The following is a 44,095-nucleotide window of genomic DNA, read 5'->3' on the forward strand; positions in this document are numbered from 1 at the left end:
CGAGAATATCCTTAATCAATTGGTAATGCTGATAGATAGCTTCACCTTTTTCCTGATTTTCTTTAATCTCCTGCTCTAATTTATTTACTTGAGTCTGCTGGCGTTTGATAATAACTTCTGCTTTACTCAAATGCTGTGTTTTCTTTTGCTGCTGGACTTGTTTTTGCGAGATAATAGTTTGTTCAGTTAATTCTTTGTCAAGCGCTTCATTAAAAGAGGCATATTTTTCTGGATCATAAGGTTTATATTCTAGTTTTTGCAAGTGTTGAAGTTCTTTGTATAATCTATTTGCTTCCTTATCATCGAGTGTTGTTTTATTTTTATCGATATTAGCGTTTTTGCAAAGTTCTTCAGCATATACTCCTCCTAAACCAAGATCTAGCGCTAAAGCTTTCACTATTGATTCTTTATCAGTTGCTTTGATTAATTCTTTGAGCTGGTCTTTTGCTAACGTTAAAAAATTGTATTTTAATGAAGGATGCTCATATTTTAAACCGCCACGAATTGTTCGTTCTTTCCAATTTTGATTGGAGAATGGTGAGAGAATTTTGTAATCCTGATCACAAAGAATAATATTTCCTTTGGAAAATAATTCTAACATTAAATGGTATGTTTTTTCTTTAACCTCAAACGTAAAGTCTAAAATACGTTCAAAATCTATCTGTTTAATTGCCCGCAACCGAGTGTTGTTTAAATGACGGCGTAAGAATAAACAAAATCCATGTGGCTTTTCAGGCATTTCCTGCTTTGTTTCAGTAAGATATAAAAAGTCTGGAACAACAACCCGAAGTATTTTCTTACCAGTGTTTGGAAGATGAAACTGTACTAGAAGTTCCTGCTGTTCTGGCAGAAGGTAGATTTTCTCGACTTTTGCATTTATCAAACTAGGTTGTAATTCTTTGATTAAGATTGCTAATTCCAAGGCTGAGAGTGAACGAGGCATTTTAGGATTAAACTAAATATGATTTATAAAGTTTTGTTAGATTTATTTATTTCCCTGACCAATGCACATATTTATTTTCAATCAACAGAAATATCAAATTAATCATATAACCAATTACGCCTGTTAGCAAAATAACTGCATAAACGCCTTTAATATTATAGATATATTGAAAATCAATTATTTTCCTTCCTAAACCAGCATACGTTCCAATAAACATTTCTGTTACAATGATTATGACCAATGATAAACTCAGTGCTGTTCTTAGTCCTACAAATATCTGTGGTAAACTTTCCCAAAAATAGATGTGTTTTAATAATTGTATTTTTGTTGCACCCATAAGTTTAGCAGCCAATGCTCTCGATGGTTTAATGTGCATTACACCGTAGGCTGTGTTAAACACAATAATTAGTAATGATGCAAATGCCGCAACAGCAATTTTAGATTTATCATCAATACCGAAAATTAATAGGAATAAGGGAAACATTGCTGTGGCTGGAATTGATCTAAAAAAATCAATAACGAATTCAAAGTGTTTATAAATTTTCTTCGATGATCCTAATAATATACCTGTAGGAATACCTATTACCATTGCTATTAAAAATGCGAGACAGGTTCTTTTAAGTGTGAGCAGTATGTCAATGATGATGTTTTCTTCAGAGATTAATCTTAATAATTCTTTGAATGTTTCTAATGGTGTTGGAAGAAAAAATTGATTTATTAAGCTAAATACTGATATCATAAACCATACCAACAAAATAATAAGAGGACCAATTAAAAAATTAAATTTAATTTTCATTGTAAAGCCTCTTTGAATAACAATAATACTTTGTCTTTAGTTTGATTATAAATTTCAGAACTTAAAAATGAAATATCACGCGGATATGGCGCTCCATTGTTTATTACACCTATGATTTGTGTAGGATTTTTTGAAAAAACAATGATTTTATTTGCAAGATGCACAGCTTCTTCTATGTTGTGAGTTATAACTAAAATAGTAGGATTATATTTGAGATAATAATCCTGCAGATAAGTCCTTAATAACAAATTGTTTTCATAATCCAATGCTGAAAAGGGTTCATCAATCAATAATAATTTTGGCTTATTGACTAATGCTCTTGCAAAAGCAATTATTTGCTGCTGACCACCGCTCAGTTCATAAGGGTATTTTTCAAAGTTAAATTTAATATCCAACATTTTTCGAAGTTCATCAATTATTTTTACGTTTTCAGCGGTGTTTTGATTCTGATCAGTCTTATCTCCGTTTTGAATCATTAAAGGAAAAAAGAGATTATCGTATATAGTTGACCATGGCAATAGAGAATCCCTATAGTTTTGAAATACATAACTTATTTCCTGCTGTTTGAAATTTAACCTACATTCACCATGGTCTTTTTCAACAAGATTTGCAATAATATTCAGGATTGTTGATTTACCACAGCCATTGGGTCCAAAAAATGCAACTATATCTCCTTGATTAATATCAAAAGAAAGATCTTGAAAAATAAGTTGTTTACCAAACATCTTTTTCAAGTGCGATACTGCTATAGCGGTTTCCATGGACTCCCTTCAACAAGAGTGACTTATTTACAATACAATAAGTCATCTATGTTTATCGTCCCATCAATAACACCATATTTAGTAAATAAAGAATAAAACTTTGTAATTGAGCTTATATCTTTATCATCTAAGTGATTACATAATTTAAAATCGACTAATGGAACGCTCCCTATAAATTCGTCAGGAAGAGAAGTGTATCTTTTGAGATATTTTCTGTACTCATTAGGATTTTGATTTATCTCCTGTATAGTTCTTTCAAAAATTGCAATTACTTTTTTTGCTGTTTCAGGATTTTCTTCAGCAAACTTAGTTGTTACTACGCCTGCACCTGCATAAAACGGATCTGCAATCATTTGCTTAGCTGGAGCTTTTATCCATAATTTAGCTACTCCTTTAGCTACTGCAATTGTTGGCTGTGGTTCAAGCGCAAGAAGAGCATCAACTTGATGAGAAGCTATTGCTTGTACTTGTACACTTGGCGCTAATTCTACTATCGTAACATCCTTATCCATGTCTAATCCATTTTGAGTTAGAATTTCTCTCGTAATAGTTCTCCATTGAATAGTTCCTGCATTAATACCTAAACGTTTGCCTTTAAGCTCCTTAATGGAAGTAGTAGAAGTGATACTGCTATCAATAGGCACAATAAGATTTTCTCCAGCATTATCTCCTGTTTCTCCCGAAACTGCCCATACTAATATTTTATTGGGATTTTTGTAATTTGCAATACCGGTTATTCCTAATGCAGTACTTCCATCGCCAAAATCAATTTGATCTTGCAATAATGCATCAATTATTTGATTCGGAGCTTCAAATTTTACCAACTCGACGTCAAGACCTGCATCTTTAAAATAACCTTTTTCTAGAGCAACATATAAAGGTAAGCCATGGATAATGGGTAAATTTCCAATTCTTACTTTTGCTGTTTCTGTTAGACTATCGATTTTTATTAAAGAATACCATGTTACAGCGATTGCAATAATCAAAACAATAATGCAAGATATTATTATTATTGATTTCTGTTTCATCATTGATAGAATCGAAAACACCCTCTTAAATATTATTACCCCCTACAGTGGTGATAAAAGAAAGATTTATATGTACTTGAGGATATCTTTATTCATTATGGATCAAGAACAATTACTTAGCCAACTAGGATTATCGCAAAATGAAATAAAAGTATATTTTGGATTGTTAACCTTAGGAACAACTACGACAACACCTCTTGTTCGCGCAGTAAAGATTCCTATTTCAAAGATTTATCCTACTCTTGAAAAATTACTTCATAAAGGACTTGTTTCTTATATTATCAAAAATAATGTCAAATATTTTCAAGCGACTGATCCTGAGAAACTACTTGAACTTATTGGAAATAAACAAAAAGATCTTCTTCAACAAAAACAACAATTAGAAAAACTTATTCCACAACTTAAACTTAAGCAGCAAGAAACTCCTGAAAAAGAAGAAGCAACCATTTACGAAGGAATTAAAGGATTGGAGACGGTGTATGATGATTTATTGCGTTCTATGGAGAAAGGGGATGAATATTATGTGATTAATCTGCATCCTCAAGATAATTATCAGAGATACCAACTATTTTATCGTAAATATCATATGAAGCGCGATGCAAAAGGCGTCCATGTTCATATTTTAACCCATACTTCCCAAAAAAAGCTTGCAAAAACTATTTTCAAAGGATTACATCATTGCTCACTACGCTTTACTTCTGAAGCATTACCATCAAGCATGCTGATCTATAAAAATAAAGTTGCTACACTTCTCCTTAGAGAAGATCCTGTTATTATTGTTGTTGAATCTCAACAAAATACTCAACAATACAAGCATTTTTTTCAGACCTTGTGGAAACAGGGGAAGAAATGACATTATTTATAATGAACAAAGAGAACTTCTTGATAACGTTGAATCATACTATTTCTGAAGAGATTTAAAGTACCGTTACACTCTTGGCCAAATTTCTTGGCTTGTCTATTTCTCGTTTAAGAAGTACAGCAATATAATAACTCAATAAATGTCCTATAATGCCTGCGTAAATTGCGAACTCTGCATCACAACATTGTGGAACAACAAATTCTTCAGCAAATTTCGTTGTTGTTTTGTTATTAACAATGGTGATAACCTGCGCTCCTCTTGCTTCAACTTCTTTACACGCTGAAATCATGTCAGGATTATTATTAGGAATTAAACTTATAACAGGCGTTCCTTCCTCTATCAACGCAATTGTGCCATGTTTTAATTCTCCTGCCATCATTCCTTCTGCATGAATATATGGTATTTCTTTTAGTTTTAATGCAATCTCTCGCGCCATCGGATAAGAAATTCCTTTGCCAAGCACAAAAATATCTTTTTTCATATGCAATTGTTTTGCTAATTGTTTTGTTTTATCTTCGTTCATCGTTATTGTTTCCTGAATACGATGAGCTATTTTTGGCAAATGTGTTTCATACCCTAATCTTCGACCAATTTCTAGCATCATAATAACCTGGTTGGTGAAAGCTTTTGTTGAAGCAACACAGATTTCAGGACCTGCAAGGATTTGCAAAGCGACATCACTCATTCTTTGAATCGTTGAAAAAGGTACATTGACCACTGCTATAATTTTTGCTCCTTGGGCTTTTGCATGCTTCAATACTGAAACAACATCCATGGTTTCACCGCTTTGCGATATTGCGATAGCAACAGTATCTGGATCAAAAGCTACAAAATTCTCAAGCTCAGAAGCAATATTTGAACGCGCGTTATACCCCATTTTTGTGAGAAGAATCGCACCTATCAAAGATGCATGATAACTTGTACCGCAAGCAACAAACACTATTTTTTTTGCTTTTTTTATTAGATCAACAACCTTTTTCAAAGGGTGTTGTTGCGTTGTTGTAAAAGAATTTATCAAACGCGCGCTTGTTGCCGGCTGTTCTTTGATTTCTTTAATCATATAATGAGGATATTGTTCTTTAGTTGTTTCTTCTTTCGTCCATTCAAAAATGGTTGGTTGCTTAGATATCGTTTTACCTTCATGGTTATAAAATTGATAGCTGTTTTGGTTGATAATAGCAAATTCATCATCATCAAAGAATACTGCTTTATTTGTTTCATCAGAAAAAGCATAAATGTCAGAACCGATAATGAATTTATCGCTGCAAATACCTAAGGCAAGAGGAGAATCACGCTTTAAGGCAAGTATTTTTGGGGTATTTTTTTGAAGAACAAGAATAGCAAACTGGCCTTTAATTGTTTTGATAAAATCAACACACGCTTCTTTTTCTTTTTTTGTTTTTAATGCTTCTTCGAAAAAATGCGCAATTACCTCTGAATCTGTTTCTGTGGTGAAAACATGACCTTTGTTCTGAAGCTGCAACTTTAATTCTTCAAAATTTTCAATGATACCATTATGAACAATAATAATATTGCCATCACACGACGTATGAGGATGGGCGTTTGTTTGTGTTACACCACCATGCGTTGACCAACGCGTATGCGCTATGCCAATAGTTGCTTTTGCTTGTTCGCTGATTTTTTCGACAAATGGCTGGATATGACCGATATCTTTTTCAATAATTCCTTCTTTTGTTGCAAAACCTACTGAATCATAACCACGATATTCCATCCTTTTCAGCCGCTGGAGGAGTTCGTGCTTTATTGAAAATGGTTTATTTGCAATAATTCCTGTAATACCGCACATTTATGACACCCCCATACTACATTACCCCAAACAAGGTAATAATATTTCCATTAATTTCTGTCAAATTGTTGACGACAAGATCTGCTTCACTCAAGTTGCTTGCAGTGAATGAGTTGGTAACTGCTATGGTGTGCGTGCCAGCAGCTTTTGCGGATGTCAAACCTGCAATAGAATCTTCAATAACAATGCATTCTTCTGGCTGAAGCTGTAATTGCTCAATGGTTTTTTGATAGGGTTCTGGGTGTGGTTTTGGATGCTGAACATCATCGCCGCATACCAAAACAGGGAAATTATGCTTAAGATTAAATTTTTCAAGAACAAATTGTGTATAAAAACGACTTGAAGAGGTGGTTATCGCTAATTTCATATTCTTTCCTTTTACCATAGTTAAAAAAGTTCTAAATCCATGAAATAATTTTAATTTTTCTCTCATAAGCTCGAACAATATATTATCTCTTTGTTTGATAAAGTCTTCAACTGTTGGCTGAAGATTAAAGTCATGTTTTACGTTTTCAAAAAACTGCTTATCATGCACCCCAATAAAACGACTAATATAGCTGTGATCTATGTTCTTGCCATGAAGAGCTACGGTTTTTTGAAGTGCTTTAATATGCAATGGTTCTGAATCAATAATTACTCCATCTAAATCAAAAATAACTGCTTTAATCATGTTTTTTGCCTTTTTTCTTTTTTATCTACAGTAACTACTTCACCAGCTCCTGTTGTAACATTAGGCCAAAGCTTTCTCCCTGGATTAATAGATGTATGTACACCCGTATGAACACCATCACTTACAATAGTGCCTAACTTTCTTTCTCCTGTATCTATTAATTTACCGTTAATCTCACTTTTGATGTTTACGTTGTCGTGTCTTAGGTTGGCAGTAATAGTACCTGCTCCAAAATTAATATTATCACCAAGAACTGAATCACCTACATAACTGAGATGACCTACTACTGCATGATTACCAAGAATTGAAGCTTTAACTTCTACTGCATTGCCTACTTTGCTTTTGTTGCCTATTGATGTTGGACCTCGAATATAGCAGTTTGGACCTATAATGCAGTCTTCACCAATAACTACTTTGCCTTCAATGTAGGTACCTGATTTAAGTATAGAACCTTTACCAACAACAATATTACCTTTAATACTCACATTATCTTCAATAACTGCGTCTTTGCTGATATTATTTTGGTTTATTTGTGATAAAAAGTGAGTATTTGCATCAAGCAATGACCAACTATATGTTATAGGGAGCCAATTCTCAGCTTCTACGGTAAAAATATCTTTTTCTTTTGCCATCATTGATATTAAGTCAACAAAATCATATTCTCCTCGTGATGATTTTTTAAGCTTGTCTTTGTAGTTAAAGATGGTTTTATCCAAATGAAAGACACCAATATTTGCAAGATCGCCTATGACATGAGCTGGCTTTTCTACAATTGATGTTACTTTGTTTCCTTTATTGTTTTTTTCGGTTAAAACAATCCCAAAATGTTCAGGATGAGGAACTTTTTTTACCAGCATGGCATACTGATGCTGTAATAATTGTTCTATATCATTTCTAAAATAAATATCATCACCATACATAAACAAAAATGTATCTTTAATATAAGGTTCAGTGACGAGAAATGCGCTTCCTGTGCCATTGATATTTGGCTGCTCAACATAGGTTATTTTCATCCCTCCATAAGAATCACCAACTGCATCAATGATTTGTTCCTTGAGATAATTAACAACAATAATCACTTCATCAACAAGTCCTTTGAGGTTGTCAAGAAAATAAAAAATAATTGGTTTATTTGCCACGGACAATAATGTTTTTGGCTTTGTCAAGGTAAGAGGATAGGTGCGCGTGCTTTTTCCCGCACAAAGAATAACTGCTTGCATTTTCTTTTCCGTCTTTGCTTCACTTTTCTTCATAGATTAACACCAACTTCTTGTTTTATGAAACCAGCGAGATCTTCAGCGATCATCTTGACCTGATCTTGTTGTTTACCTTCGACCATGATCCTGCAAATCATTTCTGTGCCTGAATATCTTATTAATATCCTTCCTTCTGTTCCGAGCAATTGTTCATACTCCTTAAGTTTAGAAGTAAACTTAGGCAAAGTGCCTAATGGTTTCTTTTCTTGCACTTGAATGTTGATTAATACTTGTGGATATTTTTTGAAGTTATCAACTAATTCTGACATCTTTTTGTTTGTTTTACTAAGAATCTCCACTATTTTTAATGCTGAGACAATACCATCGCCCGTAGTATTATAATCGCCAAAAATAATATGACCTGAAGCCTCACCACCAAAATTATACCCTTTATTTTTCATTACTTCAATAACATATCTGTCACCATTTTGTGTTCTTACCACCTTGCCACCTATTGAAGCAAGGTAATTATCTAATGCAAGATTGCTATATTCAGTGACGACTACTGTTTTGTGTTTTAAAGTGTTTTCAACGAGCATTTGTTGAGCGCAAAGCGCTAGGATGTAATCACCATCTACGACGTTGCTTTTCTGATCAATGACCACAACTCTGTCAGCATCTCCATCAAAAGCAAAGCCAATATCAGCTTTAACTTCCATGACTTTTTTTTGAATTTGCTCGGGATGCATTGCTCCACAATGATCATTAATGTTTAAACCATTTGGTGCATCGTTAATAACGATAACTTCAAATCCTAATTCTTTTAACATCATCGGAGCAACTGAGTAACTTGCACCATTTGCGCAGTCAAGCACAATCTTCAGTTTTCGTTTAGGAAAATCCTTTATTGTGCTTTTAGCAAACTCAATGTATCTGCCCTTTGCATGGTCAATTCTGTAGGCCTTTCCTAAATTTTCAGGCGCAACATGATCTGTTGAAAGATGATTATGTATAACAAGCTGCTCTATTTCTTGCTCTAATGCATCTGAAAGTTTATAGCCATCCGAAGAAAAGAATTTAATACCATTATCTGAAGCTGGATTGTGGGAAGCTGTAATCATAATGCCTGCATCTGCTGCAAAACTTTTCGTTAAATGAGCAATGGCTGGAGTTGGCAAAGGACCGACTAAATACACATCAACACCCATGCTGCAAAAACCTGATGTTAATGCTGTTTCAAAAACATAACCGCTAATCCTCGTATCTTTACCAATAATAACTTTGCATTTTTCACCATCCTTATTTTTTTGCTTAAGCAATACTTTAGCTGCAGCTTGCCCTAGCTTCAAAGCTATTTCAGGAGTCATGGGAAAGCGATTTGCTTTTCCCCTTACGCCATCAGTTCCAAATAGTTGTTTTACCATACAGCAAACTCAGTTTGCTTGTAATTTATAAATACTATTCAAAAAAAATTTATAGTAATATTATAAATTTATTCATAATAATATAAAAATATTTAAATACCATTATATTATTATGAATAAATTTATGGATCAAGAACAATATTTCATGATTAAAAAGGATGGTAAATTACAGTACAGTGATGCCTTATTTCTCGAACATCCAGAGGATATTAAGCTATTAAGCCATGAGGTTAAAATAAATATTTTACAGCTATTGCAGGGAAAACCACTTTATGCTATTGAAATAGCTAAAGAATTAGGTGTGCATGAACAAAACGTGTATTATCACTTAAATCAATTGATCCAAGCAGGTGTTTTACAAGTAGTTGAGAAAAAAGATATCAGAGGAACTACTGCAAAAAGGTATGCACCCAAACATCCTAATATTGGCATTTCTTTAGGCGGAATTTATAAGGATTTAAGCCAGCTTTCTCAAAAGAATACAAATCAGCTATTAACTCACTTTTTTAAAGGTTTTATAGCTGAAAATGAGTTCAAAGGACAGATTATTATAGGGAGCCCTGATCCTCACGGAGAACATAAAGCACGAGCAAGAGATGGACATTACGCTATCGAGATAGGAATGCTGCTTGGGCAGCTTATCTCTGTGCAAAAAGGATTTTCTACAGTATTGGATGTTAATGCTGATTTAAGCAAGATTAAATATGCCCTTGTGATAGGGGGGCCCGTTACTAATTTAATTGCTGCTAAGATAAATTCTTATGCTCCTGCAAAATTCAATAATAAACAACCATGGTGTATTATTACCCAAAAAGAAGATTATACTGAAGAAAGTGTAGGTGTAATCACTAAGTTCAAAAACCCATGGCATGAAGATGGTATGATCATCTCTATTGCTGGCGTAGGAAATTCTGGTACAAGAAGTGCCATTTTAAGCATTATAATGCATTATAATGAGTTATTAAGCCATTATAATGGCAAAGAACCTTGGTTTAAGATTGTCCAAGGATTTGATTTAGATGGCGATGGAAGCATAGATTCTGTGGAAATTTTAGAGTAAATAACTGTTTTTTACTCACTTTTAGATAGAATAATGGAATTTCGCGAGTTTAGAACCTTACTCTTCTCAATAGAATTCATTTTGAATGCATGATCATATTTGAGAGGTTAATAGAATGGTAAAAAGACCAATAAAAGAGCGTTACAATACATTATAATGTGCATTGTAATGCGTTATAATGCATTGCAATGCATTATAATGGCAAATTGAGCTTTTCTTTAAAACAATTTTATGGAAGAGAAAATAAACGAGAAAGTTCAGCAACAAAAACAAGCATTTTTACGCAAAAAATGAAGCGAATGATATTAAAAGTGAGGCATAAATTGAATAAAGTATTAAAAAAGACAGGAGGTTACATGATAAATAATAAAATAACCTAAGAATAGTACAGGATAAGCATTATAATGCATTGCCAATGTTGGCAATGTAATGAAGATAATGTTAATAATGTTGGCAATGCCCATGAGTAAATGCTAGTCCAAGATAGTTATTACGGTGTTTAAACGTGTTATAATGCATTATAATGGCTACTGAAAAAGTGGTGTTGCCAAAAAAAACGAATATTTATATCTGTATCCAAATATCTTTTTCCTAATGAGATTTTCACGCTATGTAACACTATTAGCAGCTATTGCAGGATTTCTCGCTCCAGGAATTATTTCGAAGCAACAAAATATCTCCCTTAACCCTACAATAGGGGCAGCTTTAAGAGGATGCATCCCTACGTCATTGAAAGAGATATATACCCAAATTGCTTTGAAGGGTAATGCAGCTACCTTAGATTCTTTGTTATCTAAATATGATGGATCAGCAAATATTAAGGAAAAAGATTCGATTTTTGAAAAACATATTCCTGATTCTACATCTGAAGATAAAAGGAGAGAACTTCAAGTTTTAACACATATGTTTTGGGTTGAAATAACTGGTGCTGTGCCGTGGTCAGTACATGATTATTCACCTTTAGAAATACAGGCTCTTCATGATTCTGATCCATTAGCGTATAACATTGGCTTTGAAAGGAGTAGGAGTAGTGGTGATTATAACCCTTATCGCGGTTCAAGAATCCTTTCAGAAACATATAAAGTTTATCCGTTGGTGAAGAAAATTATAGGTGATGCACAAAGTCATGAAGAAGCAGCTTGTGCACTGATTACATGGGCACAAAAAAATTTTTTTCATTATGCTGCTGGAACAACTGATAAAAATAATCAAATGTGGCCACAATGTGATGAAATAAAGGTATGGAAAACACCTTATGCTTGTGATAATGCTCTAAAAGATCCCCATGTTTCAATTGAAGATGTTTTTAAAGATAGAGGTATAGGTTGCCATATAGGAACTATGGTTCTTGCAACAATGTTTAGGTCAATAAATATTCCTGCAGACTATGTTCGTGATACATTTGGTCACGCTTCTCTTTATTTACCGACACTTGATAGATTTGTTCACGGAGATATAATTGCATTTGGTGAAGCTATACCCTGTGGTAAGGTAATCATGACTGAAGAAGAATTAGTTAAACAAACACAAGGTGACTATGGTGGTTATAATCTATTTGAGGGTGGAGATATAGTTTTTAATTTGTATTCCATACAATTATTAAGAACGCAAGAAGGATTATATATCAAAGGAAATCTTCCAAAAAAATCAACACCCGCATTAGAATATGTTTTAAGAACGCTTAGTGAATACAAGATTAAGATTGGTGAAACAACTGATCCAAACGAAAATTTTAGCGACTGGGAAGGTTGGGGTGCTGTTACGAGTAAAATTGTTCCAGTTATACCATTAGAGTGAAGTAATATTCGTTATGCTGAGATAAGAAAAAGTAAAATAAAAAAATAACTCTTTGCTCATAACACCTGCAAATTATACACTTTCTTAATCCTTTCTTTATTCGTAATGGTGAATAGCTTTATTCCTGATGGTAACATATGCTCTTCAACTAAATTCTTACGCTTGAGAATGTTCATATTAACACGCACGGTATTAATACTATGGCCGGTTTTCGCTGCAATCTGAGCATAATTCATAGGTTCTGATTGATTAAATAAAAAGCTTAATAATTTCTTTTCAGGAGAGGTTAAATCAGATTGATACCCAGAGACAACTGATGGAATAGGCTGCAATGGTTGAAATATTGGTTGGACGGGTTGCTGTGATCGTTGCATATGTTGTATAGGAACTTCATGACTAAGATGTTCTTCATGACGAACAGCACGCTGTTCAAGCAATTTCTTCTTCTCTTTTGCTTCTCGTATTTTTTCAGCGTCCAATAATAGTTTAACCTCATTCATAAGCTGTTCTCTCAGCTTTTGCTCATCAACTTTAGGATGATTCTTAATCAGCTCATAAATATCTTTAATATTTTTGTTATATAAAAGAAATGCTTTGCTTACATTTTCTTCAAGAGTTTTTATTCTATTTTCAAGGGCTTTGTTATTAGCATGAAGAAAATCGATCCATTTAGACATATGAGCAATATGCGTGTTTGTTTTGCTTTTATTGGCTTCATGGGATATTTTTAAATCAGTATGTGTTTTTGTTATTTCTTTATGCGCTTGAGCTAATGTTTGGTGGGATTGGTGCAAATAAGAAATCCATTTGTTTTGATTTTCAATATCTTTACGTAGATTAGTAAAAGAAGCTGCTATCTGATTACGCATCATAGCTAATTGTGCAAGCTTTTTATCCTCTTTTTCTCCTAATAACCAACCCATGGATATTTTTAGAAGATATGGTTATATAAAGTTTTTGCTGGTTTGGCTCTGGTGAAAATCTCGGCATAGCCTCGGTTTTGGCATCAGTTCGGCTTTTAATGTAATTATGGATTGGATTTTTCTCTCTGGCACTCCGAAAAATCCCCATGAGTAAACTTTAAGAGCCTCACGAAAAGATGCCAAAAACTACATTTTCACCAGAGCTGCTGGTTTTGAGGTATTAATTATCTTAATTTTATGTCCAAGCTCTTGCGCTTCATGATAACAAATGTCGAATATCTCCGCATCAAGATTTTCTCTGATTTTAGCTGCATTATAATGTCTTTTTTTTAATCGTGTTTGCAATTCTTTTAGATTTGTTTTTGTGATAATACAAAGAGTCACATACTTTGGCGGTAGATAATGAGCAAGATGAGAATCAATGATAAGATCTTTCTTTGTTTTATTTGCTGCGGTAATATACTTTATGAGAATTTTATTCAATTTTTTAATATTTATTAGTTTACACTTAGACCTTTTATCATAGCCTTCACTTAACTTATGTTTTGTTATAACATGGGTTACATCAATATACTTTCCTTTGTTTAAGTTAGCTATTTTCTTAGCTATTGTTGTTTTTCCTGTTCCTGGTGTTCCTGAAACAATGATGATAACCATTTTTACCTCATATAACTTATATCGCCTGGCTTGAATATTTTTCTGAAAACATCGATAAAAACTTCTGATTGCACAGGAATACCTGCGCTAATAAATGCTTGCGCTAATTCTTTACCACAAAGCTCTTCATCTGCTTCTGATCTGAAATTAAGAAGGTTTTTCAAGGTATTTTCGCATAAAAAATCATTATTAAGCTGGAGAACGACTTTACTTCCTTGTTTTTGAATTGCACCTGTATTAAAATCCAAAATGATATCTTGGTATTGCCAAAGATTATTATTTTCTTTTACTGGTGAAAATCCATGTTTATAAAGTTCGTACATGATATATTTTTTGACAATATCTTTTGCTCCTGTATTTTCAAGATAAACCTCAAGATCTTGATCTACGAAATCATTAAAGCTCTTCTCTTCTGGAAATTCAGATTTTGACTCTTTTGGTTCAAGGGTTACAACCCTCCCTAAATAACCAACGACTTTTTGACGCGCGCCTTTTTTAGTCCATTGATTAACAACAGCATAAGCATAATAGAATTGTTTGATTTTCTTTATGCGAATAAACATAGAGTTAATTAGGCACTATGATTTATAAGTTTTATTATACTAGTTCGATTATACTATTTAAATACTTCTTCAAAGACTGCATCAATATCCTCTTCGTTGTAGCTCTCGAGCAATTTCTTTTTCAATTCTTTTTTAGAATAATCTTTTTTCTTAACCAATTCAACAATATCAGCTTCTATTTTTAGGCGCTCGACAAGATGGTCTGCTGATGCGTGTTCATGTTTCGATTCGCTTTTTTGATCCTGTTTTTCTTTTTTCTCAGTTTTAGGCTCTTCAAGAAGTTTTTCTACTTTCTTTCCTGCTTTTTTAACTAAGGTTTGTAAATGCTTATATTCCTCTACTGACAGATCACCAGTATCAACATGATCACCACCTTTTACCTCTTTTTCACCAATTTCTTCTAATCTTTGAATAACATCTTCAGCTGAGCCGAGATTTTCTTTATCACTTACGTTAGTATGCTCTTTATCATGATGTTCTTCTTCATATTCTACTTCATTACCATGCTCATCTTTATGCGGCGATGACGAAAACTTGTCTTTGTATTTATGAAGCATTAATAAAAGAATAATAACGCCACCAACTATGAATGCGATTACATAAAATACTTGTTGTTTAATATCAGCCCAAGGACTTCCCAGTAGCATGATATTCATCATAACATTCTGACTTATAACATAAGGATTAAATTCTTTAATCGAAACAATAGTCTCATTTCCATATTTTAAGATGGTATCTGAAAAAAATGCCATGGCGCTAAACACCACTATGTCAGCAAATACACTGGCTTCAAGATCTTTAATCATAATACCGATAATAATACCTATGCTTGAGAATAAAGCTGTAATAAGGAATAAAGGAAGGATACTGAGATGGAAATGCGCAATAAATGCTTTTGTGGCAAAAAGTGAGAATACTACAAAAATAAAGATAGAAACAACGAGATTGAAAACAAACGTTGTTGCAAAAAATTCGACAAGGGTGTCATAAAATAATTGCGGTGATTTGAAAATGTCTACCTCAAACCTTTTTTCATGAATAAGATGCGTAGCAAGGAGCATTGTTACTAAGATTATAAGAAACAAATAAACACCTAACAATGCTGCTGAAGTATCAGTATTTTCAATGCTTTTAAGGGAACTTGGACTCTTTTGAGATAATGAAGTAGTTGGTGTATTTTCTAAGTTGTTTATTACTTCCTGAACAACTGAAAGCGTATTAACCATTGTATCCAAATTATTAGAAATTGCTTTTACTTTTTGGCTTAAACTGATTATCTGAGGCGACGCTGCGGTTCCGCTTGCAGGTTCAATCTTGCCTGAAGCATACGAAAGCGTGCTTTGGGCTTTGTTAATATCTGAGATTATAGTATCTAAACTTGTGTTTACTAACCCTGATTGCGCAGCAAGATCAGTTTTTAGTTCCTTCACTACATCATTTGCATCTTCAAGCAGTTCATTGACATTATCTTTTTGGCTTGATGATAAGTCTGAATCTTTAACTTCATCTTCAATGTCATCTAACTTATTAGTAACTTTCTCCAAACCCTTAAATGTTAGATCATTTAGATCTTCAAGATCTTTAAGAAGTTGGCTTTTAGAGCTTGAAAAATCCATCTGTTCAACAGTCACACTTGATCCAGGAGATCCGCTACCTTGAGAAGAACCACTTGCTCCACTGCTTATTATACCTTTTAATTCTTGTTCTAAAGCTAAAACTCCATTTTTTGTTTCATCAAGCTGCTTTTTCTGCTGATCTAGTCCTGTATTTAATTTACTAATATCATTAAGGAAGTTAAGTTTTACATCGCCAGATGAAAGAGAAGCCCCCTCTGTCGCAACAAACGACTTAAGTAATGAGCTTAAGTAAGGAATATTCTCACTACTCATGTAAATATGCATCGAACTAGTGTTTGACGTATTAGATTGCACTGATGCTAAACATGCATGAACAAGACCATATTTTACACTATAAACACATGCTTCTTCTGAAAGTAATTTTATGGTTAAAAATCCCTGTTGAGCAAAAGCTTGTTCATAAGTTTGAGATACATTGTTTGCATTAGGAAAATAGTAACCTACTTTCATAGTCATAGCTGTTTCTTCATTGAATGCAATTCCTAATAAGAGCACTAAGATTATAGGAATGAAAATAGCTACTAACACCCCAAGACGAGAATTTGAGATATTTTTAAGATTTGTAGTTATCTTTTGAAATAATTCCTGTAACTTCACTGGATCACCAATTTTTGATTTTTTTGGTATTTTAACTATATAAAACTTATTGTTTTTTCGAGTTTGCTGCATAATATTGATTATGCGACAAACTACCCTAAATAACCTAAATCTTCATGGAGCTGTTCTTCTTTTAACCAGCTGTCACGAATTTTTTCAAGAATAATCAGAATTTTTTCCCGAAGCTCTTGCCATTGCAGAGTTATTTTGCTTATAAACAATGCTTGCTCGTTTTTATCATTTTTAAGCAGAATAAATGTTGCGCTTCTCTGGAGATGCATAAGTTGTTTATAAACAATAATAATATCTTTACGTTCTTCTTCTGAAAATACCTTTGCTTCATGAAGGGAAGCTAATGACGCTTCAGGTTCAATAAGATTGTATATTATTTTCTCGTAATATTCAAGGTAATCAACAATATGTTTTAAGAGATCTGATAAAAGTGAGAGTTCTGTTGGTTCCAAACTGCATATATTGAACGAACTATTAAGTTGATCGAAACTTGGAAGCTTGTATTGTTGCTGTGCTTTTTCATAGATTTCTTTAAATTCCATACTTTGGAGGAATATGTAGTTGTATTTAAAGATATACTTATACTATTTTAAGGTATCATTGAAAAGTACGTAATAAGTCTTCTATGGTTTTAGTGCCGGTTCAGCTTTTGAAGTGTAGTTTTGATTGGATTTTTCTCTCTGGCACTCCGAAAAATCCCCAAAGTGAACTTAAGAAGAGCTTCACAATATAGGCACTAAAACCCCAGACTTATTACGTACATTGAAAAGAAAGCCTCCGGCGAGAATTGCACTCGCGACCTGCAGATTACAAGTCTGCCGCAATAGCTACTATGCTACGGAGGCATGGTGGTAAGAACAAACAAATGGTTTATAAATGTTATATTTTTACTGGTGAAAAATATTAAAAATTCTGATCGGGAAATCCAAGAGCAGGAGCAAATGGCTGTATTGGTGTAACAAAGGTATTTAATTCCATTTGACGTTTTACAAACTCTTGCAATTTATAAGCATCTTTTAACATATCTAGTTTGTGCTGTTCGAGCTGTTTTCGATAAAGACGTTTCCAGAATACGCTGAATATTGGGGCTAAAAACGGATTATTTCTAAACCTTTCTTTAACATCAACCTCTAACTTTGCTTTTACGAGAAATTCTACTTTTCCGGTAACTGCTTTAAACTTAAAATTTTGCTTGATCAATTCAACTTCAGTTAACCCTACACCATGAATGTCAAAAACAAATTTTTTTTTCACAAATGAATTTCCTTTAATGTCTTTTTCAGGTCTCCACCACACCCAGATCTCTTTTCCCCCTTTCTGTGTTCTTGTTTCAAACATAAAGGTCTCTGGAAATTCCGCATCACGACCTTTTGAATACTCTTCCCGATAGAAATAATCGTGCAATGCTATGTATACTTTGTTAATAACTATTTTATCAGTAGACTTTATTTCAAACTTTGCAACGAGTATATCAAATGGCTCTCCCATACTGTTTTAACAGTGTATGAATTTTATAAATGTTTTTACTAAATATAGGCTCTGCCCCGAATCTCGGCATAGCCTCGGTTTTGGTGCCGTGATTATCCCACTTGTGTATAAGAAGGAAAAAATTCCCATTGGAATTTCCTTTTTTCCCACGTATTACTTGAAGGATAATCACCAGCATGGCACCAAAAACTTTATTCTGGGCAGAGCCAATGATCAATAAACTATTTAAAACAACACTTTGTTCTTTAGCTTATGTTTATTGGAGTAGTAGGCAAGCCATCAGTGGGGAAAAGCACCTTTTTTAAGGCAGCAACATTAGCAAATGTAGATATTGCACCCTATCCTTTTACTACGATTAAACCTAATCATGCTATTGGTTTTGTCAAAGTTAAAGATGTTGCACTCGAGTTTGGAAAACACTCAAATCCCCGAACAGGATACTGTTTAGGAGATTATCGTTTTGTACCTATTGATCTAATGGATGTTGCTGGATTAGTTCCAGGAGCTCATAAAGGTTTAGGAATGGGAAATCAATTTCTTGATGATTTAAGGCAAGCAGATGTTTTAATTCATGTTATAGATATCTCTGGAAGTGTTGATGAGAAAGGTGAATCTGTTGAACCTGGAAGTTATGATCCTATTAATGATGTCTTGTTTCTTGAAGAAGAGCTTGATTTTTGGTATTTAGGAATTCTCAAAAAAGGATGGGACAAGTTTGCGCGCACGATTATTCAAGAAAAAAAATCTGTTGTTCTAGCTCTTGCTAAACAATTAAGCGGATTAAAAGTTACAGAACAAATGATCGATGCTGGTGTTAAGAAACTTTCATTGGATCCTTTTAAACCTACTTTGTGGCAAGAACAGGACTTGCATAGTTTAGCAAGATTTTTGCGAGAACAAACAAAACCCATGGTCATCGCTGCAAATAAAATTGATGTTCCTTGCGCAAAAGTAAATCTCATTAGAATTAAAGAGAAATTTCCCCAGTATTTGATTATTCCTTGTAGTTCTGAAAGCGAATTAGCACTGCGAGAAGCTTCCCGACATAATCTTATAGAGTATATACCTGGTGAAAAAACATTTACTGTTAAGAATTCTGAGAAATTAAGTGAGCAGCAGAAAAATGCCTTGTCCTTTATTCAACAAAACATTCTGCAAGAATATGGAAGCACGGGGGTACAAGAGGTTCTTAATACAGCTGTGTTTAGACTGTTGAAGTATATTGCTATTTTTCCCGGTGGTGTTAATAAACTCGAAGATAAAGATGGCAATGTATTACCTGATTGTTTTTTGATGCCTGAACAAACTACTGCATTAGATTTTGCTTATAGATTACATACTGATTTTGGGAAGCATTTTATTTGCGCAAAAGACTGTAAAACAAAGATGACTGTTGGGAAAGAACATCGTTTAAAACATTCTGATGTTGTTGAAATTGTAAGTGGGAAATAGAAGAAGGTAAGAGATTGATAGATTATAGGAATATACATAATGGATTATTTTATGTACGTAATAAGTCTTCTATTGTTTTAGTGCCAGTTCAGCTTTTGAAGTCTGCTTGAATTGGATTTTTCTCTCTGGCACTCCGAAAAATCCCCACACCTAAACTTGAAGAGCCTCACGAAATAGGCACTAAAACCCCAGACTTATTACGTACTATTTTATTCTTCTTCATGTTTATGATCTTCAATACCCAAATCATTCAGATCAAGATTTCGCTTAAAACTTTCGGCAATATCGATCACATACTTTCCTTCTTCTAATTTGTAAATCAAAGGATATTTCTTATTGAAAAGCCTTACTAAATCAAGCTCAAATTTTCCTGGTTCAAGAATTCTCACTGATTCAAGGTCGAGAACAACTGGCTGGTCTTCTTCAGTAATTTCATGACCTAACATTTCCGTAACATCTGTTTCAATTTGTTTTTTATCTTCTATGGTCAATTTATTTGTAATCACTTTTGCTTCTTCAAGACGTGCTTTTTTAATGTAGAAAAATAGCTTGCAACCACAGGTGCAACCAGAAAGGATTATACTTGATCCCTCATCGTATAGTATATTGCAACGAACACATTGGTGCGGCATAGTTTTACCTACAGTTTAACCAGACTACTTATTCTTCGTGAGAAGCTCAATCTTGTTAGGATCTTGCTTAATTTCTTTGACAATGCTTGCAGGACCAATAATAGTCAGTCCAATTCGATTCCCTAATAGCGTATTAATCATTTGATACTTTAACTTTCCTAAAAGATTAGCGTCTTTGTAATTTGGATAGACTACTCCTAATTCAATTCCTTTAAAAGTATTAGAAATATCCTGCATTGTTTTTTTGATTAGATCTGCTTCTTCTTCTCGTGTCAATCTTCCTTCTAATAACAGAATCTTATTAAGTTTAACTATATCGAGAAGTTTGCTAACTCTTTTGCTTGAGCTTAAGCTTTCAATTTCATGATATGGCACAAATTGCAATGTTAACATGTTTCAACCCTTTTTCGTAGCTGACCAGTAATTATGTTCCTATAATTCATAGTGTTGATTATTTATAAAGGTACTGGTCATACCTTTATAGTTATTATATTTTACCCTGCAAGCCCGAGCAATGCTTCATAAAATTGCTCCATTCCTTCGCCTTTTTTTGCTGAAATTCCTACAATTTCATATTGAGGAAATGCTGCCTGGATTTTTTTAATATCTGCTTTTTTTAAATCGATCTTGTTAGCGACAATCAACACAGGAATACTTCTTGCTTGAAGATTTCCAATAATAGTTATATTTACTTGAGTATAAGGATCTTTGGTAGCATCTAATATGATAATAACAACATCCATATTGTCTAACCATTTAATAGCATCAATTACACCTTTAGTTGCTTCTTTTGCTCTTGTTTTTGCTTCGGCTTCCTTCATACCAACTTTAATAAAATCTTCATAATCGATCTTAGTTGCAATTCCAGGTGTATCAACTAAATTAAATGAGAGTTCTTTATTTTTTGCTTTAATAGAAATTTGTTCTTTAACTTGAACTTCCCGAGTTTCATGAGCAATTGGGGACGAAGTTCCTAATTCTTCACCTAACCAATCCATACAAATTTTATTAGCTAATGTTGTTTTTCCACTATTCGGCGGACCATATAAACCTAACTTAATTTGCTTTTTCTTTCCAAAAAGATCACGAAACACTTTTCGAATAAATTGTTGTATTAATTTCAGCATGGTAACAAGAGTGCGTACCAGTGTGTACTATTTATAATTTTCTATTCTAAAGATTTATATAGTTCTCATTTCATAAAAATAGGATGGAAGAACAGATACGATGTGACAGCTTACAAGTAATAAAAGATGTTATCAGAAATCTGAAAAATGAAGATTTCACTGCCATAGAAGAAGTAAGTGATCATGTTATTCATTGCGCTTCAGTATACCAAGATTCTTCGGCAATTAGCTTGTCCGTAAGTGTTTTTGCGCTTGCGAAAATGGTTCAAAGAAAGAAAAAAATTTTACCTCATATCTATGAAATCCTCGAAAACGCGAAGAACGCCTTACAAGAAAAAAATGATGCTGCTTATCTCCAAGCTCTTAAAAAACTTATTGCAACTATTTCTCAAGAAGATCACAAAGTACAAAAATATATACGAAGAGTTATGAATGATGCGCAAATTAAAAAAGGTTTTAAACTTTATGAACATGGGATTTCTTTGGGAAAAACTGCTGAACTTCTTGGTATTTCCCACTGGGAACTCATGAAGTATATTGGTAATGTAAATTTGCCTGAGATTGCTGTTGAGAAGATATCCCTGCCTCAAAGAATTAAATATGTACGAACTCTTTTTAATGTGAGATGATGCTGTTATTGTTTTGGTTAGGTTATGTTGAGATAAAACATAAATTAGTTGATGTTGTTTAGGAGGTGATGAACGTTAGAGCACTTGTATTTGATACCGGACCGATTATTAGTTTAACCATTAACAACTTGTTATGGCTCCTCGAACCATTGAAAGAGCGGTTTAGAGGAGCGTTTTATATCACTCCCCATGTATATGAAGAACTTATTGATAGACCTCTTGAAACAAAAAGATATAAATTTGAAGCTCTTCAGGTTTTGCCTATTATCAGTCGAGGAATAATTGACACTATTTCTGAACCTGAGATGAAACAAAAAACAGAGTATCTGCTTAACCTGATGAATACTTGTTTTTATATTGATACCATTGCCCTCACCTTGGTTCATTTTGCTGAGATTGAGACCTTAGCATGCGCTTTAATTACCGGTGCTGAAACGGTTGTTATAGATGAACGAACTGCGCGCAAATTTATTGAAGACCCTTTTTCACTCCAAAAAACACTTGAGAAAAAACTTCAAAAAAAGATTACGATGAATACTCCTTGTTTACAGAAGGTCCAGCAGGAGCTGAAAGGATTGCAGGTCATAAGATCGTTTGACTTAATAATGATAGCCTATGAACTAGGTTTATTAGATAGATATATACTCGATGAAGAAAAAAACGTTATTAAAAATCTCGATAAAGCTGTTTTAGAAGGGGCATTATGGGGTGTTAAATTAAACGGCTGCAGCGCACGGGATGATGAAATTGAGCAAGCTGTTAGGCTTCTTAAAAGAAGATAAGTTACCTTTTCCTTTTCTTTGATTTTTTCTCATTTAAGTTCTTGTAATAATCATTAGAATATTCAAGAATTTTTGTTAATTGCTTGTCTTCAGTCTCAAATTCCTTTTCTTCATCTTCAAGCTCTTGTTCAGTAACAATATGCTTGTGCTCTTCTTGCTTTGCTTTTCGCAAAGCAAACCATATCTTCCATTTTTCTTTTAGTTTTTCAAACATAAAATCTCTTGAAATTTAATTCTTTAAAAAATTTTTGAATTTATCTGATTAATTCAGAGCTTGGTCAATATAATACTTAAAAACTTCATACTTTTGATTACCAACGAGCATATGACCATCAATAATAAAAGTGGGAACTGCTGTAACCCCTAATTGTTTTCCTTCTTCAATGTCAGCTTTGACTTTATCTAGTTTTTTATGACTTTCTAAACAATCATTGAATACTTCACTATTTAGCTCTTGCTCTTGAGCAAACTCTTTTATCAGTTGAGAAGATAACTCTTTTTGAGCGTTAAATAGAAAATTGTGAAATTTTCTGAACTCACCTTGTTCTGCAGCACATTCTAAAGCTTCTGCAGCAAGCACTGAGTCAGGATGTATTTCTTCGAGAGGATAATGCTTTAAGATTATTTTAACTTGATCACTATACTCATCCTTAATTTCACTAAGTGCCTTTTGAACATTTCGGCTGTTTTTAGATTGAAAATCAGTAAATTCATAGATGGTAACAACTTTTAATTGACTATGGGCCTCATAATAACGATAGGTTGTAAACGTAGCAGCTAGAACCAGGAGCAGGACTAAGATATAAACTACTCCATTCCAAAAAGCATCATTATCTTCATTGGGGAATTTTGGAGTTTTTGAGGTAATTTCATTTTTATTTTCTTGTTTTACTGGTCTTGAAGATTTTCCTAAGGAAGATATTTTCTTTGCTGTTCCTTTAATTGATTTCTTTGAATCATGAGTTTTTGAAGTTGCTACAGTCGAGGATAATTTCTCCTTCAAAATTTCATCAACAACACGCTTTGACGCTTCTTCATGACGTAGTTTAATCATTAATTTGTTCAATTTCTTCATAACAGCATTTTTACTTGTTTGGTATTCATTATCTGTTATGATTCCCGTTTTATACGTCTTTTCGAGATGGGAAAGTTCACGCTGTAATTTACTAAGTTCTTCTTTGTGTTCCTTCATAGAAGAACGGCACACCAGAATGTTTATATAATTTTCTATTGGAGAGTAGATACGCTTTTTGAGATTAGGCAATATTTAAATAGCATGCTTTATTCGCTTATAAAGGAGAGAGTATACGATGAGTTATAATATAAAAGGTAAAATCATTAGCGGTGAATTTGGTAAGATTCTTATTCGAGAGAAAGCAGGCACTTCTTTAGAATTAGGCGAACTTCTCATTGCTGATGAATATCCAAAAATCCTTTTACAAGTATATGATCTTGTTTATGGAAGCCAACTTTCCCAGGCTAATTTAGAACTTATTTCAGGGATGACTCTTGAAGAAAATCATGATCTTGGATTTATGGATCCACAATTAAGAAATTATCGCTTAGCATTATTAAAAACACTCGTCACCATTACATCCCACGATGCACAGCTTTGTAAAACACTCCCTTCCTTCTTCTCTTCAGTAAGAGAAATTGTGAAAGAAGACTTTACGTTTCTTAATCACCCTGAGAAATCTCTCTATTTAGGGAATATTAGATCAGGATCCCGTAATTTAGAAATTCCTTTGCTTTTAGATGGAGAAAAAGTATTTACCGAACATCTTTTAATTGCTGCTTCAACAGGGAAAGGAAAAAGCAATCTAATGTCTTGTATGCTCTGGCATTGCCTTGATAAGGATTATTGTGGCATATTAGTGCTCGATCCACATGATGAGTATTATGGAAGGACAAAAAAAGGTCTCAAAGACCATCAACAAAGAGAGCGTGTTATTTACTATACACCTACTACACCACCACCAGGAGCGCGATCGTTAAAAATTAATATTAAGGATATTCAACCACACCATTTTAATGGTGTGGTTGAATTTACTGATGCACAAAAAGATGCTATTCATGCCTATTACAAACAATTTGGTGATGGATGGATTCAAGCTATTATTTCTGATCAACAACTGCTTAACGTGAATTTTTTTGAAGGGACGCTTGCTGTCATAAAAAGAAAGCTTATTCATTTATTAGATGTTGATGTTCATGAGACTAATCTGCGTTTCATGGGTATTTTTGATACCAACGCCGGCGCAACTACCATCCATGATATAGCACAGGCATTAGAAAACCAAGCTACTGTTATTGTTGATACTTCCCATCTTCGAAACGATGTTGAGATTTTAGTAGGATCATTGCTTGCTTCGGAGATTTTTTCAAGGTATAAAAAATATAAGCTTAAAGGGATTACCAATAAACCAGTGATATCAATAGTTATTGAAGAAGCTCCAAGAGTTATTGGAAAAGACATTCTTCAAAAAGGCAATAATATCTTTGCTACTATTGCTCGAGAAGGAAGAAAATTTAAAGTGGGATTAACTGCCATTACTCAATTACCTTCCCTTATTCCAAGAGATATTTTAGCTAACATGAATACTAAGATTATTTTAGGGCTTGAAATGGCTCCTGAAAGAAAAGCAATCATTGAGAGCGCCAGCCAGGATTTAAGCACTGATGACAGAAGTATTGCCAGCTTAGATAAAGGCGAAGCTATAGTAACCAGCACTTTTTCAAAATTTGCCATGCCTATTAAAATACCTGAATTTAAAACCCTACTTCCAGAAAAAGTTCATGAAACTAGTACCTACTCATTTAATGGGGTGGAGACATTATGAATATGAATAAGTCAACCTATAAAAAATTGGGGCTGCTATTTTTGCTTTTGGGATTGCTCTTACCGACTATTACTTTAAGTTTAGGTGAATTATTCACCTTTGATAATGAACATAGAGAAACATCATTTAATACTGTTACTATTACTTTTATTGATGTTTCTGAAGATGACAGGTCATGTGTATTCAAAATCAATGGAAAAATTGTGGTTATAGAACGACATCAGAATTATGATGGTGAAGGATTCAGCATTTGGGTCAGGGATGCTTATCCTGTCAGAGATCAATCAGGAACTAAAGATGTTTGTTTAGCAGTTATTTCAGGCATTGTTACCGGAAAAAAAGAGATTATAGAAGTAAAGCCAAAACTGTTTACTAATAACACCGAAAATAATGATACCACTTCAATCGCTCTGGACAATAAAGGTAGTAATAAAGAGGATAAATTCTCTGATCAATCTCAACCCCTTGCTCCTCAAGAAACCCTGCCTCAGCCTCAACAACAAGGAAAAAATATTTTTTATAGAATTGTAAGATGGATTTTTTCCTTTATCTGGTGAAACTATGAAATTTGCTCATCTCTCTGATATCCATATTGGTTCTTGGAGGGATCCTCAATTACGAGAAGCAAGCACTTCAGCATTCATCAAAGCAATTGATATTTGTATTGAGGAACAGGTTGATTTTATTTTAATCAGTGGAGACTTGTTTAATACTTCATTACCAACTATAGAACGGCTAAAAATTGTTGTTGCTTACTTGCGAGAACTCAAGAAAAGAAATATTCCCGTATATATTATAGCAGGAAGCCATGATTTTTCACCAAGCGGAAAAACTATGCTTGATGTTCTTGAAAAAGCTGAACTTTTTATCAATGTAGTTAAAGGTGATGTTGTTGATGGAACTTTGCAATTACGTTTTACTATTGATCAGAAAACAGGCACAAAAATTACTGGTATGCTTGGCAAAAAGGGACTTCTTGACAAAAAATATTATGAAAGGCTCGAACTTAAAAATCTTGAACAAGAAGAAGGCTTCAAAATTTTCATGTTTCACACTGCGATCACCGAATTTAAACCTTCAGACTTAGAACTCATGGATTCTGTACCGTTAAGTTTATTTCCAAAACATTTCAATTATTACGCAGGCGGCCATGTCCATGCTCCCTTGCAACAGGATATTGAACATTTTGGTTTACTTACTTACCCTGGAGCTCTTTTCCCTAATAATTTTAAAGAACTTGAGAAATTCCATCATGGTGGATTTTATATTTATGATGAAAGCATCGAGAACAACATAAGATATATACCGATAGAACTTTATTCAGTTGTCTCCTTAGTTATAGATTGCAATATGAAAACACCTGAAGAAATCAAAGAACTTCTTCTTATCAAACTTAACCAACAACCAGTTAAAAATAGTCTTGTTACCTTGAGATTAAAAGGCGTATTACGCAGTGGAAAAATACGAGATATCAACTTTAAAGAGATCATTGAGCAGTTTTATGCAGCAGGAGCATATCTTATTATGAAAAATACTGCTCAACTTTCTTCAGAAGAATTCGAAGAGATTAAGATTGATACTAAAGCTACTGAAGAGTTAGAGCAGAATCTTATTAAACAACATCTTGGACAGATTGCTATTGAGGGTGTAACTCACGAAGCAGAATTTGTTATGAGCACTAAATTATTACAACTCCTTGCTACTGAAAAAAAAGAAGGAGAACGTGTTATTGATTATGAAGAACGGTTAAAAAAAGAATTTCTAGAGGGTTTAAATTTGGATTTGTTTTAATAAAAATAGATCAGCTGCTTTATTTAAGAGGGTAACTAATCTTAGCACTTGCTTTTAAACCATCGATATATTTTAGAATATCTTTTTCTGCATTTTGAGCTTCTAATTGCTTCTTTATTTTTTCCTGAAGTTCATCGAAAGAAGTTTTTCTATCAATTAATTTAATAACATGATAACCAAATTGCGTTTTAACTAATCCGGATACTTGATTCTTTGAAAGATTAAAAGCTGTTTCTTCAAATTCTTTCACCATTTGACCTCTTGTGAAATATCCCAAGTCACCGCCTTTTGCAGCAGAATTATCATCTGAGTATTCTTTTGCAAGTTCAGCAAAGTCTTTTCCTTCTTTTGCTTTTTTCAACACTTCCTCTGCTCTTGCCTTCGCATCTGCTTCTGTTCTTTCTGAGGTACAAAACATAGCTCCCTTATAACAAACTAATACATGGCTTGCTTTAACCTGCATAAGCTTATCCTTGTTTTCATCATAATATGTTTTAATTTGTTCATCACTAACTATAGGTTTTTGAATCTCCTGTTTCATTACTTTATTAATTAAGAGCTGATCATGATATGTTTGCCGCACCATAGCTAAGGTGATTCCCTGCTCTTGAAGAACTTTATTAAATTCGTCTTCAGAAATACTCAGCTCTTCTTTAATATTTTTAAGTGCTTCATCAATCTCAGCATCACTAACTTGTAACTTTAGCTCTTTTGCTTTTTCCAATAAGAGTTCTTTAACAATCATCTGTTCTACAATCATTGATTTTAATTGTTCTTTATCCTGTAGAGCAACGACATTCTTTGGTAATTTGGAAAGCTCTGCGTCTATATCTTTAGAAGTTATATCAACACCATTAACAGTAACAACTGAAACTGTTAGTATTGTATCTGAATTATCTGGAGAACTATTATATTTCCAAATAACAAGGACTACTATAAGCAACACTACAAGCGCTCCCCACACCATATAGGTTTTTCTTTTGTTTTTTGCTGCATCTTGAGCATAATCTTCCTTTGGATACACATGGATAATTTTAGGTTTGTGGTCTGGAGATAATTTTTTCTTTCCCATAGAGAATCCCTCTATCGATTTATTATATAAAGTTTTCTGTTAGACTTTGCCTAACAGAAAACAAAATATATAAACATATATGACGTTGAAATACTTATGTATGATGTTATTATTGGAAGAAGTGAAGCTGATAGAAAAGCTTTTGGCAATGCCGGAACTATCTTTCTTGGAAAACAGTATGTAACTATGGGACAAACTACTTCGCTTTCTAATATTATTTACCTTGACGTTGTAAGAAGCCACGTCGTATTTATCGTCGGCAAGAGAGGATCTGGAAAGTCCTACTCAATGGGCGTCATTGTAGAAGGGATTTCTGATCTGCCTGAAGATGTCAGAGAAAACTTGAGTGTTATTTTTCTAGATACTATGGGTGTTTATTGGACTATGAAATATCCTAATAAAAAAGAAGAACTTCTTTTAAAACAATGGGGTTTAGCTTCGAAACCATTGCCCATCAAAATATATACTCCTACAGGATTTCATAAACGTTATTTGCAAGACGGCATTCCGACAGATCACCCTTTTTCCATTAAACCTGCTGAGTTAGATCCTCTCGACTGGATTATGACGTTTGACATTCCTGAAAATGATCCCATGGCAGTACTGATTGAACGAGTCTTGCATATGTTAAAAGAAACTAAGCATGAGTTTAGTATTGATGAAATTGTTACTGAGGTACGAAATGATTCCCGCTCAGAAAAACAAACAAAAGACGCTGTTGAAAATAGATTCCTCAATACCAAAGCATGGGGTATTTTTGATGTCCAAGGAACTACCCTTGCAGAATTGGCTGGACCTGGGGAAGTTACGGTGCTTGATTTAAGCTGCTATGCTACTCAAGAAGATGGTTGGAAAATTAAAAATCTCGTTGTTGGGTTAGTCGCACAAAAATTGTTCATTCAACGAATGATTGCACGAAAAAATGAGGAATACACTGAAGTTCATGGAAGCTTGCATTATTTTACTTCTGAACCAATTACTAAAAAGAAAATGCCGCTTGTTTGGCTAGTACTTGATGAAGCACATGAGTTTTTACCAAATCAAGGCCAGACATTAGCAACACAGCCCTTAGTTACTATCCTTCGTGAAGGACGGCAACCTGGCATTTCTTTAATTCTTGCAAGCCAACAACCTGGAAAGATCCACACTGATGTTATGACCCAAGCTGATACTATTATAGCACATCGCATTACTGCTAAACTCGATACTGATGCGCTTGGCATATTAATGCAGAGTTATATGCGCGAAGGTTTAACCAAACAAATAGATGATTTACCACGAACTTTTGGCTCAGCATTGATCTTCGATGATACTAATGAACGCCTGTATCCTATGAAAATCAGACCGCGATTTACCTGGCATGGTGGAGAAAGCCCAACAGCAATGCCTGAGAAGAAGCAAGAAAATTTGTAGAGAACTTTACAAAATACTCGCAAAGCTATTTCTTCTCCAATTTATCCAGCTCTTCTTTGAATTCACTAATGTCTTCAAAATCATGATAGATAGAAGCAAATCTGATATAAGCTATTTTATCTAGTTTTTTTAATTCTCGAATAACGGTTTCTCCGACTTTTTTACTCGGTATCTCCGTCGCGTTATAATTGTATAAACGCTGCTCAACCCTTTTAACAACTTCATCTATTTGTTGTTCAGCAACAGGACGCTTTTCACATGCCTTAAGAATACCCATCTTTAATTTTTGAATATTAAAGAGTTCCCGCCTTCCATCTTTCTTCACAATCATAATCGGAGGAGTTTCAACACGTTCATATGTTGTAAAGCGCTTTTCGCATTTTAAACATTCCCTTCGTCTCCTGGTTACTGCACCTTCTTCTAATTCACGTTTATCAATTACTTTTGTTCCCTCCTGACAAAAAGGACATTTCATATTTTTAAAGAAATCATTCAAGTATAATAATATTTCCCTGTTCTTTTTTGCTCTTGATCTTTTTGTGAATCAAGCTTGTTAATTCTTGGACGATATGATGTTTCATCCCTCCGCAAGGTAATTTGCAAACTGCTTAATAACTTATTCATTCCTTCTTCTTTAGACATCGGTCCATGGGAAGTTCCTTTTAATGAAGGTTGTCCGTCAAATACTAATAATTTGTCACTGAGGTAATCTAAAAACAAAAGATCGTGATCAATAACCACAATACTTACTCCTTTTGTTTCTGCAAAATTTTTAATTATTTTAGACAATATTAACCTCTCTTCTACATCCAGATATGCTGAAGGTTCGTCTAAAAGTATAAGCTCTGCATCCTGGGCTAATGCTTCTGCTATTGCAACTCTCTGGAGTTCTCCCCCTGATAATTCATTAATTTTCTTCATAAACAAAGATTCTAAACGCAAAGGAGCAATAATATCTGCACTATGTTTTTTAATAGCATGCTGCAGTAAGGTCATCACTAATGCTTCTGAATCTGAAGTGATATATTGAGGCTTATAAGAAATTCTGATATGCTGCTCAAGTTTTGTTGCATCTGGACTAAGAACTCCTGCGAGTATTTTCATGAAGGTAGTTTTACCAATCCCATTCTCGCCTAAAACTCCAATTATTTCCTGTTGATGAATACTACCATGATGCGCTTTTACCTGAAACTTACCAAGCTGTTTTTCAAAATCTGGCCACGAAGTAAGGGATATTTTTTTATCCATGGACATAAATACTGTTTTTTCAAAAGTAACTTGTTTGTCTCTAAAACGCATGTTTTCTTCTCTCAAGAAGCCTTCAAGATACGCATTAATTCCCTGTTTTGTTGACCGTGGATTGCTTACCACACCAAAATTTCCTTGCTGACCATACATAATATGGACCATATCAGTCATGTAATCTAATGCAATTAAATCATGCTCAATAACTATCACTGCCCGCTCTGGTGACGCTAAATTTCTTATGAATTTTGACACCCTCAAACGCTGCTTTATATCAAGATAGGACATGGGTTCATCAAAGACATAGAAATTTGCATTTTTTAATACTGTTGCTGCTATGGCTACACGCTGAAGCTCCCCTCCTGAAAGTTCTTCTATGTTATTATCAAGAAATATCTCTAAATCTAGTTCCTTAGCTACTTGTTGAAGCTTATTCTTTTCATCAACTTTTTTCAGAAGTTCTTTTACTGTACCTTTTGCAGTTTTAGGAATTCCATCAACATATTGAGGTTTATAGGCAACTTTTATTTGCCCTCTTCTTACTCGATCGAAAAATTCATGAGCTGGCGTGCCTTTAAAATGTTCTATAATTTCATCATACGCAATTTCAGTATTTTTACCAAAGTTAGGTTTTACTAATCCTGCAAGAATCTTAATAGCTGTTGTTTTTCCAATCCCATTAACACCTACAATCCCCACTACTTTGCCAAAAATCGGAATGGGCAGTGAGAAAAGAGCGAATTCATTTTTCCCATAACGATGCATTGGTTCATTGCTTAATACTTCAGGAAGATTAATAATAGATAGCGCATCAAAAGGACATTTCAAAACACAAATATTGCAACCGATACAGGTTTCCTCAATAATATCTACTTTTGTATCCTTACCTTCTATAATGCAATCAGTGCCTTGCTTATTTACCGGGCAGACCCTGATACAAAGATAGTTACCACAAGCATGAGGATTACATTTGTCCCTCCTTACAATTGCTATTCGTTTTGCCATGTTTAAGAAAAGTTCAGTATAATTAATAAAGGTTATTGAAGGATCGGAAGTGTAAAGAATGTAGTAATAGTTTAGGTTGTGCAGAAAATCGCGGCATAGCTCACGAAATTGGTGCTAAAACTACATTTTCTACACAACCTAATAGTTTATACATACTACTTATTGAAAACATAAGCCTCTAGCGAGAGTCGAACTCGCGACCTGCGCTTAACTCGAGTAATAGCACTTATACGAGAGCGCCGCTCTACCACTGAGCCACAGAGGCGTAAACGTAAAATGTATGATTAACAAAGAGGAAATGCTTAAGGAATTATAGATCCTTAAGCATTTCCTCCTTGTTATTATGAAATTTGTGCTGGCATTCAAAACAAATAGCATGCTGTTTTCCTTGTTTATCTTTTAAGTACGTACCTACAATCTTATTCAGAAATGTTTCTTCCAATTTATTACTGCATATTTCGCATTTCATATCCTTAAACTATTTTGAGAGGATTTATATGTTTTGCTTAGAATAGTATTTCCTCAAATACTATTCTGAGCAAAACATTTATAAATACCAATGTCTATAAAAATCAAAATTACTTAATAATCATAATAAAAAGGTGATAGAATGGCTGAACATTCAAGCAAAGAAGGATTAGCATTGGTATTGATAGTAGGTGTTGTCGCTGTAGTTAGTATGGTTATGATGGCAAAAGGCAATGCCACAGGATATACTGTTTATGGACGACAAACTGAAAATGTCATTAAACCACTACCAACAAAATCATATGATGATTATGAAAAACCATCATTATATTCTGATGAGGAAATGACAACACGATACGCTGACTGTATGAGTTATATTAATAATGAAGCATATTGCGCATGCAAAAGTAAAGGATTAGGTGACTGTAAAGATCTTTTTGAAGTAACTAATAGTGGTGGAATAAACCAACCTAATGAAGATCCTAGATATGTTACAAGATATGAATAAGAATTTTTTATTTTTTCCTTTATTTCTATAAGATATCTTTTTAAATTAAACCTTATTTGTCTTTAGTTATGACTCCAGACTTGCACAGATTGCTAGTTACAACTGAGGAAATCTATCTAGCTCATTTCTCTCCCACAACCTGCTTTGAACGAGCAATTTTCTTTAGTTGGGGATGCAGTATAGGTGATTGCACGTTCTGCTATATGAGTACACAACCAGATTCTAAAAAACCTGTTGAAACTAAACGTTCTTATGCCTCTATATTTGCTGAATTTATTCTAAGCAAACAATTAGGTTGGGAGATTGGATTTTTTACCGGAGGAATAGGAGTATTTACTCCTGATGAAGTTGAGTTTATGTTAAAAGTTGCAGTTCAGATTATTGGTGATAAACTCTGGCTCTCTGTTGGACCTTTATCAAAACCTTTGCTTATCAGATATTTGCCTTATATTAAAGGCGTTGTTGGATCGACCGAGACTATTAATCCAATTCTTCATAAACAAGTATGTCCTTCAAAACCATTAGAACCTTATCAAAATATGTTTGTTGCTGCTAATGAGTTAGGTTTGAAAAAAGCGATGACTTTTATTGTTGGGATGGGTGAATCACGCAATGATATGGTGTTACTTAAAGAATTTATTATCAAATATAAGATTGATAAAATTCATATATATGGTTTAATTCCACAAAAAGGAACGCCTTTTCAACATAGTCCTCCACCAACTGCTGAAGAACAAGCATGGTGGATTGCTCAACTAAGGATGAGTTTTCCTCATTTAGATATTCAATGTGGCATATGGAAGGATAGAGTCGATAGAATACCATTATTATTAAAAGCTGGAGCTAATTCCATCAGCAAGTTTCCTGCATTAAAAGAGTTTGGGAAACAAACTGCTATTAGTCTTGAAGAAGGATGCAAACTTGCTGGTCGAGAAATGATCGGAACGTTGACCAAGCTGCCTTATTGCAATTGGGAGCAAGAAGTTACTCGATTAGATATTGATGAGGAGCTGAAAAAAGATATTTTAGATAAATTATTATTCTATTTAGAAGAAATGGGTGGAGAAAAATGTTTGATCCAAATAAAGCAGTGAATAATTTAGTTATGGAATTGAAGAATTTTTTTAAGTTTCGTGGGTTTAGTGACGCAGTTATAGGATTAAGTGGTGGCGTTGATTCCAGTGTTACTTGCGCATTAGCTGTTAAAGCTCTTGGCAAAGAACATGTTACTGGTATTATTATGCCTGAACTTGGCGTAAGCAGCAAAGAAAGTGTTAATGATGCACAACAAGTAGCTGGGCAATTAGGAATTAAAGTATTGTATCAACCGATTAATGATATTCTTAAGAGTTATCAATTACCGTTTTGTTTGAATAAGATTGCTCAGATGAATTTGAAAGCTCGTGTTAGAGCTAATATTCTTTATGCTTATGCTAATACTCATGATGCTCTTGTATTAGGAACTGGCAATAAAACTGAAATTCTTATGGGATATGCAACTAAGTATGGCGATGCTGCCTGTGATGTATTGCCTATTGGCAGTTTGTATAAAATTCAGGTTTGGGAAATTGCTCGGCTGTTAGGAATACCTTTGCAGATTATTCGGAAGAAACCTTCTGCTGAATTATATCAAGGACAATTTGATGAAGATGAATTAGGGTATAGTTATCAAGAATTAGATCATTTCTTAATTGAAGGACCTGTTCCGTTGGAAATTGCTAATAGGATTGATAGGAATAAACATAAGAGTGAAAGTGTGCCTATTCTGAAATTTGATTAAAAAGTATTCTTGCTATTGTTTATATTAAAAAAGAATTAATAAAAGGGAAAAGAAATTATTGCACATACACATAATCTAAAAGTACGACATCTGTTTGTTTTGTTGGCGTATTTACTTTCTTAATATCTTTTATTATAAAAAACAAGTCAAACGGTTCAGGTACATACATATCATTAACGGACATCGCAGCTTTCTGCTTTCCATTTAAATCTAATAAAGGAAGCTCAAATTCACCAGATTCTGTTTTAATTTTTTTAGTTTTCAAGAATGTAATTACATGAGTGCTACCATAAGGTTTGAAAACAATTTGCTCATTTTTACTTAACCATTGATTACCATGCTTCAATTTTGCATTGCAAGATCTCTTTAATGGATCTACCAAAGGAACAATATAACGAATATTGATAACATTAAAATTCTGTGATTCAGATGATAATTGATTTATTTTATGGATAGTAAAAACAAGATGAGGATAATCTATGCTTTCTCCCTCCATTACCCAGAATTCTTCTCCTCCGTTAATTGACAACTTTGCAGAACTGATATTCGGATTACCTTCGGTGAAACCTTGCTTAACTTCAAAAAGTTTAATTGTATAAGTTTCCCCTATAGTTTTGACTATTAATTCATCTCCAATGCTTAACCAATTGTTATCATTTAACTCTAAAGTCTTCAAACAACGCGCCTTATATCCTTGACCTGCAACATCATTAGATGTTTGCACACTATTTACATCCATCACTACATACCCAACTGCTAAAACTGCTAAAATAAGAAATACTAATAACTCTTTTGATAATGGTTTACCCATGATAACACCTCTTTTAGAGGTCACTTGGATTTTAGTTATTTAAATATATATATATATATATATGAACATATAGTTTGTAGAATATGTTTTGTGAATGAAAACATTTATATAGTTAATATTATCATAATAATATAATAATATTATCACGGTAATACTAATGGAAAACAACACATTTTATGACAGGAAACAAGAACTTGCAATGTTAAAAAGCAAGTATGCTGCGTTGAAATCAGGAGAATTGCTTGTTATTTATGGGAGAAGAAGGGTAGGAAAGACTGAATTGATACGTCAATTTATTAAAAATGTACCTGAAAACAAGTTCTATTTTTATGTTGATTTAGTGGAAAAACAAGGATTATTGGATTCCCTCTCTAAATCTGTCTATGAACAACTACAAGAAACAATGAGATTTGCGGATTTTAGTGATTTTTTAAGTTATATCCAAGCTAAATCTGACAATGGTTTTGTATTGGTACTTGATGAATTTCAAAGATTTCTTGAAGTTGCGCCAGAGTTTATAACACAATTGCAAAATTATTGGGATCAACATTTGAAACAGAAAAAAATAATGATTGTTTTAGTCGGATCTTCAATTGGTATGATACATAAAATTACCAACAGCAAAACTGGCGCGTTATATGGGAGAGCAACGAGAATTAAAATATCTCCTTTTAAGTATGCAGATTTCAGGCTAATGTTTAAAGAATTATCTGAAGAAGAAAAGATTATTCTGTTCTCAGTATTTGGAGGAACACCTTATTATTTAGAAAAAGTAAAAAAATTAGAAGGTGATGTATATGCTAAAATATCAGCATTATTGCTTAAGAAAGGAGCTGAACTATTTGAAGAACCGAAAAACTTGTTAGAATATGAGCAGGTTAGAATTCATGCCAAATATAATTCAATATTGCAAGCTGCGTCATCTGGGAAAGAAACAATTAAGGAAATTAATGATTTTACCGGCATACCCATAAATATCATGCCTGCTTACATAAACAAACTTGATGAACTGTTAGATTTGCTCATGAAGAAAAATCCTGTTCTTGGCAAAGAAAGATTAGGGAGATATTGTGTCAGTGATAACTTTTTCAATTTTTGGTATAGATTTATCTTTCCAAACCAAACCGCATTAAATCTAGGCAATTATACTTTAGTTCAAGACATTATAAAAGAAAATCTAAATTCATATGTTGGAAAAATGTTTGAAGAGATATGCAAAGAATTGCTCATTAGTTATCTTAATAAAAAAACAAATGGTTATACTCTTGACTTTCAAGATATCGGAACATGGTGGAACCGTTCAGGAGAAGAAATTGACCTTGTAGCCTACAATAACAAAACAAGAAAAATATTAGTTGGAGAAGTAAAATGGACTAATAAGCTTGTTGATGCCGAAGTATTAGATCAACTGATGAGAAAATCAAAAATGATTAATTTTAATGGTGAATATAAATTCTTGATTATATCAAAAAGTGGTTTTACTGATATATGCCTCAAAAAGATGAAAGAATTTAATGTTCTCTACCTTGATTTAGAAGATATTGAAAAAATGTTTAATCAAATATAAAAAGAAAAAATTATTTTATCATTAGTACTTGTATTTTATCACTAATGATTTTAGATCTTCTTTATCATATATCATTGAAGTCATATAGGTTTTAATTTCAATAAACCCATTACCTAAGTCATTTGTATGGTATTTTGTATTCTTAGGTTCTACATCTACAATAATAGTGTCTTTATCATCACCATCATAATTTAAAAGCAGTATTTCTTGCTCGCCTTTTCCTGCGTTGAATATAATTTCTGATGATAATTGCGTGTCGACACTCCATCCACCAAGAACTAACGTCTTGCCTCCTAAAACATTAATCGGTTTTCCAGAGCCTGTTGATACAAATTTAATTCGATTTTTACTAATCATTAATCTGAAACCCATATTACCTAACATAAAAGGAGTTACTTTGTTCATAGTAAACTTTTGATTGTTATATTGATTTCCATAGGTAAAATCTTTAAAATCAACTTTGCTGTTTGATAAATCAATATTACCTATTTGAAGTAAATGCGCATTATTTTGCTTGTCAAGAACTATGAAATATCCACCGGTGCATGCTAACACATTAGCATTTTCTTTTTGACCATCACATACTTCTCCTTCTAAATAAACAAGTTCATCAATATGTGAATTTTCACTAACTGGAGCATCTGTTCCATAATACACTGGTTCATTCAACCCATTATTTGAACAGTCCACACAATTTTCGTCTGCTGCAAAAGGAATGGTAACTTCTTGACCATCGCTATTGGTAAATACTAACTCTGCTGATACTCCGCCAGTAACAACATGAAGCTCACCATATTTTGCTGGCTGTTGATATGCCTCTCCTGCAACATCATTAGATGTTTGCACACTATTCACATCCATCACTACATACCCAACTGCTAAAATTGTCATAACAAGAAATACTAATAACTCTTTTGATAATGGTTTACCCATGATAACACCTCTTTTAGAGGTCACTTGGATTTTAGTTATTTAAATATATATATATATATATGAACATATAGTTTGTAGAATATGTTTTAAAATTTGATACAAATATTGGAAGCCGAAACATTTCCGATTTTGTCCAGTGTGAACTTTCGAATCAGGCTATAACCATCGAATTCTCAACTTTAAAGCCAGTGGACAGTTTTCCACTGGACATGGTGACGTAGGGTATATAAAGAGATTGTTATTTATTGTTTAAGGTGATTGTTTATGAATCAAGAAAATGGCTTAATTGTATTTCAGGATAAAAAGATAAGAAGGATTTGGCATAACAACCAATGGTTTTTCTCAGTCATTGACGTAATTGAAGTACTTACTGATAGTACAAATCCAAGAAATTATTGGAGCATGCTGAAAAAGAGAGAACTAGAATACCAAGTTGAGTTGTCCACATTTTGTGTACAACTGAAATTAACCTCCATAGATGGCAAATTATATGAAACAGATTGTGCAAACACAAAGGCATTATTCAGAATCATTCAGTCAATACCTTCTAAAAAAGCAGAGCCTTTCAAACAATGGCTAGCGCAAGTAGGCTATGAAAGAGTTGAAGAAATTGAAAATCCTGAACTTGGACAAGATAGAATCAAACAATATTATGAAATGAAAGGTTATCCTGAAAATTGGATTGACAAGAGATTAAGAGGCATTGCTATTAGGCAGGATTTAACTGATGAATGGAAAAAGCGTGGTGTTGAAGAAGGAAAAGAGTTTGCAATTCTTACTAACGAAATCACTAAAGCTACATTTGGAAAAACAGTTAAGGAATATAAAGAATTCAAACAAGTAAATAAACTAAATCAAAATCTTCGTGACCACATGACTGATTGGGAGCTAATATTTACTATGCTTGGAGAAAAAGCAACTACTGACATTGCTAAAACAAGAGATACTCAAGGTTTTGAAGAAAATAAAAGCGCTGCTAAAAGAGGCGGACAAATAGCGCATAATACAAGAATGGAATTAGAAGAAGAAACAGGTACATCAGTTATTTCAAAGGATAATTTCTTAGGATTCACTAAACAGAAAAAGTTAGAAGAGAAGAAGAAAAGATGAAAAATGATTATTTGTTAATTAGTTCCTTTATCTTCTGTAACGCCGACAAGCACGCTAAATAACTTGTTTTTGGATTGTTGGGAGATGGAATATTTTCTATTTTGAAATAGGCTTTGCCAAAATCACCTTCGATAAATATTTCATGCTGATTTGTTTTAATTTCAGGATCAACTATAATTTTCACGGTGATTTTGTTTTGATCTTTGGCAGCCAATGCAATCCTCGCAGCAATATTAATATTTTGAGGGTATTTTTTAATTGCATCTTCAACATTTCCTTCAAAAATAATTTGTTTCTGTTTGATATTGCCAAGAGCAAGACTTTTAGGAGATTTAGTTGTTTGCAGCGTGATTTTGTTAATGTGGTCATATGCTGCTTCAATCAAATCAATACCTCCTATCGCACCAGATGGTAAATAGATCTTAACTCCTTTTGTTTTTAGATATTCATATACTTTTAAACAATCAATTAATCCGCCGATTGACATAATCATCACTTTTTTTTGGTATTGTTTTTGATTGTTTAATTCCGTGAGAAGATCGCCAACAACTAACGGATGCGCTGCTTCTATAATAACGTCAACGTTGCTAATTAATTCTCGTAATGACCATGCTATCATTACTTTTATTCTTTTTTGCTCTAATTTTGAGATCGCATTACCGTCTTTATCGAAAACAAACAAAACAATTTTTTCAGATTTGTTAAGTTCATTACAGAGAAAACTACCTATATTCCCAACCCCTATGATTCCTATTTTAGTAAGATTTGATGTTTGAGCCATACCAAAGACAAGAAAAAAAGAATATATTAAAAATTTATAGGTCTTCTGCAGTCAATATAGTCACTTTACCATTACCTTTCATTTTTCCATCCATAGTAATCAAGTACTTAACACCAATCTTCTCTGTTGTCTGTAATAATAGTTCATCAACAGTCCCATCGAATACTACTGCATAGATTCCTGAGCTTAAGCTTTTAATAGTTGCTACCAACTCAGAAAATGGCACTTTGCCAAGGATATTTAATTTATTGTCTAGCACATATGCTCCTCGCGTACCGATAAGATCCTCAAGCATTTTTGAAAATTTTGTTTTCTCTTCATCTGAAAGTTTTGAGGGCAGTTTTCTAGCCTGAAATGGCTGTTGGCGCCGGTCCATTCTCTCCATAGGACGCTGCTGAAATCCTTGCTGGCGCCGGTCCATTCTCTCTATAGGACGCATATCTTTACCTCTATTCAGCTGAAGTGATTGTGCTTGTTGGCGCTGAGAATCTTCGGATGATTCTTGTGGTCTTGCCATCATAGGACGCTGGGAAAGCGGTGTTTTAAAACCGCCACCTTCATTTCCCTTTGCAACTTCCATTCGGGCTTGTTCAGCAGACATTCTTGATCGTATGCATTGATGAATTTCCTTTTTAGTCAATTCTTCGACTTCTTTGCCATCAGGAGCTTTGGTAATGAAATCAATATCTGCATTGATTAATTCCTTGATAATCAAATCTCCGCCTCTATCTCCATCAACAAAAACAGTCACTGTTTTTTCCCGCGCTAAATCCATCACTGATTTAGGCACTGATGTTCCATTAATAGCAATCGCATTCTTAAAGCCATGCTTTAATAAATTAACAACATCAGCGCGACCTTCTACGATAATAATCTCATCTGAATCAGCTACCCCTGGCCCAGCAGGGAGATTATCAGGTCCAAACGAAGTAATTTCCATGACACGGACTGAATAAGCGACTTCATCAGCTAATTCTTGAGAGTCAGGAATTGAACTATCCATAAGTAGTCTAAGCAATTCTTTTGCACGTTCAACCACAAAGGTACGTTTAGAAACACGAACATCTTCAATTTTCTCTACTTTGATCTTAGCATTGCATGGTCCAATACGCTGGATTATTTCTAAAGCAGCTGCAACGATAGCAGTTTCAGCCTTGTCCAAGCTTGAAGGTATAATGATCTGACCTCCACTTTTTCCAGCTTTAGTATCTACATTTACCTCAATTCTGCCAATTCTACCTGAACGCTGCAATTCTCGCAATTCTAAGTCTACCCCTAAAAGACCTTCAGTCTGACCAAAAATTGCGCCAATAACATCAGGCTTATCTACAATGCCATCAATTATAATACTTGCTTGAACAATATATTTAGCACTTACCGGGCTAATTTTTCCCATTATAAATCCCTCCATTAAAAGAAAGAGCTTATTTAATTAATTAAGGCATTTTATGTTCTTAATATAAATATTAGCTTATATTGAGCGTGAATAAATAAAATAAGGCTTATTTGCCGTTATTAATGGATATGAAGCTCTTTCCTTGTTTTAATCTTATTGATTATGATTAATAAAACTGTGTTGCCCGAGGCACGAACTCCCAAGCTCATAGCTTGCTTTTAGCGTAAGCTCCATTGAGTACTCTCAGTGTCGGGCTGGTATATGTAAGAGTGTCTCAAACTCACGGCTAATATTCAATATCAGCTCATAAGAGGACCCATTTACACATATTTTATTATATCATTATAGAGAAATAGTACTATATAAATGTGTGGGTTTTACGGCTCTGCCCCAAATCTCGGCTAACGCCTCGGTTTTGGTGCCGTGATTATCTCACTTATTTATAACAAGGAAAAAATTCCCATTGTAATTTCCTTTTTTCCCACGTATTAATTTGAAGGATAATCACCAGCATGGCACCAAAAACTTCATTCGGGACAGAGCCGGTTTTACGTGGTAGTGTAGAATCACAAAATTGGTGTTAAAACTACATACTCTACACTGCTACTACCAAACCACTATTTTTAACTGAGGAATATGAGAAAAATGTTTGCCATTTCTTGTAATAAGCGTTGCGTTATGAGCTATGGCGATGCTTGCAATCATTAAATCGCTGTCTTGCGTTGGCTTGCCTTTTATTTTCAATTCAGCAAAAAAATTCCCATATAGCTGAGAGGCAGTTTTATTAAATTCCTGCCAACCCATATCTTGGATAAATGATTGGATAAAACGAATAGATTCTTCCTGCTTGCTCGATAAATAAGCGCCTTTATATAATTCTGCCAAAACTGGTCCGCATAAAGAAACGTCCTCTTCAGAAAGCTCTTGAAACTGTTTAGTTAATGAAATATCTCCTCTGAAAATATCAACAATGACATTAGTATCAAGACAATAATTCATGATAATCACGTGTTTTAAATTTTTTTCTGTCTTCTTCAAGGATTTTTGCTATTTTATCAAGTTCTTCTTTGCCACCTGGCCATTTACCAAAAAAATCCATGAGATTACCTTTTGGCTTCTTTTCAACTAATTTTATCACTACATCAGAAAAAGAGTCATGTCCTTGTTTCAAAGCCTTTAATTCTTCATAAGCTTTATTTGATAATGAGATTACTTTCACCATACCACATACGCATGCATATGCATATATAAATAGTTTGTGGTTATTTTTCACTTTTTAAACACTAATTTTAATAACTCAGCTTATTTTAAGGTAATTCATGGCTAAAAAATGGAAGGAAGCTTGGAAAGTGATGGGGAATGTATTTGACCAATATACTATGAGGAACTTATTTAAGCTTCAATGTCAAGGTTATTTTGAGGAAATGCTCAGCCCTGTTTCTGTTGGCAAAGAAGCTAATGTGTTTACTGCTAAAAAAGAAGATGGCAGCTTGCTCATTGTTAAAATTTATCGGCTGCAAACCTGCGACTTCAATAAAATGTATGATTATATTAAGCTTGACCCGCGGTATGAACACCTTAAAAAACAACGGCGTAAAATTATTTTTTCTTGGACACAACGAGAGTTTAGAAATTTGATGAAAGCACGGGAAGCTGGCATTCGCGTTCCCATCCCCATCACCTTTCTTGATAATATTCTTGTCATTGAAATGATAGGAGATGAACAACCTGCTCAAAAATTAAAAGATGCCCCACCTGTAAATAAGAAGGTCTTTTTTAATAAAATTGTCGAGTATATGACTTTGTATTGGAAAGCTGGGTTTGTTCATGGCGATTTAAGCAAATTTAATATTCTTAATTATCACGATGTTCCGGTGTTTATTGATTTTTCACAAGCAACAACAACCCAGAGCATGCATGCAAAAGAATTATTGCAAAGAGATGTTACTAATATTGTCAATTTTGGACAAAAACTTGGATTGAAATTGGATAAAGAGAAAGTGCTGAAGGAGATTCTAGGGAAGAAGAAATAATTTATTCAGCGAAAATAACTTTGAACGAACGTACTTTTTAGCTTGCTCTTTTGTTAAGGTTGTAAATTTACATTGAGGACAAATCATTGCTTCAGTTTTAATATGGTCAAATGCTGCTTTCTGTTTTTCTAACATTACTCCACAATCGCAGAGTATTTTCCTTTGTTTTGTCATGTTATTTTCACTGTAAGTTAGAATACTTGCTATCAACTATTATTTGAATTTTATTAAAAAAATAAAAAACAATAGTGTGAAGCCTTTGAATGCGTTTGCTAAGCGAAGTTTGCCTGACGCTTTATGACATCAATAAACAACATACACAAATCCTAGCGGCGTTAGATATTGATTATGAAAATAGGTTGTTCTTGTTGGAACGCCAATGTCTGGCTTTGGATTGGTTGTAATTGAAGTGGTATGCACTACTTTAGTTGTGTAGGTTGGATAACTATCAGTATCAACTACGATTGGAGCAGTGTACTTGTAGTAATGAGGTACTTGC

At 33.6% G+C, this 44,095-nt stretch carries 47 protein-coding genes and 2 tRNA genes; 16 read left to right on the plus strand and 33 right to left on the minus strand.

Features of this window, described 5'->3' with window-relative positions; all coding sequences use genetic code 11:
* From HYY69_07625 to HYY69_07640, 4 genes are all read right to left on the minus strand, one after another.
* On the minus strand, positions 1 to 943 hold a 943-nt coding region (locus HYY69_07625; GenBank protein ID MBI3033319.1), incomplete at its 3' end, for an NFACT family protein.
* 46 nt (positions 944 to 989) lie between these two features.
* Positions 990 to 1,739, minus strand: a complete 750-nt coding sequence (locus HYY69_07630; GenBank protein MBI3033320.1) for an ABC transporter permease — start codon at positions 1,737 to 1,739, stop codon at positions 990 to 992.
* Complete coding sequence (locus HYY69_07635; protein ID MBI3033321.1) at positions 1,736 to 2,500, minus strand: ABC transporter ATP-binding protein; 765 nt, start codon at positions 2,498 to 2,500, stop codon at positions 1,736 to 1,738. Before HYY69_07635 ends, HYY69_07630 begins: the two co-directional genes overlap by 4 nt.
* Before the next feature lie 23 nt (positions 2,501 to 2,523).
* A complete protein-coding gene (locus HYY69_07640) occupies positions 2,524 to 3,531 on the minus strand; it encodes an ABC transporter substrate-binding protein (protein MBI3033322.1) in 1,008 nt (335 codons plus the stop codon).
* A gap of 94 nt (positions 3,532 to 3,625) precedes the next feature.
* Between HYY69_07640 and HYY69_07645 the strand changes: the two genes are divergently transcribed.
* Complete coding sequence (locus HYY69_07645) at positions 3,626 to 4,381, plus strand: hypothetical protein (GenBank protein ID MBI3033323.1); 756 nt, start codon at positions 3,626 to 3,628, stop codon at positions 4,379 to 4,381.
* Positions 4,382 to 4,445: 64 nt separating this feature from the next.
* On the opposite strand, the gene glmS is transcribed toward HYY69_07645, so the two are convergent.
* From glmS to HYY69_07665, 4 genes are read right to left on the minus strand one after another with little or no spacing between them, the layout of a single operon-like run.
* A complete protein-coding gene (gene glmS, locus HYY69_07650; GenBank protein ID MBI3033324.1) occupies positions 4,446 to 6,197 on the minus strand; it encodes a glutamine--fructose-6-phosphate transaminase (isomerizing) in 1,752 nt (583 codons plus the stop codon).
* 16 nt (positions 6,198 to 6,213) lie between these two features.
* On the minus strand, positions 6,214 to 6,867 hold the full coding sequence (locus HYY69_07655) for an HAD family phosphatase (GenBank protein ID MBI3033325.1): 654 nt from the start codon (positions 6,865 to 6,867) through the stop codon (positions 6,214 to 6,216).
* Positions 6,864 to 8,120: an NTP transferase domain-containing protein gene (locus HYY69_07660; protein ID MBI3033326.1), complete on the minus strand. Its 1,257-nt coding sequence runs from the start codon at positions 8,118 to 8,120 to the stop codon at positions 6,864 to 6,866. Before HYY69_07660 ends, HYY69_07655 begins: the two co-directional genes overlap by 4 nt.
* Positions 8,117 to 9,487: a phosphoglucosamine mutase gene (locus tag HYY69_07665; protein ID MBI3033327.1), complete on the minus strand. Its 1,371-nt coding sequence runs from the start codon at positions 9,485 to 9,487 to the stop codon at positions 8,117 to 8,119. Before HYY69_07665 ends, HYY69_07660 begins: the two co-directional genes overlap by 4 nt.
* Before the next feature lie 112 nt (positions 9,488 to 9,599).
* Between HYY69_07665 and HYY69_07670 the strand changes: the two genes are divergently transcribed.
* Complete coding sequence (locus tag HYY69_07670) at positions 9,600 to 10,547, plus strand: helix-turn-helix domain-containing protein (protein MBI3033328.1); 948 nt, start codon at positions 9,600 to 9,602, stop codon at positions 10,545 to 10,547.
* A 594-nt stretch (positions 10,548 to 11,141) separates the two neighbouring features.
* Positions 11,142 to 12,344, plus strand: a complete 1,203-nt coding sequence (locus tag HYY69_07675) for a hypothetical protein (GenBank protein ID MBI3033329.1) — start codon at positions 11,142 to 11,144, stop codon at positions 12,342 to 12,344.
* 56 nt (positions 12,345 to 12,400) lie between these two features.
* Here the strand turns inward: HYY69_07675 and HYY69_07680 are convergent, their stop codons facing one another.
* The 7 genes from HYY69_07680 to HYY69_07710 all read right to left on the minus strand — a co-directional run bounded on the left by HYY69_07680 (position 12,401) and on the right by HYY69_07710 (position 18,221).
* Positions 12,401 to 13,267, minus strand: a complete 867-nt coding sequence (locus tag HYY69_07680; protein MBI3033330.1) for a hypothetical protein — start codon at positions 13,265 to 13,267, stop codon at positions 12,401 to 12,403.
* Positions 13,268 to 13,453: 186 nt separating this feature from the next.
* Complete coding sequence (locus HYY69_07685; protein MBI3033331.1) at positions 13,454 to 13,924, minus strand: AAA family ATPase; 471 nt, start codon at positions 13,922 to 13,924, stop codon at positions 13,454 to 13,456.
* 2 nt (positions 13,925 to 13,926) lie between these two features.
* Positions 13,927 to 14,487 (minus strand): hypothetical protein, encoded by a 561-nt coding sequence (locus tag HYY69_07690; GenBank protein MBI3033332.1) that lies wholly within the window; start codon positions 14,485 to 14,487, stop codon positions 13,927 to 13,929.
* A gap of 53 nt (positions 14,488 to 14,540) precedes the next feature.
* Entirely contained in the window at positions 14,541 to 16,721 is a 2,181-nt protein-coding gene (locus HYY69_07695; GenBank protein MBI3033333.1) for a hypothetical protein, read from the minus strand.
* A 92-nt stretch (positions 16,722 to 16,813) separates the two neighbouring features.
* Complete coding sequence (locus tag HYY69_07700; GenBank protein ID MBI3033334.1) at positions 16,814 to 17,275, minus strand: hypothetical protein; 462 nt, start codon at positions 17,273 to 17,275, stop codon at positions 16,814 to 16,816.
* Between the two features lie 230 nt (positions 17,276 to 17,505).
* Positions 17,506 to 17,578, minus strand: a tRNA-Thr gene (locus tag HYY69_07705).
* A gap of 58 nt (positions 17,579 to 17,636) precedes the next feature.
* Complete coding sequence (locus HYY69_07710) at positions 17,637 to 18,221, minus strand: hypothetical protein (GenBank protein MBI3033335.1); 585 nt, start codon at positions 18,219 to 18,221, stop codon at positions 17,637 to 17,639.
* A gap of 252 nt (positions 18,222 to 18,473) precedes the next feature.
* Between HYY69_07710 and HYY69_07715 the strand changes: the two genes are divergently transcribed.
* Positions 18,474 to 19,673 carry a redox-regulated ATPase YchF gene (locus HYY69_07715; protein ID MBI3033336.1) on the plus strand — a complete coding sequence of 400 codons (1,200 nt, stop codon included), beginning with the start codon at positions 18,474 to 18,476 and terminating at the stop codon, positions 19,671 to 19,673.
* A 209-nt stretch (positions 19,674 to 19,882) separates the two neighbouring features.
* On the opposite strand, the gene HYY69_07720 is transcribed toward HYY69_07715, so the two are convergent.
* The 3 genes from HYY69_07720 to HYY69_07730 all read right to left on the minus strand — a co-directional run bounded on the left by HYY69_07720 (position 19,883) and on the right by HYY69_07730 (position 21,432).
* The gene (locus HYY69_07720) at positions 19,883 to 20,305 is read right to left on the minus strand and encodes a hypothetical protein (GenBank protein ID MBI3033337.1); all 423 of its coding nucleotides are present in this window, start codon (positions 20,303 to 20,305) and stop codon (positions 19,883 to 19,885) included.
* A 24-nt stretch (positions 20,306 to 20,329) separates the two neighbouring features.
* Positions 20,330 to 20,698: a DUF2073 domain-containing protein gene (locus tag HYY69_07725; protein ID MBI3033338.1), complete on the minus strand. Its 369-nt coding sequence runs from the start codon at positions 20,696 to 20,698 to the stop codon at positions 20,330 to 20,332.
* A 101-nt stretch (positions 20,699 to 20,799) separates the two neighbouring features.
* Positions 20,800 to 21,432 carry a GTP-binding protein gene (locus HYY69_07730; protein ID MBI3033339.1) on the minus strand — a complete coding sequence of 211 codons (633 nt, stop codon included), beginning with the start codon at positions 21,430 to 21,432 and terminating at the stop codon, positions 20,800 to 20,802.
* An 83-nt stretch (positions 21,433 to 21,515) separates the two neighbouring features.
* Here HYY69_07730 and HYY69_07735 point away from each other — a divergent pair, with 83 nt between their 5' ends.
* Both HYY69_07735 and HYY69_07740 read left to right on the plus strand, forming a co-directional pair.
* The gene (locus HYY69_07735; GenBank protein MBI3033340.1) at positions 21,516 to 22,061 is read left to right on the plus strand and encodes a hypothetical protein; all 546 of its coding nucleotides are present in this window, start codon (positions 21,516 to 21,518) and stop codon (positions 22,059 to 22,061) included.
* A gap of 68 nt (positions 22,062 to 22,129) precedes the next feature.
* On the plus strand, positions 22,130 to 22,843 hold the full coding sequence (locus HYY69_07740; GenBank protein ID MBI3033341.1) for a hypothetical protein: 714 nt from the start codon (positions 22,130 to 22,132) through the stop codon (positions 22,841 to 22,843).
* A gap of 1 nt (position 22,844) precedes the next feature.
* Here the strand turns inward: HYY69_07740 and HYY69_07745 are convergent, their stop codons facing one another.
* Both HYY69_07745 and HYY69_07750 read right to left on the minus strand, forming a co-directional pair.
* On the minus strand, positions 22,845 to 23,057 hold the full coding sequence (locus tag HYY69_07745) for a hypothetical protein (GenBank protein ID MBI3033342.1): 213 nt from the start codon (positions 23,055 to 23,057) through the stop codon (positions 22,845 to 22,847).
* A gap of 48 nt (positions 23,058 to 23,105) precedes the next feature.
* Entirely contained in the window at positions 23,106 to 24,035 is a 930-nt protein-coding gene (locus HYY69_07750) for a thioredoxin domain-containing protein (GenBank protein ID MBI3033343.1), read from the minus strand.
* A gap of 130 nt (positions 24,036 to 24,165) precedes the next feature.
* Between HYY69_07750 and HYY69_07755 the strand changes: the two genes are divergently transcribed.
* Genes HYY69_07755 through HYY69_07765 form a run of 3 tightly spaced genes read left to right on the plus strand, consistent with a single transcriptional unit; the run spans position 24,166 to position 27,474 of the window.
* A complete protein-coding gene (locus HYY69_07755) occupies positions 24,166 to 25,683 on the plus strand; it encodes an ATP-binding protein (GenBank protein MBI3033344.1) in 1,518 nt (505 codons plus the stop codon).
* Between the two features lie 47 nt (positions 25,684 to 25,730).
* Positions 25,731 to 26,240, plus strand: coding sequence for a hypothetical protein (locus HYY69_07760; protein MBI3033345.1), 510 nt, complete (start codon positions 25,731 to 25,733; stop codon positions 26,238 to 26,240).
* 4 nt (positions 26,241 to 26,244) lie between these two features.
* Complete coding sequence (locus HYY69_07765) at positions 26,245 to 27,474, plus strand: DNA repair exonuclease (GenBank protein ID MBI3033346.1); 1,230 nt, start codon at positions 26,245 to 26,247, stop codon at positions 27,472 to 27,474.
* Positions 27,475 to 27,493: 19 nt separating this feature from the next.
* Here HYY69_07765 and HYY69_07770 read toward each other — a convergent pair whose 3' ends face one another.
* Positions 27,494 to 28,546 carry a peptidylprolyl isomerase gene (locus HYY69_07770; GenBank protein ID MBI3033347.1) on the minus strand — a complete coding sequence of 351 codons (1,053 nt, stop codon included), beginning with the start codon at positions 28,544 to 28,546 and terminating at the stop codon, positions 27,494 to 27,496.
* Between the two features lie 96 nt (positions 28,547 to 28,642).
* On the opposite strand from HYY69_07770, the gene HYY69_07775 reads away from it, so the two are divergent.
* The gene (locus HYY69_07775) at positions 28,643 to 29,959 is read left to right on the plus strand and encodes an ATP-binding protein (protein MBI3033348.1); all 1,317 of its coding nucleotides are present in this window, start codon (positions 28,643 to 28,645) and stop codon (positions 29,957 to 29,959) included.
* A 25-nt stretch (positions 29,960 to 29,984) separates the two neighbouring features.
* Here HYY69_07775 and nrdR read toward each other — a convergent pair whose 3' ends face one another.
* The 4 genes from nrdR to HYY69_07795 form a co-directional block, all read right to left on the minus strand.
* Positions 29,985 to 30,434, minus strand: a complete 450-nt coding sequence (gene nrdR, locus HYY69_07780) for a transcriptional repressor NrdR (GenBank protein MBI3033349.1) — start codon at positions 30,432 to 30,434, stop codon at positions 29,985 to 29,987.
* Positions 30,435 to 30,451: 17 nt separating this feature from the next.
* Positions 30,452 to 32,209, minus strand: coding sequence for a ribosome biogenesis/translation initiation ATPase RLI (locus tag HYY69_07785; protein ID MBI3033350.1), 1,758 nt, complete (start codon positions 32,207 to 32,209; stop codon positions 30,452 to 30,454).
* A gap of 173 nt (positions 32,210 to 32,382) precedes the next feature.
* Positions 32,383 to 32,474 (minus strand) — tRNA-Thr (locus HYY69_07790).
* Positions 32,475 to 32,519: 45 nt separating this feature from the next.
* The gene (locus tag HYY69_07795; GenBank protein ID MBI3033351.1) at positions 32,520 to 32,678 is read right to left on the minus strand and encodes a hypothetical protein; all 159 of its coding nucleotides are present in this window, start codon (positions 32,676 to 32,678) and stop codon (positions 32,520 to 32,522) included.
* 141 nt (positions 32,679 to 32,819) lie between these two features.
* Between HYY69_07795 and HYY69_07800 the strand changes: the two genes are divergently transcribed.
* The 3 genes from HYY69_07800 to HYY69_07810 all read left to right on the plus strand — a co-directional run bounded on the left by HYY69_07800 (position 32,820) and on the right by HYY69_07810 (position 34,965).
* Entirely contained in the window at positions 32,820 to 33,185 is a 366-nt protein-coding gene (locus HYY69_07800; protein MBI3033352.1) for a hypothetical protein, read from the plus strand.
* A gap of 68 nt (positions 33,186 to 33,253) precedes the next feature.
* A complete protein-coding gene (locus HYY69_07805) occupies positions 33,254 to 34,279 on the plus strand; it encodes a radical SAM protein (GenBank protein ID MBI3033353.1) in 1,026 nt (341 codons plus the stop codon).
* Positions 34,255 to 34,965 carry an NAD+ synthase gene (locus tag HYY69_07810; protein MBI3033354.1) on the plus strand — a complete coding sequence of 237 codons (711 nt, stop codon included), beginning with the start codon at positions 34,255 to 34,257 and terminating at the stop codon, positions 34,963 to 34,965. Before HYY69_07805 ends, HYY69_07810 begins: the two co-directional genes overlap by 25 nt.
* 55 nt (positions 34,966 to 35,020) lie before the next feature.
* Here the strand turns inward: HYY69_07810 and HYY69_07815 are convergent, their stop codons facing one another.
* Positions 35,021 to 35,776: a hypothetical protein gene (locus HYY69_07815; protein MBI3033355.1), complete on the minus strand. Its 756-nt coding sequence runs from the start codon at positions 35,774 to 35,776 to the stop codon at positions 35,021 to 35,023.
* A gap of 157 nt (positions 35,777 to 35,933) precedes the next feature.
* Between HYY69_07815 and HYY69_07820 the strand changes: the two genes are divergently transcribed.
* Positions 35,934 to 37,343, plus strand: a complete 1,410-nt coding sequence (locus HYY69_07820) for an AAA family ATPase (protein ID MBI3033356.1) — start codon at positions 35,934 to 35,936, stop codon at positions 37,341 to 37,343.
* Positions 37,344 to 37,364: 21 nt separating this feature from the next.
* Here the strand turns inward: HYY69_07820 and HYY69_07825 are convergent, their stop codons facing one another.
* Positions 37,365 to 38,276: a hypothetical protein gene (locus tag HYY69_07825; GenBank protein ID MBI3033357.1), complete on the minus strand. Its 912-nt coding sequence runs from the start codon at positions 38,274 to 38,276 to the stop codon at positions 37,365 to 37,367.
* 264 nt (positions 38,277 to 38,540) lie between these two features.
* On the opposite strand from HYY69_07825, the gene HYY69_07830 reads away from it, so the two are divergent.
* Positions 38,541 to 39,386 (plus strand): Bro-N domain-containing protein, encoded by an 846-nt coding sequence (locus tag HYY69_07830; GenBank protein MBI3033358.1) that lies wholly within the window; start codon positions 38,541 to 38,543, stop codon positions 39,384 to 39,386.
* Positions 39,387 to 39,393: 7 nt separating this feature from the next.
* Here HYY69_07830 and nadX read toward each other — a convergent pair whose 3' ends face one another.
* The 4 genes from nadX to HYY69_07850 form a co-directional block, all read right to left on the minus strand.
* Entirely contained in the window at positions 39,394 to 40,167 is a 774-nt protein-coding gene (gene nadX / locus HYY69_07835; GenBank protein MBI3033359.1) for an aspartate dehydrogenase, read from the minus strand.
* A 34-nt stretch (positions 40,168 to 40,201) separates the two neighbouring features.
* Complete coding sequence (locus HYY69_07840) at positions 40,202 to 41,563, minus strand: DNA primase (GenBank protein ID MBI3033360.1); 1,362 nt, start codon at positions 41,561 to 41,563, stop codon at positions 40,202 to 40,204.
* A 606-nt stretch (positions 41,564 to 42,169) separates the two neighbouring features.
* Positions 42,170 to 42,562: a type II toxin-antitoxin system VapC family toxin gene (locus HYY69_07845; protein MBI3033361.1), complete on the minus strand. Its 393-nt coding sequence runs from the start codon at positions 42,560 to 42,562 to the stop codon at positions 42,170 to 42,172.
* Positions 42,546 to 42,785: an antitoxin VapB family protein gene (locus tag HYY69_07850; GenBank protein ID MBI3033362.1), complete on the minus strand. Its 240-nt coding sequence runs from the start codon at positions 42,783 to 42,785 to the stop codon at positions 42,546 to 42,548. The genes HYY69_07845 and HYY69_07850 overlap by 17 nt, the downstream gene beginning before the upstream one ends.
* Before the next feature lie 97 nt (positions 42,786 to 42,882).
* On the opposite strand from HYY69_07850, the gene HYY69_07855 reads away from it, so the two are divergent.
* Positions 42,883 to 43,596, plus strand: coding sequence for a serine protein kinase RIO (locus HYY69_07855; protein ID MBI3033363.1), 714 nt, complete (start codon positions 42,883 to 42,885; stop codon positions 43,594 to 43,596).
* Here the strand turns inward: HYY69_07855 and HYY69_07860 are convergent.
* Positions 43,579 to 43,770, minus strand: a complete 192-nt coding sequence (locus HYY69_07860; GenBank protein ID MBI3033364.1) for a hypothetical protein — start codon at positions 43,768 to 43,770, stop codon at positions 43,579 to 43,581. The two genes, HYY69_07855 and HYY69_07860, sit on opposite strands and share 18 nt — an antisense overlap.
* 129 nt (positions 43,771 to 43,899) lie before the next feature.
* Positions 43,900 to 44,095: hypothetical protein (locus HYY69_07865; protein MBI3033365.1), on the minus strand; the 196-nt coding region annotated here is incomplete at its 5' end.

Source organism: Candidatus Woesearchaeota archaeon (genome assembly GCA_016192995.1).
Classification (GTDB): domain Archaea; phylum Nanobdellota; class Nanobdellia; order Woesearchaeales; family DSVV01; genus JACPTB01.

Bases quoted from the DNA above. Each gene is read 5' to 3' on its own strand.
- HYY69_07630 (MBI3033320.1), bottom strand. From the start codon at position 1,739: ATGAAAATTAAATTTAATTTTTTAATTGGTCCTCTTATTATTTTGTTG.
- HYY69_07635 (MBI3033321.1), bottom strand. From the start codon at position 2,500: ATGGAAACCGCTATAGCAGTATCGCACTTGAAAAAGATGTTTGGTAAA.
- HYY69_07640 (MBI3033322.1), bottom strand. From the start codon at position 3,531: ATGATGAAACAGAAATCAATAATAATAATATCTTGCATTATTGTTTTG.
- HYY69_07645 (MBI3033323.1), top strand. From the start codon at position 3,626: ATGGATCAAGAACAATTACTTAGCCAACTAGGATTATCGCAAAATGAA.
- glmS (MBI3033324.1), bottom strand. From the start codon at position 6,197: ATGTGCGGTATTACAGGAATTATTGCAAATAAACCATTTTCAATAAAG.
- HYY69_07655 (MBI3033325.1), bottom strand. From the start codon at position 6,867: ATGATTAAAGCAGTTATTTTTGATTTAGATGGAGTAATTATTGATTCA.
- HYY69_07660 (MBI3033326.1), bottom strand. From the start codon at position 8,120: ATGAAGAAAAGTGAAGCAAAGACGGAAAAGAAAATGCAAGCAGTTATT.
- HYY69_07665 (MBI3033327.1), bottom strand. From the start codon at position 9,487: ATGGTAAAACAACTATTTGGAACTGATGGCGTAAGGGGAAAAGCAAAT.
- HYY69_07670 (MBI3033328.1), top strand. From the start codon at position 9,600: ATGAATAAATTTATGGATCAAGAACAATATTTCATGATTAAAAAGGAT.
- HYY69_07675 (MBI3033329.1), top strand. From the start codon at position 11,142: ATGAGATTTTCACGCTATGTAACACTATTAGCAGCTATTGCAGGATTT.
- HYY69_07680 (MBI3033330.1), bottom strand. From the start codon at position 13,267: ATGGGTTGGTTATTAGGAGAAAAAGAGGATAAAAAGCTTGCACAATTA.
- HYY69_07685 (MBI3033331.1), bottom strand. From the start codon at position 13,924: ATGGTTATCATCATTGTTTCAGGAACACCAGGAACAGGAAAAACAACA.
- HYY69_07690 (MBI3033332.1), bottom strand. From the start codon at position 14,487: ATGTTTATTCGCATAAAGAAAATCAAACAATTCTATTATGCTTATGCT.
- HYY69_07700 (MBI3033334.1), bottom strand. From the start codon at position 17,275: ATGGAATTTAAAGAAATCTATGAAAAAGCACAGCAACAATACAAGCTT.
- HYY69_07710 (MBI3033335.1), bottom strand. From the start codon at position 18,221: ATGGGAGAGCCATTTGATATACTCGTTGCAAAGTTTGAAATAAAGTCT.
- HYY69_07715 (MBI3033336.1), top strand. From the start codon at position 18,474: ATGTTTATTGGAGTAGTAGGCAAGCCATCAGTGGGGAAAAGCACCTTT.
- HYY69_07720 (MBI3033337.1), bottom strand. From the start codon at position 20,305: ATGCCGCACCAATGTGTTCGTTGCAATATACTATACGATGAGGGATCA.
- HYY69_07725 (MBI3033338.1), bottom strand. From the start codon at position 20,698: ATGTTAACATTGCAATTTGTGCCATATCATGAAATTGAAAGCTTAAGC.
- HYY69_07730 (MBI3033339.1), bottom strand. From the start codon at position 21,432: ATGCTGAAATTAATACAACAATTTATTCGAAAAGTGTTTCGTGATCTT.
- HYY69_07735 (MBI3033340.1), top strand. From the start codon at position 21,516: ATGGAAGAACAGATACGATGTGACAGCTTACAAGTAATAAAAGATGTT.
- HYY69_07740 (MBI3033341.1), top strand. From the start codon at position 22,130: ATGAACGTTAGAGCACTTGTATTTGATACCGGACCGATTATTAGTTTA.
- HYY69_07745 (MBI3033342.1), bottom strand. From the start codon at position 23,057: ATGTTTGAAAAACTAAAAGAAAAATGGAAGATATGGTTTGCTTTGCGA.
- HYY69_07750 (MBI3033343.1), bottom strand. From the start codon at position 24,035: ATGAAGGAACACAAAGAAGAACTTAGTAAATTACAGCGTGAACTTTCC.
- HYY69_07765 (MBI3033346.1), top strand. From the start codon at position 26,245: ATGAAATTTGCTCATCTCTCTGATATCCATATTGGTTCTTGGAGGGAT.
- HYY69_07770 (MBI3033347.1), bottom strand. From the start codon at position 28,546: ATGGGAAAGAAAAAATTATCTCCAGACCACAAACCTAAAATTATCCAT.
- HYY69_07775 (MBI3033348.1), top strand. From the start codon at position 28,643: ATGTATGATGTTATTATTGGAAGAAGTGAAGCTGATAGAAAAGCTTTT.
- nrdR (MBI3033349.1), bottom strand. From the start codon at position 30,434: ATGAAATGTCCTTTTTGTCAGGAGGGAACAAAAGTAATTGATAAACGT.
- HYY69_07785 (MBI3033350.1), bottom strand. From the start codon at position 32,209: ATGGCAAAACGAATAGCAATTGTAAGGAGGGACAAATGTAATCCTCAT.
- HYY69_07795 (MBI3033351.1), bottom strand. From the start codon at position 32,678: ATGAAATGCGAAATATGCAGTAATAAATTGGAAGAAACATTTCTGAAT.
- HYY69_07800 (MBI3033352.1), top strand. From the start codon at position 32,820: ATGGCTGAACATTCAAGCAAAGAAGGATTAGCATTGGTATTGATAGTA.
- HYY69_07805 (MBI3033353.1), top strand. From the start codon at position 33,254: ATGACTCCAGACTTGCACAGATTGCTAGTTACAACTGAGGAAATCTAT.
- HYY69_07810 (MBI3033354.1), top strand. From the start codon at position 34,255: ATGTTTGATCCAAATAAAGCAGTGAATAATTTAGTTATGGAATTGAAG.
- HYY69_07815 (MBI3033355.1), bottom strand. From the start codon at position 35,776: ATGGGTAAACCATTATCAAAAGAGTTATTAGTATTTCTTATTTTAGCA.
- HYY69_07820 (MBI3033356.1), top strand. From the start codon at position 35,934: ATGGAAAACAACACATTTTATGACAGGAAACAAGAACTTGCAATGTTA.
- HYY69_07825 (MBI3033357.1), bottom strand. From the start codon at position 38,276: ATGGGTAAACCATTATCAAAAGAGTTATTAGTATTTCTTGTTATGACA.
- HYY69_07830 (MBI3033358.1), top strand. From the start codon at position 38,541: ATGAATCAAGAAAATGGCTTAATTGTATTTCAGGATAAAAAGATAAGA.
- nadX (MBI3033359.1), bottom strand. From the start codon at position 40,167: ATGGCTCAAACATCAAATCTTACTAAAATAGGAATCATAGGGGTTGGG.
- HYY69_07840 (MBI3033360.1), bottom strand. From the start codon at position 41,563: ATGGGAAAAATTAGCCCGGTAAGTGCTAAATATATTGTTCAAGCAAGT.
- HYY69_07845 (MBI3033361.1), bottom strand. From the start codon at position 42,562: ATGAATTATTGTCTTGATACTAATGTCATTGTTGATATTTTCAGAGGA.
- HYY69_07850 (MBI3033362.1), bottom strand. From the start codon at position 42,785: ATGGTGAAAGTAATCTCATTATCAAATAAAGCTTATGAAGAATTAAAG.
- HYY69_07855 (MBI3033363.1), top strand. From the start codon at position 42,883: ATGGCTAAAAAATGGAAGGAAGCTTGGAAAGTGATGGGGAATGTATTT.
- HYY69_07860 (MBI3033364.1), bottom strand. From the start codon at position 43,770: ATGACAAAACAAAGGAAAATACTCTGCGATTGTGGAGTAATGTTAGAA.